The organism is Microlunatus flavus (assembly GCF_900110855.1).
Lineage (GTDB): Bacteria > Actinomycetota > Actinomycetes > Propionibacteriales > Propionibacteriaceae > Microlunatus > Microlunatus flavus.
Genome location: NZ_FOFA01000003.1, coordinates 455,380 through 512,581, shown reverse-complemented (window position 1 = coordinate 512,581; position 57,202 = coordinate 455,380). Strand labels below are relative to the sequence as shown.

Genomic DNA, 57,202 nt, shown 5'->3' with positions numbered 1-57,202 from the left:
AGGTGGCCGGGTGGGCGCGCACCGTGCTCGACGCCGCCGACGCCCTCGAGGCCGGGGTGCTGGCCCTGCGCTCCGAGACCGACCAGCGGCTGCGGGTCAGCGCGAGCCTCACGGTGGCCGAGCTGCTGCTGCCGCGCTGGCTCGTCCGCCTCGCGGTGGAGCGCCCGCAGACGGCCGTGTCGCTGGAGGCGGCCGGGTCGGTCGAGGTCGCGGCGTCGGTCCTGAGCCGCCGGGTCGACCTCGGCTTCGTGGAGGGCCCCACCGTGCCGCCGGGCCTGGACTCGCGCGTCGTCGCCACCGACCGGCTCCTGCTGGTGGTGCCGCCGGCGCACGCCTGGGGCCGGCGGCGGCGACCGGTCGAGGCGGACGAGCTGGCCCGCACGCGGCTGGTGGCCCGCGAGGCGACCTCCGGCACCCGCGGCGTCGCCGAGTCGGCGCTGGCCGCGCTCGGCCCGCCGGTGCCGCCGCTGCTCGAGCTGTCCACCACCCGCGCGGTCCTGGCCGCGGTCGCGGCGGGCGCGGGTCCCGCCCTCGTCAGCGAGCTCGCCGTGGCCGACGACGTCGCCGCCGGGCGGGTGCGCGTCGTGGACGTCAGCGGCGCCACCTTCGCGCGGCGGCTGCGCGCCGTCTGGCCCCGCGGGCAACGGCCCTCGGCCCCGGCCCGCGACCTGCTGGCGATCGCCCGCCGCCGGCCCTGAACCGGGGCCGGCGGGTCCTCAGAACAGGTCGCCGAAGCCCAGCTCCCGCAGGTGGTCCCGGGAGAGCGCGAGGCTGTCGAACGGGTCGCGCCCGTAGGTCTCGTCCTGCTCGACGAAGAGGTAGCGGGCGCCCCCGTCGAGCGCGGCGGGAACGATCGCGGCCCAGTCGAGGGTGCCCTCGCCGACCTCCGCGAACTGCACGACGTCGAGGAAGGCCCGCTGGAAGCCGGCCGCGTCGCCGGCCCGGTCGGCGTCGAACGCCTCCGGCGCGAGCTCGCCGATCCGGTAGTCCTTGAGGTGCACCAGGTCGACCCGCCCGGCGTACGCCTGCAGCGTGCGGACCGGGTCCTTCCCGCCGCGCTGCACCCAGTGCACGTCGACCTCCAGCCGCAGCGTCGGCGCCTCCGCCAGGATCGTGTCGAGCACCGTGACGCCGCCGCGCCGGGCGAGCTCGACGTGGTGGTGGTGGTAGCAGAGCACGAGTCCCTCGTCGGCCAGCCGCTGCGCGGCCTCCTCCGCCTGCCGGCAGAAGTGGAGCAGCGCCTCCTGCGACGCCATCGCCGGGCGCGGCATGATCGCGATCCGCACCAGACCGGCGCCGAGCGTCCGCGCGTCGGCGACGACTTTGGCGTGGTCGTCGAGCAGCGAGTCGTTCGCGCCGGGTCCCAGCCCGGCGGACAGGGCGCCGAACTCGACGCCCAGCTCCTCGCGGGCCCGCCGCATCGCGGCGACGTTCTCGGCCGTCATCGGGATCTGCGACACCTCGACCGCGCGGAACCCGGCCTCGCGGACCCGCTGGAGCACCGCGTACGGGCCGCTGCGGGCGACCTGCTCCTTGAGCATCATCAGCTGGACGCCGATCCGGGCCATGCGGGCTCCTCCTGCGGGGTGCTCGTGCGGCGCCATCAGCTCCACGCCTCCAGCGTGGTGGTGACGGTCGCGTCGGTCTCGGCGGCCTCCGCGATCGCCAGCGCGACCTGCTGGTCGTGCGCCCCCTCGGCGAGGGGGTAGGGCGCGGGGCCCTCGTCGTGCACCCACGCCGCGGTCCGCTCGAGGAGCGTCGCCATCGCGATCTCCTCGTCCATCCAGCGCCGGCCCACGTACGGGTTGCGGTAGAGGACCTCGTCGCCCACGGAGATGTGCTCGGTGTCGTAGCCGATCAGGTCCAGGTCGTGCCCGGTCTGGCGGCGGACCAGGGGAGAGCGCACCAGGGTGCGAGGGCCCGTCATGCGCACCACCTCGTCGTCGTGCAGCTCGCCGGCGCTGCCGCGGACGGTCAGCCGGCGGAATCGCAGCTGGTTGCGCGTCTGCTGCTCGGTGAAGTCGTACACCCCGGAACGGCCCTCACCCAGGTCGAGGGTCGCGATGGTCGTGGTCGTGGGGTGCGCGACCTCGTCGTCGGTCCAGCCGCCGCGGCCGAGCGGGCTGACGAGCGGCGCGGTGAAGCGGGTCGCGCGGACCGCCACCGGCGTCCGGCCGGCACCCAGCAGGCCCCGCACCAGCGAGACGGCGTGGTACTCCTGCGTCGACGACACCTGCACCTGCGTCGGCGTGCCGATGAGCCCGCTGGCGACCAGCGCAGCCCGCGCCGCGTGGGAGGGCATCAGCAGGTACTGCTCGGCGACCTGGACCAGTCCGGAGGCGCCCACGGCCGACCACAGCGCCCGCAGCCCCTCGAGGTCGGCGGCCGGCGGCGTCTCGGCCAGCACGGGCAGGCCCCGGTCGACGGCTTCGACGACGACGCCCGGCGTGACCGGGCGCGGCGTGGCGGTCAGGACGAAGTCCACCGCGACCTCGCGCAGGCAGGCGTCGAGCGACGTGAACACGGGTGCGGGCGACGGCCCGAGACGCGGCCGGGGCGTCACCACGGCCGCGCAGCGGACCGTGCCGAGCTGCCGGGCGACGTCGAGGTACATGCCGGCCCGCCAGCCCCCGCCGACGATCGCGAAGGTGGTCACCGGCGTACGGTAACGCCAGGCTGGAATGCGCTTCCCAGGCAGGGAGGCCACGACGAGGTGCGCCCGCCGCCCCCAGAGGCGCGGGCCGGGAGGGTTGACCCATGTGGACGTTGTCGGGGTTCGTCGACGAGATCGACGCGGACTTCGCGACCCAGTGCCGGGTGGCGTCGGAGCTCGGGCTCGGGTACGTCGAGATCCGCAGCGCCTGGGGGACCAACGTCCTCGACCTCGACGACGCGCAGCTCGAGGCGGTGCGCCGGCAGCTCGAGGCGTCGGGGCTGCGGGTGTCGAGCATCGGCTCGCCCATCGGCAAGATCAAGATCGAGGACGACTTCGCGCCGCACCTCGAGCGCATGCGGCACGCCGCCGACGTGGCCCGCCTGCTCGGCGCCCCGTTCATCCGGATCTTCTCGTTCTTCATCGACACCGCGGACGACCCGGACGCGCACCGCGACGAGGTGCTGCGCCGCATGCGGGCGCTGGCGGAGGTCGCCGAGCAGGCCGACGTGGTGCTGCTCCACGAGAACGAGAAGGAGATCTACGGCGACGTGCCCCGGCGCTGCCACGAGATCGTCGAGGCCGTGGGCTCGCCGCACCTGCGCCTGGCGTGGGACCCGGCCAACTTCGTCCAGGTCGGGGTCCGGCCCTTCGACGAGGGCTACGCCCTGCTGCGCCCCGACGTCGTCTACATGCAGATCAAGGACGCCCTGGCCGCCGACGGCAGCGTGGTCGTGGCCGGGGCCGGTGACGGCCAGCTCGTCGAGACGGTCCGCGCGCTGCGCGACGACGGCTTCGACGGGTTCTTCTCCCTCGAGCCGCACCTGGCGCTGGCCGGCACGCACGGCGGGTTCTCCGGCGCCGACCTGTTCACCCAGGCCTGGCGCGCCTTCACCGACCTGCTCACCGAGGAAGGGATCGCGTACGCATGAGCGCGGGGACGACGGACCGGCGCGTCCGGCTGGCGCTCGTGGGCGCGGGCGTGATCGGCAAGCACCACGGCCGGGTGGTCCACGACCTCGACGACCGCGTCGAGCTCGTCGCCGTGGTCGACCTCCAGCGGGAGCGCGCCGAGCAGCTGGCGCAGGAGCACGGAGGCCGCGCGTACACGTCGCTGGCCGAGGCCCTGGCCGGTGAGGACGTCGACGTGGTGACCGTGTGCACGCCGACGGGCCGCCACGGCGAGGTCGCGATCGAGGCGCTCGAGGCGGGCAAGCACGTGATCATCGAGAAGCCGGCCGAGGTGACGGTCGAGAAGACCGACGCGATCATCGCGGCCCAGCGGCGGGCCGGGACGCTGGTCACGGTGATCTCGCAGCACCGCTTCGACCCGGCGACCGAGGTCGTGCTGGCCGCGGTCGAGGCCGGCGAGCTGGGCCGGCTGACCAGCGGGGTCGCCTCGGTCGACTGGTGGCGCGGGCAGAGCTACTACGACTCCGGCGACTGGCGCGGCACCTGGGAGCTGGACGGCGGCGGTGCCCTGATGAACCAGGGCGTGCACACCGTCGACCTGCTCGTCGCCGCCCTCGGGCGTCCCGTCCAGGTCATCGCCGCGACGGCGACCGTGGCGCACGAGCGCATCGAGGTCGAGGACGTGGCGGCGGGCGTGGTCACCTTCGAGAGCGGGGCCCTGGGCGTCCTGCACGCGACGACCGCCGCGTACCCGGGCCTCACCGTCCGGCTGCAGGTGCACGGGGACCGCGGCTCGGCCGTGATCGACGACGACACGCTGACCTTCCTCCACCGCACGCCCGCCGAGGGCACCGCGCAGGACCGGGCGTACGGGTCGGCGGAGACCTCGCAGAACCAGGTCGCCGACTTCCCCGAGGCCGCCGGCGTGGTCGCGGAGACGGCCGGGGCCGACCCCGGCAGGCTGCCCGCGAACGCGCACCGGCGCCAGTACGAGAACTTCCTGGCCGCGCTCGCGGGCGAGGAACCGCTGCGGGTCGACCTCGAGACGAACCGTCGCTCGATCGCGGTGATCACCGCGGTCTACGAGTCCGCACGCACCGGTCGCCCCGTCCGCCTCTGACGCGGCGCACCTCCGGCCGGGGCGGCTACCCGTCCAGGCCCGAGGCCGACGGTTCGCGGCCGTCGGGCTCCGCGTCCCCGCCACCCGCGCCTGCGGCACCCCGGCCCTGGGCGCCGCCCGCCCGCAGCCGGTAGAGCACCTCGCCGGCGTGCGGCTCGACGAACGTGTCCGGGTCGGCCTCGTACGCGGCCACGTCGACGCTCGCGGGGTCGAGGTAGCGCAGGTTCACGGCCTCGACCACCGCGCGGGGGATGCCGGTCGCGAGGGTGACGGTGACCCGGTTGCGCTCGCCGTCCTCGGGCGACCAGGTGCCCTGCCCGCGCAGGTGCGTGGAGTGCGCGAGGTCGCCCCACGGCTGGTCGCGGAACCGCTCCCACTGCCCGAGGAAGTAGTCCCGGTTGTGGTAGCCGATCTCGGTGATGTGCGGGTGCATGACCGACACCTCGGTGATGTGCGGCGCGTAGATGATCACCTCGCCGCCGTCGGCGACGACCGGCTCGAGCTTGTAGAAGCCCTTGGCCGCGGTCCAGATGTCCTCGTACTTGGTCGGCATGATCGACAGCACCCGCCGCACGGGTGCGTCGAGGTAGGTGACGTGGGTCTGCGCGGACACCTCCGCGCAGGCCGCCCAGGCGTCCTCCGGCGCCCCGAAGGCCGCCGCGTGGAGGGTGTCGGTGCCCGACGCGACGACCAGGCAGAGCGCCAGCCGCTGCGCGTCGATCATGGTCGCGGCCTCGTTGATCAAGGCCCGCACCGGCGTGGTCCCTCCGGTGCCGATCATCTCGGCGCTAGTGATCAACGCGCCGACCCAGTGCGAGAGGTCGATCAGCTCCTGGCCGGAGACCCCGGGGAAGAAGTACTTGTTGCCGCCGGAGAAGCCCACCACCTCGTGGGGGAACACCGGGCCGACCACGACGGCCACGTCGGCCTCGGCGACGTGCCGGTTGATCCGGACGGTGACCGAGGTGTCCGTCATCAGCCCGCCGGTGAGCTCGGTCAGCCGCTCGGCCCCGATCGTGCCCAGCGTGGTGAAGGTCGCGGGGTCCCAGGACTCGTGGTTGAGGACCGTCCAGCCCGGGTACGCGTCGCCGGCGTGCCCGGGCTCGTAGCCGAGGTGGCGGCCCAGCTGCTCCTCGCTCATGCCGTGGTGCGTGCCGAGGGCGATGACGACGGTGACCGCGGCCGCCCGGCCCGCGAGGGCCTCGTGCGCGGCCCGCAGCAGCAGCGGCAGGGGACAGGTCCGGGTGCCGTCCGGCACGACGAGGCAGACACGCCTGCCGTCCACGTCGAGCCGGGCGAAGGACGCGGCGACGAACGCCGTCACCTCCTCCGGCGACAGCCGTCGACCGGCCCCGCCGATCCGACGGGCGCGCGACGGGTCGCCGGGCTCGGTGCCGTACGCGTCGGCTCGGGAGGACGTCGTCGTGGTGGCCGTCATCCCCGCACCCTCGCAAGTCCCGCACCCCACCGCAAGTGGTTGCCCCTGGTGCGGGCAACCGCTTTCCCGGCGGACCGACCAGGGCCGGGGTGCGGACGGAGGAGGGGCGACCCCGCGGCACCGGCGCCGTCCGCCCCCGGGAGGATGGGGGCATGCCGCACGCCGACGACGACGCCGTCCTCCCCAGACTCAGCCGCGCGCTGCCGGGCCAGCCGCCCGCGCCGCCGGTGCGGGTCGTCCACCTCGGCCTCGGCAGCTTCCACCGGGCCCACCTGGCCTGGTACACCGCGAACGCGCCCGACGGCGACGGCTGGGGGATCGCCGCCTTCACCGGTCGCCACCCCGACCTCGCCGAGCGGCTGGCGCCGCAGGACGGGCTCTACACGCTGATCACCCGCCGCGCCGACGGCGACTCCTACGAGGTCCTCGGTCCGGTCGCCGAGGTGCACCCGGCGACCGACCACGACGCCTACCTCGCGCACCTGCGGCGGCTCGAGGTCGCGGTCGTCAGCATCACGGTCACCGAGGCCGGCTACCTGCGCGGGCCCGACGGCCACCTCGACGCGTCCCGGGACGACGTCGCGGCGGACGTCGCCGCCCTGCGGGAGGACGTCGCCGCACCCGTCACGACCCTGCCGGGTCGCCTGGTCGCCGGCCTGCTGGCCCGGCGTGCGGCCGGGGCGGGCCCGGTCACGGTGCTGTCCTGCGACAACCTCCCCGAGAACGGCGCCGTCACGCGGACCGTCGTGACCGACCTGGCCGCGCTCGTCGACCCCGACCTGGCCGCCTGGGTGGGCGATCACGTCGACTTCGCCACCTCGATGGTCGACCGGATCACCCCGGCGACCACCGACGAGGACCGCCGCCTGGTCGAGCAGGCCCAGGGCTACGTGGACGCCGCCCCGGTGCCGACCGAGCCCTTCGCGGAGTGGGTCGTCGCCGGACGCTTCCCGGCGGGCCGGCCGGCCTGGGACGCGGCGGGCGCCCGGGTGGTGGAGGACACGACGCCGTACGAGCAGCGCAAGCTGTGGCTCCTCAACGGCTCGCACTCGCTGCTCGCGTACGCCGGCAGCGTCCGCGGGCACGCGACCATCGACGAGGCGGTCGCCGACCCGACCTGCCGGGCCTGGGTCGAGACGTTCTGGGACGAGGCCGCCCCCCACCTGGTGCTGCCGCAGGAGGCGGTCGCGGACTACCGGCGCGCGCTGCTGGAACGGTTCGACAACCCGCGGGTCCGCCACCAGCTGGCGCAGATCGCGCCGGACGGGTCGATCAAGGTCCGCGTGCGGATCGTGCCCCCGCTGCGGGCCGAGCGGGCCGCCGGTCGGATGCCGCTGGGCTGCACGACCGCCCTGGCGGCCTGGGTCCTGCACCTGCGCGGGCAGGGTGCCCCGCTGAAGGATCCCGGCGCCGGACCGGCGGTGGCGGCCGCGGCCGCCGAGGACGACGCCGTCGCGGTGGCGGGCGTGCTCGACACCCTGCACGACGGGCTCGGGGCGGACACCGAGCTCGTCGCGGCCGTGGTCGACCGGCTGGCCGCCGTCACCGCCGAGTAGGCAGCCCGATCAGCCCTCGGCCAGCAGCACGTCGGCGAGCGCGGTCGCCTCGACCGGGGTCAGCCGGCCGTCGGCGATCGCGAGGTCGTAGCGCCGGGCGAGGCTCTGACCCGCCGGGATGCGCAGCGGCTCGGTCCAGGCCAGCGCGGAGCCGAGCCCGGGGTAGTCCCGCAGCCGCACGAACCACGGCTCCCCGGCCGCCGCGGCCTGCGCGGAGGCCACGACCACCGTCGCGGGCCCGGTCTCGCCGGGACCGGCGCTGAAGTCCGACGACCACGCGACCCACGGGGTCACGCTGCCGTGGACGTCGTCCTCGCCGTGGGCGTCGGCCGTGAACACCTCCGCGTCGCGGCAGGCCGGCAGCCGCCAGAAGAACCCCCCGTAGCCGCCGCCGACCCGACCCTTGCTGCCGGGCGAGCCGAGCAGCACGTCGGGCTCGGCCCGCAGCACCGAGGCGAAGGTGAGGCGCCAGGTGCGCGGGTCGAGGCCCGACCAGCGCACCGTGCGCTCCTCGTGCAGCAGCACGGAACCGTCGTGCGCCCGCCACGCCAGCCGCTGACGGAACCCGCCGCCGTCCCGCTCCGTCTCGACCGGACCGCCGTCGATGCGCCCGTGGTCGTCGAGGAGCACGAAACCGGTGCCGTGGACGTACGTGCCGCCGCCCCAGAGGCTCGTGCCGTTCACGTCCGGCACGGCCAGGCCGATCCCGCAGTGCCAGTCGTGGTCGGCGGGGTGCCGCGCGGTCACCGTCACCCCGCGGCGGGTGCGGACAGGGTGCAGGTACGGGCGGGGGCTCGAGCTGGGGATGGTGCCGGCGCCGTCGAGGTAGTCCGCGACCTCGTGCTCGTCGACCACGGCGCGGGCGAGCACGGTGTCACGGCCCGCGTGCGCCCAGGGGACGCCGAGCTCGGTGAACGTCCGTCCCGTCGCCACCGCCCGCTCGAGCCAGGCCTCGACGTCGTCGACCACCGGCCGGCGGTCGTCGCCCTCGCCCTCCCACGTGACCGAGCCCCCGTCGACGTGCACGGGCTCGTCGGCGTCGGCCACCGCGGCGAGCACCCGCATGAACGCCCCCGTGCTGGCCAGCGGCACCAGCAGGGGCGCGCCGTCGCGCCGGTGGGCGAGCAGGTTCTCCAGCAGGTCCGTCCGCCCCGTCGTCTCCGAGCGCACGGTCTCGTCGGACCCAGCACCGGTCTGGAGGTCGACGCGGTCGGTGGTGTAGCTGAACGCCGCCCGACCGCGCTCGCCCTCGACATGGACCAGCGGCTCGCGCTGCTCGGGGGCGCAGAGGGTGAGGGCGCAGGTCACGTCGAGGCCCCGGGCGGTCCGGACGCGCACCACCGAGGTGTCGTCGCTGTCGATCTTGTTGGCCCGGTAGAGGTCGACGTCGACCGAGGCGACGTCGTCGACGGTGCGGCACCCGACGACGGCGAGGGCGGTCGCGACGGCGTGGGCGAGCGCGTTCGTCACGACGCCGTCGACCACCGCCCGCCCGTCCAGGCTGCGACGCCCGGACCAGGAGGACCGGTTCCAGTAGCCGACCGTCCGCGACCAGGCCCCGACCGCGCCGACGCGGACCACCGGCCCGAGCCCGTAGCCGTCGTCCCGCAGCCGGGGCACGGCGTGGGAGCCGAGGCTCTGGAACCCGACCTGCACGACCCGTCCGGTCTGGCGCTCGAGGTCGAGCAGCGCCGTCAGCTCGGCCAGCGACGTGACGGGAGGCTTCTCCAGGTAGACGTCGGCGCCGGCGAGCAGCGCGGTCCGGGTCAGCGGGAAGTGGGCGCCGATGGGCGCCGCCACGACGACCACGTCGACCGGCCCGACGGCGGCGAGCGCCTCGTCCAGGTCCGCGTGCAGGTCCACGCCGTGCGCCGTCGGGCTGGTGCCCGCGACCGCCGGGTCGACCGCGGCGACCAGCTCGACCTCACCCGCGGCCGCCAGCCGGGCGATGCGCTCGGCGTGCACCTCACCGAAGCCTCGGACACCGACCAGCACCAGCCGCGCTGCGGCACCCGCCTCAGAAAACGCTTTCACGAAGGGCACGATAGGACCTGCGCGGCGGGCGGTCACGGTCCGCCCCGCGGCCGACGCCGACTCCGTGACGCGACGCGAGGGGACCGACGAGTTGGCTGACGAGGTGGCTGCCGAGGTGCGTCCCGACCCGCTCGCCGGCTACGAGGACTGGCCGGCGGCGATGCGCGCCGCGGCGCCGTACGAGGCCGCGAGCGAGGCGGGCACGGCCCTCGCCCGGGTGCTCGGCGTCCGCCGGCCCCCGCCCCGCCCGGAGGTCGTCGTCGAGGACCGCCTGGAGCACGAGGGGGTCCTCGTCGAGCGGCTGCGCTGGTCGGTGGGTCACGGGCCCCGTACCCGGGCCTGGCGGCTGCGCCCGGCCGGGGCCGACGAGCCGTTGCCCGGGGTCCTCGGGATGCACTTCCACGGCGGCGTGCGTTCCGTCGGGGGCGAGCAGCTGGTCGACCTCGGCGCCGCGTCGAGCGCCCGCGCCGTGGCGCTGCGGGCCTCCGGCTACGCCGGACGCGCCCCCGCGAACGACCTCGCGCGCCGCGGCCACGTCGTCCTGGTCCACGACACCTTCTCCTGGGGCAGCCGGCGCTTCGACCTCTCCCGCCCGACCCCACGCCTCGCCGCCCTGGCCCGGGCGCAGGAGGCGCTGTGGGCTCAGCAGGGGGTCAGTCCGAGCCCGGAGGAACGGTTCGACCACCTGTCCGGACTGCACGAGGAGACGCTGGCCAAGGCGTGCGGGGTCCTCGGGACCACCTTCGCCGGCGCCGTGGTCGGCGACGACCTCGTGGCCCTCGACGTGCTGGCCGGCACCGACGGCGTCGACCCCGGCCGCCTCGCGACGATCGGCTTCTCCGGCGGGGGAGGGCGCAGCCTGCTGCTGGCGGCGCTCGACGACCGCGTCGGCGCGGCGGTCGTCGTCGGCATGATGGCCACCTTCGCCAGCCTCGTGCCCGGCTACCTCGACACCCACTCCTGGCTGCTGCACGCGCCCGGGCTCTGGTCGCACGCCGATTGGCCGGACCTCACGGCGCTCGGGAGAGCGCGGTTCCTCGTGCAGTACGGCCGCGCGGACGAGCTCTTCCCGCTCGAGGGCATGGAGGCGGCGCACGAGCGCCTCCTCGCCCTGCACGCCGGGTCCGACCGCTACGCGGGGACCTTCGGCGCGGGCGGCCACGTCTTCGACGCCGCGATGCAGGACGAGGCGTGGACGTTCCTCGGCGAGGCCCTCGCGGGCGTCAGCGCCGGGTGAGGTCGACCCCCAGGCCGAGGTCGCGGACGGCGACGGGCAGCCCGGTGCGGAGCGACTCGTTGCCGGCCATGCCGACGGCGGTCGAGCGGACACCGTCGACCCACGTCGAGGGCCGCTCGAGGTGGTCGTCGCCGGCGCCGCGGAACACGTCGGACAGCATCAGCGCGTCGCCGCCGCCGTGGCCGCCGCCGCCCTCGGTGATCGGCACCTCGCGGGCCTCCTCCCAGTGCCGCTGCAGGGTCAGTCGCTGCCCGCCCGGTCGCGTGGTCGACTCCGGCTGCGCGCTCGGGTCCACCAGGACCGCGCCCTCGGCGTCGAGCAGGACGGCGGCCCGCTCGACGACGTCGAGCTCCGCCCGGCCCTCGGTGCCGTTGACGGCGATCCGGTAGCCCTCCCACGGCGAGTGCGCGTTCAGCGCGTAGCTGAGGGTGGCGCCGCGCTCGTAGTCGACGACCACCGCCAGGTTGTCCTCGGTGGTCACGCCGGGCGCGAAGACGTCCTGGTCGCGGTGGTAGCCGTCGTACGACTCGTTGTCGAGGTAGAGCGCGCGCAGGTCGGGGTCGTCGCGCAGGTCGAGCTCCCACGGCGTGTGCGGCCCGTCGTGGGTGCCGCGCTCGGGACGCGGGGCGAGTCCGCGGGCGTCGGCGTTCTCGGCGCCGTAGAAGCGCACGCCGCCGCGGGCGTACACCTGGGCCGGCGCGTCGGCCAGCAGCCAGTTGACGATGTCGAAGTGGTGCGACGCCTTGTGGATCAGCAGACCGCCCGAGTTGCGCTTGTCGCGGTGCCAACGCCGGAAGTAGTCGGCACCGTGGGCGGTGTCGAGCACCCACTCGAACGTGACCGACAGGGGCCGGCCGACGGCACCGTCCTTGACGAGCTGCTTGAGCCCGGAGTTGCGCGGGGAGTAGCGGTAGTTGTGGGTGACCACCACCTCGCGGCCGGAGCGCTGGACCGCCTCGGCGATGCGCCGCACGCTCTCCGGGTCGATGGTCAGGGGCTTCTCGACCACGACGTCGACGCCTGCGTCGAGGCCGCGCACGACCAGGTCGGCGTGCGTGAGGTCGGGGGAGGTGACGATCAGCCGTTCCGCACCGGTGCGCTGGAGCACCTGCTCCAGCGCGTCCGGGCCGCCGGTGGCGAGGGCGGACGTGTCGAAGCCGCCCGCCGCCAGCCGGGCCAGCTGGACCTCGAGCCGTCCGGGGTTCGGCTCGAGCAGCCCGACCAGCTCGGCGTCGTCGCGGTGCGCGCCCGCCATCGCGTCGAGGTACATCCGGGACCGGTGCCCGGTCCCGACCAGGACATGACGTCGTCGTGGCATGGAGGTGGCTCCTCGTGGGTCGCTGGGTCGCTCGTCCGCTCACGTCGACGGTGCCGCAGGAGTAGCCGCGAGCAGCCGGTCACACGCTGAGAAAGCGCTTTCTGCTACCGTAACCGAACCCATCCGGGGGGTCGAGGGCGGGCTCGTGGAGCACCCGACGACCGCCCGTCGCAGCCAGGGAAGGCGGCACCTGAATGAGCGACCGAGCACCGCAGCGCGATCCCGACGGGGCCGGGACCGCCGGGGCGTACCCGGACTCGGCGATCACGTACGACGGCGCCCGCTTCCGGCTCGAACGCGCGGACGACGCCTCCAAGCGCCTGGTCGTGGAGGCGGCGGACGCCTCCGTCCTCCACGCCTTCGAGGGCCGGCGCGAGGGCGGCGACCAGGGCACCCGCCTCGTCGCGCCGACCACGCCGGAGAACGCCGCCGCCCTCCGCGCGGCGCTGCCGTGGCTGACGCCGTCGCGGTTCGGGCTGCACACCTCCGTCGGGTTCGGCGACCGTCTCGGGATCGCCACCCCCGGCCACGTCCGGGCCCTGCGCGAGGTCGGCGCGCCGATCCGCCCCGTCTTCGCCCAGCAGTCCATCCGCGAGATGGGCCGGTGCGGCCGGACGCCCCGCGACGTCCTCGACGACGCCACCTGGGGCGCGTTCCAGGCGGGCTGGACCGAACCGGTCGGCGGCGACGCCGACCACCTGGAGGAGCTCGCCGACGTCGACGCGACCGCGGCCGCCGGCTTCGTCTTCTACACCCTCGACCCCAAGGCGAATGTCGACCCCGAGGCCGAGCATGCCGACGCGGCGCTGGTCCGGCAGAAGGTCGAGGCCCTCGACTGGGCGGGCCTGGACTCCGACCTCGACGGTTTCCGGTCGCGCCACGTGGGGCAGCGGGTGGACCTGGAGCACGAGGCGGTCAAGCTCGACGAGGAGTCGGTGCTGCGTGCGCTGGCGAAGTACGGGCCGTCGATGGCCCACGCCATGGCGATGTACCGGCGGCTGATGGACAAGGGGATCGACTGCGAGGTCGAGTTCGCGGTCGACGAGACCGACTACCCGACCAAGCCGGCCGAGCACGTGGTCGTCGTGCGCGAGCTGCAGCGGCTGGGGATGGAGTTCGTGTCCTTCGCACCGCGCTTCGTGGGGCGGTTCGAGAAGGGCGTCGAGTTCATCGGCGACCTCGACGCGCTGGAGCGCGACTTCCAGGTGCACGCCCAGCTCGCCCGCGCCCTGGGCCCGTACAAGCTGTCGCTGCACTCGGGCTCGGACAAGTACTCGACGTACCCGCTGATCGCCGAGGCGACCCAGGGGATGGTGCACCTCAAGACCGCGGGCACCAGCTGGGCGGAGGCGCTGCGGGTCCTCGCGACGCACGACCCCGACCTGATGCGCCAGGTGCTCACGCTCGCCCTCGACAGCTTCGAGGCCAACGTGAAGAGCTATCACCTCTCGTGCGACCCGGCGAAGATCCCGACCGACCCGACCGACGAGCAGGTCGCCCGGCTGCTCGACGTCGTCGACTCCCGCCAGGTGCTGCACGTCGGCTACGGCGCGATCCTCGCCGAGTTCCGCCCGCAGCTCTACCGGATCTGGGACACCCACGAGGAGGAGCTGTACGGGATCGTCTCCGACCACTTCGTGCGCCACCTCGCACCGTTCGCCGCGTACACGCGCTGACCCTGGCGGAGCCGCCACCAGCGGCTCACCTCGGGCGGTCAGCGGCGCGCGTACGACTGCTTGGGCAGGTGGTAGGCGAGGTCGGCGGCGGTCTCGACGGCCTCGTCGAGGCTCAGCCGGTGCTCCAGGACCAGCCGCGCCAGGAAGCCGGCCGTCACCCGCCGGTAGAGGTCGTGGCGAGCCGGGATCGAGGCGAAGGCGCGGGTGTCGTCGACGAAGCCGGACAGGTTGTAGAAGCCGGCCGTCTCCACCGCGGTCTCGAAGAAGCGGCGCATGCCCTCCGGCGAGTCGAGGAACCACCACGGTGCGCCGAGCCGGACCGAGGGGTAGGTGCCGGCGATCGGCGCCAGCTCGCGGCTGTAGACGGTCTCGTCGACGGTGAAGAGGATGACGCGGAACCGCGGGTCGGTGCCGAAGCGGTCGAGCAGGGGCCGCAGCGCCGCGGTCATCTCGGTGGCGACCGGGATGTCGTAGCCCTTGTCCGCCCCGTACGCGGCGAAGACCGACGACGAGTGGTCGCGCAGGACACCCGGGTGGATCTGCATGACCAGGCCGTCCTCGCAGGACATCTCGGCCATCCGGAACAGCAGGTTCGCGGCGAACGCCTCGACCTCGGCGCCGCTCGCCGCGCCGCCGTCCAGGACCCGGGTGTAGAGGGCCCGGGCCGTCGCCGGCTCCATCGGCTCGGTGCCGGCGCGCAGGTGGCCGTGGTCGGTGGCGAGCGCGCCGGCCTCCACGAAGGCCGCGCGCCGGGCGCGGAGCGCCTCGAGGAACCCGTCGTACGACCCGGTGTCGACACCCGAGACCTCGGCGAGCGCGGCCACGTCGGCGCGCCAGGTCGGCCGGTCGAGGTAGGCCAGCGCGTCGGGGCGGAACGTCGGCAGCACCCGGTCGCCGAGGCCGTCGGCCGCGAGCCGGGCGTGCTGCTCCAGCGGCGAGGTCGCCGCGTCGGTCGTCGAGATCACCTCGATGCGGAACCGGTCCAGCAGGGCGCGCGGGCGGAAGCCGGGGTCGGCCACGCACGCGGCGACGGCGTCGTAGATGGCGTCCGCGGTCTCCGCGCTCGGGACCTGGTCGACGCCGAACACCTCCACCAGCTCGTGCTCGAGCCAGTAGCGCGACGGGGTGCCTCGGAAGAGCTTCCAGCTCGCGCAGAACGTGCGCCAGATGGTGCGCGAGTCGGTCTCGGAGGGCCCGCCGTCACGGCGCGGCACGCCCAGCCGGGCGGGCTCGACGCCCTGCGAGGCCAGCATCCGGAAGACGTAGTGGTCCGGGACGATCAGCAGCTGCGCCGGGTCGGCGAAGGCCCGGTCCTCGGCGAACACCTCCGGCTCGACGTGGCCGTGCATGCAGATCAGCGGCAGGTCCTTGACCTGGTCGTAGACCTCCCGGGCCACCCGCCGCTGGTCGGCGGGGAAGGGCAGGGCCCGGTCGGGCTCGAGCACGAACGAGGGCATGGCGGAGCTCCTGAAGGGGTGCGTGCCTCGGGGGGCGTGGTCCGTCCCCGTCGGTCCGCGCCGACGGGGACGGGTGCTGCTGGACAGTCTGCAGCGAGGGTCACTTGCCGCCGGTGGTCGCGATGCCCCGGACGAGGAAGCGCTGGCCGAACAGGAAGGCCAGGAACAGCGGGACCAGCGTGACGATCGACATCGCGAACATGGCGCCCCAGTTGCTGGCGGTGGTCGCGTCGAGGAAGGTCCGCAGCGCCACCGGGACGGTGTACGCGATGGGGTCGGTCAGGTAGATGAGCGGGGTGAAGAAGTCGCTCCACGTCCAGATGAACGTGAAGATCGCCGTGGTTCCCAGGGCCGGGCCCATGAGCGGCAGCATCACGCGGGAGAAGATCTGCCAGTGCCCGCAGCCGTCGATGCGGGCCGCCTCGTCGAGCTCGCGGGGGATGCCCCGGATGAACTGGACCATGAGGAAGACGAAGAACGCGTCCGTGGCGAGGAACTTCGGCAGGATCAGCGGCACGAACGTGTTCACCAGCCCGAGCTTGTTGAACACGATGTACTGCGGGACCAGCACCACGTGCACCGGCAGCATGATCGTCATCAGCATGATCGCGAACCACAGGGTCCGCAGCCGGAACTTCAGCCGCGCGAAGGCGTACGCCGCCAGCGAGCAGGAGAAGAGGTTCCCCGCGATCGCGCCGACCACGACGATCGCGGAGTTGATGATGTACTGGCTGAACGGGTACGAGAGCGAGAACCAGCCCTCGCTGTAGTTCTTGACGTAGAGCTCGTTGATCCACAGCCCCGGGCTGCGGAAGATCACGTCCGTCGGGCGCAGCGAGCTCACGAGCAACCACAGCAGCGGGTAGACCATGATCAGGCTCGCCGCGATCAGCAGCACGTGCTTGAGGACCGAGCGGAGGCGGCTCGCCGTCGACCGCCCGCGGGGCACGGACTCCAGCGGGGCGGGTTCACGGGTCGTGGGCGCCGCGGCCGCGGTCGCGGGGATCTGGAGGTCAGTCACCGTAGAACACCCAATACTTTGAGGCGAAGAAGTTGATGGCCGTGAAGGCGCCGACGATCAGCACGAGCAGCCAGGCCATCGCGGAGGCGTAGCCCATCTGGAACTGCCCGAACCCGCGCTGGTAGAGGTACAGCGAGTAGAACAGCGTCGAGTCCGACGGCCCGCCCGTGCCGCCCGAGACCACGAAGGCCTGGGTGAAGGCCTGGAAGGCGTTGATGATCTGCAGCACCAGGTTGAAGAAGATGATCGGCGACAGCAGCGGCAGCGTGATCTTGGTGAACCGCGTGCGCCAGCTCGCCCCGTCGACCGCCGCGGCCTCGTAGTACATCGTCGGGATCTGGCGCAGCCCGGCGAGGAAGATCACCATGGGCGAGCCGAAGGTCCACACGTGCAGCAGCACGATGGTCCACAGCGCGTAGCTCGGGTCCGAGATCCAGCCGATCGTCGAGTGGATCCCCACCGCCTGCAGGACCTGGTTGACCAGGCCCTCGGTGCCGAAGATCTGGCGCCACAGCACCGCGATGGCCACCGAGCTGCCGAGCATCGAGGGCAGGTAGAAGACCGAGCGGTAGAACGCCAGGCCCTTCATGCCCTCGTTGAGCAGCACCGCGATGGCCAGCGCGACGGCCAGCTGCACCGGGGTGGACACGACGACGTAGAGGAACGTGTTCCACAGCGCGGTGTGGAGCCGCTGGTCGCTCAGCATCCGCGTGTAGTTCTCGATGCCGATCCACTTCGGCGCCTGGATGAGGCTGTAGTTGGTGAACGACAGGTACAGCGAGGCGATCATCGGGCCGAGGGTGATGACCACCAGCCCGATCAGCCACGGCAGCAGGAACAGGTAGCCGGCCTTGTTGTCCCGGCCGGCCTCCTTGGCCGCCAGCCGCTTCTCCTCCGGGGTCTTCGCCCGGCTCCGCCGCAGCGACGAGAGCTCCGAGATGGCGCTCACGGGTGATCACCTCCTGGCGATCGTCGAGGGCTCGCGCCGCCCCGGCGGGTGGACCGCCCGGACGACGACGAAGAGGTGTCGGACGTGCGGCGACCGGGGAGGACGCTGCGCGGTGCGTGCCTGGGCGACCCCAGGGCCGACGGGCTCACGCGGGTGGTCACCGGAGATCCCTACGTCTGCAGGTCCGACTTCATCTCGTCGACGAAGCCCTTGGCCGCGTCCGCCGGGTTCGACTTGCCGAACAGCACGTCGGTGGCGTAGCGGAAGAGCACGTCGTCGAGCTTGCCGCCGCCGGGCGGGGGCGCGATCGGGGTGGTGCCCAGCTCGGGCTTGATGTCCTCGATGTACTTCGCGACCTGCTGCTGCGCCTTGGACAGCTGCGGCTTCACGAACGCCTGCATGTCGGTGTTGCACGGGATGCCGCGCTCGGCCTTGTCGATGCCCTGCGCGTCCTGCGTGTTGGACCACCAGTTGATCCACTTGACGACCGCGTCCGGGTCCTTGGTCTTGGCCGAGGCCGACCAGAGCATGCTCGCCTTGTACCAGGCCTTGCGCTCGGTCGCCTTGCCGGCGAGGCTCGGCAGCCGCAGCAGCTCCATCTCCGTGCCCGAGGCGGCGTTGATCGCCTCGAGCTGGTTGGAGTTGGACACCGTCATGGCCGCCTTGCCGACGACGAAGGCGCTCTGCGCGAGGGGCTTCGCCGAGCTGCCGAGGCCCTCGGCGGAGATGTCCTGGACGGAGCCGACGGCACCGAGCTTCTGGTACTTGACCATGGACTCGAGGTAGGCCTGGACGTCGGAGGCGTCGAAGCCCAGGCTCGTGTCGACGAAGAGCTCCTTGCCCTGCTGGCGCAGCCAGGTGCCGAGCCCGGCGCCGGAGCCGACGATGCCGGCCAGGCCGAACGTCGCCGACCCCTTCTTCGCCACCTCGGCGGCGACCTCCATCGCGGAGTCCCAGGTCCAGGTCATGTCGTCGGGGACCTTGACGCCGGCCTTGTCGAAGATCTCCGGGTTGGTCATGATCACGAGGCTGTTGATGCCGGCGTTGATGCCGACCAGCTTGCCGTTGATCTTGCCCGAGTCGACCGTGCCCTCGACGAACTTCGAGGTGTCGACCCCGCTCAGGTCGAGCAGCGCGTCACGGCCGCCGTACTCGGCGATGTAGGCCATGTCCATCTGGATGATGTCCGGGGCCGTGCCGCCGGCGGTCTGGGTGGCCAGCTTGTCCCAGTAGCTCGCGAAGTCGCCGGGCTGCCCGGTGATCTTCACGCCGGCGTTCGCCTTCATGTAGGCGTCGATCTCGTCCTGGGTGTTCTTGTTGCGCGTGGGGTTGCCCCACCAGGCGAGGGCCAGGGCGCCGGAGCCCGCTCCGCCACCTCCGGCCTGCGAGGAACCGGGGGCGCAGCCGACCAGCCCGCCGCTGGTCGCCACTGCTGCGAGGCCACCGGCCCCGAGGAGAAATCGTCTGCGGCTGAGCGCCATCGGCTTTCCCTTCATCCTTGACGTGAAAGCGTTTTCCGGAAGGGTAGAGGCGGGGGTTCCGACTGTCAACGGTTCCGGCAGCGAGCCGGCCGTGAGCTCCCCGAGACGTGACCGGGCCGTGATCGAGGCGTGCCCTTCGCGGAGGTCGACACGCCCCGCGCACCGTCCGGACGCAGACCGTTGCGTCCGGGAAGCGTCCCCGCTAGTGTCCGTGATCATTCCTGGAAAGCGTTTTCTAGGAGTCGCTCACCGACGAGGAGGCAGCATGGCTGCACGGACCGTGCGAGTGGTCGTGAACGGTGTGACCGGGCGCATGGGCTACCGCCAGCACCTCGTCCGGTCCCTGCTGGCCATCCGCGACGACGGCGGCGTGGTGCTGCCGGACGGAGACCGGCTGATGGTCGAGCCGGTGCTGGTCGGCCGCAACGCCGAGCGCCTGGCCGAGCTCGCGGCCCGTCACGGGCTGTCGGAGCACACCACCGACCTCGACGAGGCGCTGGCCGACGAGACGGTGTCGGTGTACTTCGACGCGCAGGTGACGTCCGAGCGCAAGAAGGCGCTGCTCAAGGCCATCGCCGCGGGAAAGCACGTCTACACCGAGAAGCCGATCGCGGAGTCGGTGGAGGACGGGATCGAGCTGGTGGCCGCGGCCCGCGAGGCCGGCGTGATCCACGGGGTCGTGCACGACAAGCTCTACCTGCCGGGGCTGATCAAGCTGCGCCGCCTCATCGACTCCGGCTTCTTCGGCCGCATCCTGTCGGTGCGGGGCGAGTTCGGCTACTGGGTCTTCGAGGGCGACCTCGTGCCCGCTCAGCGCCCGAGCTGGAACTACCGCGCCGAGGACGGCGGCGGCATCGTCCTCGACATGTTCCCGCACTGGAACTACGTGCTGGAGAACCTGTTCGGCGGCGTGCAGGCCGTCACCGCCCGGGCCGTGACGCACATCGGCGAGCGCTGGGACGAGCACGGTCGGCGCTACACCGCCACCGCGGACGACGCGGCGTACGCGATCTTCGAGCTCGCCGACGGCGTGGTCGCGCAGGTGAACTCGTCGTGGGCCGTCCGGGTCGAACGCGAGGAGCTGGTCGAGTTCCAGGTCGACGGCACCCACGGCTCCGCCGTGGCGGGCCTGTTCGGCTGCCGCGTGCAGCCCCGGGTCGGGACGCCGATGCCGGTCTGGAACCCCGACCTGCCGACCACCGAGGACTTCCGCGGCCAGTGGCACCAGGTCCCCGACCTCATCGAGCCCACGAACGGGTTCCGGGCCCAGTGGGAGCAGTTCCTCACCGACGTCGACGCCGGCCGGCCGCACGCGTACGACCTCGCGGCCGGGGTCCGCGGGCTCCAGCTGGCCACCGCCGGGCTCCAGTCGTCGGCCGAGGGCCGGCGGGTGGTCGTCGACTGGTTCACCGCGTGAGCGCGGGGCGCGCGGTGAACCTGCCGACGGCCGACGGCGGGTGGCACGAGGTCGAGCTCGCCGAGCCGCGGGCGTGGGCCGAGCACCCCGGCGGCTTCTCGTCGCGGACCGCCTTCGCGGCCGCGCACGTGGTCGCCGACCCCCGCGCCGAGAACGTCCCCGGGGCGCCGGCGGTCCTCGACTGGGACGCGACGCTCGCGTTCCGGGCGCACCTGTTCCGCCACGGGCTCGGGGTGGCCGAGGCGATGGACACCGCCCAGCGCAACATGGGCCTGGACTGGGCGACGACGCAGGAGCTCGTCCGGCGCAGCGCCGCCCTCGCCCGCGAGCACGGGGCGCGCATCGCCTCGGGCGCCGGCACCGACCACCTGCCGGGCCCGGCCCCCGACCTCGACACCGTGATCCGCGCGTACGTCGAGCAGGTCGCGGTCGTCGAGTCCGCGGGATCGCAGGTGATCGTGATGGCCTCGCGCCACCTGGCCGCCCTGGCCCGGCACGCCGAGGACTACCTCTCGGTGTACGCCCGGGTCCTGGAGCAGACGAGCCGGCCCGTGGTCCTGCACTGGCTCGGCGAGGTGTTCGACCCGCAGCTGGCGGGCTACTGGGGCTCGGCCGACGTCCCCACCGCGACCGCGACGTTCCTGGAGCTGGTCACCGAGCACCGCGACCGCATCGACGGCGTCAAGGTCTCGCTCCTGTCGGCGGAGCACGAGCGGGGGCTGCGGGCGGCGCTGCCGGACGGGGTCCGCCTCTACACCGGCGACGACTTCAACTACCCCGAGCTGATCGAGGGCGACGGGGTCCACCACTCCGACGCGCTCCTGGGCGCGTTCGCGGCCATCGCGCCCGCGGCGTCGGCGGCGCTGGCGGCGCTCGACGACGGCGACGTGGAGGCGTACCGCCGGGCGATGGCGCCGACGCTGCCGCTGTCGCGGCACCTGTTCTCGGCGCCGACCTTCTACTACAAGACCGGCATCGCCTTCCTCGCCTGGCTCAACGGGCACCAGCGGGGCTTCACGATGGTCGGCGGGCTCCAGTCGGCCCGGTCCGTGCCGCACCTGGCGCAGGTGTTCGCCCTGGCCAACGACGCGCGGCTGCTCACCGACCCCGAGCTCGCCGCCGCGCGGATGCGCCACCTGCTCGCCACGTCCGGGCTCGACGCGTGACCGGGCCGCGGCTGGACCGGCTGTCGCTGAACCAGCGGACGACGGCCTCGTGGACGCTGCCGCAGGCCGTGCAGGGCTGCGTCGACGCCGGCCTCCCGGCGATCGGCGTCTGGCGCGAGCAGCTGGCCGAGGTCGGGCTCGAGGAGGGGTGCCGGCTCGTGCGCGAGGCGGGGCTCCGCGTCTCGTCGCTGTGCCGCGGCGGGTTCTTCACCGCGACCGACCCGGCCGACGTCCGGGCGGCGGAGGCCCGCAACCGGGAGGCGCTCGAGGAGGCCGCGGCGCTCGGGGCGGCCACGCTGGTCCTCGTCCCCGGCGGCCTGCCCGCCGGCGACCGCGACCTCGAGGGCGCCCGGCACCGGGTCGCCACGGCGGTCGAGCGGCTGGTCCCGTACGCGCACGAGCTGGGCGTCACCCTCGGGATCGAGCCGATGAACCCGGTCTACGCCGCCGACCGAGGGGTGGTCTCCACGCTCGCCTCCGCCCTCGACCTCGCCGAGCGGTTCGACGCCGCCGACGTGGGCGTCGTCGTCGACACGTTCCACCTCTGGTGGGAGCCCGGCGTGGCCGAGCAGCTGCTGCGGGCCGGGCCCCGGATCGTCAGCTACCAGGTCTGCGACTGGATCACGCCGCTGCCGGCGGACACCCTGCTGGCCCGCGGGATGATGGGCGACGGCCACGTCGACTTCGCCGCCTTCAGCCGGGCCGTGGGGCGTGCCGGCTACACCGGGGACGTGGAGGTCGAGATCTTCAACGCCGACGTGTGGGCCCAGCCGCCCGCCGAGGTCGTGGCGACGCTGAGCACGCGCTACCTCGCCCTGGTCGAGCCCTACCTGGTGGAGGCGTGACCCGCGCAGCCGTGGTCGGGTGCGGCGACATCTCCGTCGTCCACCTCGCGGCGATCGAGGCGATGGATGACGTCGAGCTCGTCGGGGTCTGCGACGCCGACCGGGCGCGTGCGGCGGAGGTCGGGCAGCGCCTAAGGGTGCCCGCGCTGGACGACCACCGGCGGCTGCTCGAGGAGCTGCGCCCCGACGTCGTCCACGTGTGCACCCCGCACGACCAGCACGCGCCGGTCGCCCTGGACTGCCTGGACGCCGGGGTCGCCGTGCTGCTCGAGAAGCCCGTCGCCCACACCGTCCCCGAGGCCCTGCGGGTCGTCGAGGCCGCCGCGGCGCACCCGGACGTGAAGATCGGCGTCTGCCTGCAGAACCGCTACAACACCCCGGTGCAGGCGCTGCGCCAGCTCGTCGACTCCGGCGACCTCGGGACCGTGCACGGCGCCTCGGCGAGCGTCCTGTGGCACCGCACGCCCGCGTACTACGCCGCCCGGCCCTGGCGCGGCCGGCGCGAGCGCAGCGGCGGCGGGGTCCTGATCAACCAGGCCATCCACACCCTCGACCTGGTCCAGTGGCTGGTCGGCGACGTCGTGCGCGTGCGGGGGCGGGCCGGGACGTACGAGCTCGCCGACGTGATCGACGTCGAGGACACGGCCACGCTGGTCCTCGACCACGCCGGGGGCGCGCGCAGCGTCTTCGTCGCCACCGTCACCAACGCCGTGGACGCGCCGGTGACGATCGACCTGGCGACGGAGCACGCCACCGTGCAGCTGCGCCAGGACCTCGTGGTGCGCTGGGCCGACGGCCGGGTCGACACCGTGGGGGAGGGGAGCGTCGTCACCGCCGGCCGCGCCTACTGGGGCGCGTCGCACGGCCGGCTCGTCGAGGACTTCTACGCCCGGCTGCAGGAGCCCGAGCCGTTCTGGATCGGCCCGCGGGAGGCGCTGGCCTCGCTGAGCATCATCGACGCGGTCTACGCGGAGGGGCTCGACCGGCCGGGAACCGTTCCCACCCCGGACTGACGGCCGTGGTCGGAGACGCCGTGCCCCTAGAATCCGGCCCACCAGGACCACGGCGCCGGGCGCTTCAGGAGAGGGCGGCATGAGCGCAGAGCAACGCGGCAGGACGACCGCGGTGACGCTCGTCGAGGTGGCGCGCCACGCCGGCGTCTCGCTGGCGACCGCGTCCCGCGTCCTCAACGGGTCGGGGCGCACCCCGGCCGCGGCGATCGCCGACCGGGTGCGGGCGGCGGCCGCCGAGCTGCGCTACGTCCCCAACGCGCAGGCCCAGGCGCTGGCCCGCTCGGCGACGAGGCTGCTCGGGGTCGTGGTGCACGACATCGCCGACCCCTACTTCTCGACGATCATCGGCGGCGCGCAGCGGGCCGCCCGGCTCCGCGGCCGGCAGGTGCTGCTGGCCGCCGCGGAGCGCGACGAGGGCGCGGAGCGTGAGGCCGTGGCGGCGTTCGTCGCCCACCGGACCGACGCCATCGTGCTCGCCGGCTCGCGGCGTACGCACACCGACGACCAGCTCTCCGCCGAGCTCGGGCGCTACGTCGAGCGGGGTGGCCGGGTCCTGACCCTCGGACCTTCGGCGATCCCGGGCGCCCTGCACCTCGACGTCGGCAACCGCGAGGGCGGCGCGGAGCTCGTCCGGGCCCTCGTCGCGCGCGGCCTCACCCGGTTCGTCGTGCTGAGCGGACCGCCGGAGCTCCAGACCGTGCAGGACCGGATCGGGGGCTACCGCGAGGCGATGGAGGAGGCGGGGCTGACGCCCCTCGCCGTCGTGGAGGACGTCTTCACCAGCACCGGCGGGCACCGCGCGGCCACGCAGGCCTGGGAGCAGCTGCGCTGGAGCGAGCCGGTCTGCCTCCTCGCCGTCAACGACGTCATGGCGCTCGGGGCGATCACCGCGCTGCGGGGGCTCGGGCTGTCAGTGCCCGGGGACGCCCAGGTCGCCGGCTTCGACGACATCCCGACGCTGCGCGACCACGCGCCGGCCCTGACGACGTACCGGCTGCCGCTCGAGCGGATCGGGGAGCGGGCCGTGGAGCTCGCGCTGTCCGGGGAGGCCACGCACGAGCGGCTGGGCGGCGAGGTCGTCATCCGCGAGAGCGCGGGGTCCGCAGCCCGGTCACCCGCGCCGACGCGGGTCTGACCGCGGGGGCTCAGCGCGCCGCGACCGCGGCACCGGCGTGGCGGGGGAGCAGCGCGGTCTCGACCACCGGAAGGACGAGCGCCACGGCGACGACCCCGAACGCCCAGCGGTAGCCCAGGCCCGACGAGGCCGGTGCCACCTGCGCGGCGAGCGTGGTCATCGACCGTACGGCGAGCGCGGCCAAGGCGATCCCGAGCCCGACCGCGACCTGCTGCGTGGTCGCCGCCAGGGTGTTCGCCGTGGAGGTGAGGTCGGCGGGCACGTCGGCGAACTGGATCGAGTTGTAGGCGGTGAAGCCGATCGAGCGGAAGGCGCCGGCCACGAGGAGCGCGACGGCCAGCAGCGGCAGGGGAGTCTGCGGGGTGGCGAAGGCGAAGGCCACCGCGAGCAGCGCGCCGGCCACGCTGCAGCCGATGATCGTCGGCTTGAACCCGAAGCGGCGCAGGATCGCGGTCGTGAACGGCTTGATGCCGATGTTGCCGACGAACACCGCCACCACGAGCAGTCCTGCGAGCGAGGCGGACCAGCCGAAGCCCACCTGGAAGAGCAGCGTGTAGAGGAAGGGCAGGGCCGAGATCACCAGCCGGTAGACCCCGCCGCCGAGGTTGCTGGCCCGGAACGTCGGGATCGCGAGCGCCCCGAAGGACAGCAGCGGATGCGTGACGCGGCGCATCCACACCACCGCGCCGGCGAGCACGAGGAGGGCCGAGCCGGCGAGCACGGCCGCCTGGGTGCCGTCGGCCGCCGGGTCGCCGAGGCGTTCCAGGGCCAGCAGCAGCGTGACCAGGCCGACGCCGAGCAGCGCGAAGCCGACGACGTCGAAGCCGCGGCGCTCGCGGAGGTCCGAGCGCGGCACCAGCCGCAGCCCGGCGACCAGGAGCACGACGCCGATCGGCCCGTTGATGAAGAAGACCCACCGCCAGCCGACGGTGTCGGTCAGCAGCCCGCCGACGGCGGGGGCGATGACCGGGGCGAGAAGACCGGGCCAAGTCAGGTAGGCGATCGCGGTGATCAGGTCGCGCGGCCGCGTCGCCCGGAGCACGGCGAGCCGGCCGACCGGCACCATGAACGCGCCGGCGACGCCCTGCACCACGCGGAGCACGCACAGGGTCGTCAGGTCGGTGCTGAAGCCGCAGGCGATCGACGCGAGGGTGAAGAGGGCGATCGCGGCCACGAACACCGCCCGGACGCCGAAGCGGTCGGCCAGCCACCCCCCGAGCGGGACGCTCACCGCGACGGCCAGCAGGTACGCCGTGATCGCGGCGTTCACGTCGACGGCCGCCAGCCCGAAGTCGCGCCCGATCGCGGGCACGGCGGTCTGGATGATCGTGCCGTCCAGGTTCTCCATGAAGAACGCCCCGGCGACGAGGATCGCCAGCGGCCGGTTCAGCGCCGGCGCCTCGACCGTCTCCGCGCCGCTCACGTCGTCACGCTATGCGTTCGGCGGCGCCGGCCGGGGTGGGCGCGCAACGGCGGGACCTCGAGCCGAGGGCTTACGGCCCGACGGCGGGAGCGTGAGCCTCCTCGACAGGGGCGTCCTGCTCCTGGTCCTCAGGAGGGCCGACCCGGTCGTCGACGTCGGGAACCAGGCAGAAGTCGCCCTCACAGGCGGCGGCCGTCGGATCGCCGACGACCACGAACGGACTCAGCGGGGCGGTGGTCACTTCGCCAGCCCGGCGGCAGAGGCCTGCTCGCGCTCGGCACGCACCTGCTGCAGCACCTCGGTGAAGGTGCCGGGCTCCTGTGCCCCGGAGACCCCGTACTTGCCGTCGATCACGAAGAACGGCACGCCGCGGATGCCGTACGCGGCCGCTTGCGCGACGTCGGCCTTCACGTCGCCGAGGAACGTCTCGGCCTCGAGAGCGGCAACCACCTCCGCCCGGTCGAGCCCGATCTCGGCAGCGAGGTCGGCCAGGCCGGCGATGTGCCCGACGTGGCGCCCCTCGACGAAGTACGCCTTGAGGAGGCGCTCCTTCATGTCGAGCTGGCGGCCCTTGCTCTTCGCGAAGTGGATCAGCTCGTGCGCCTTGACCGTGTTGGTCTGGTGGACGTGCCCGTAGTCGAAGTCGAGCCCGACGGACGCGGCGATGCCGGTGACCCGATCCAGCATCTCGTGCACCTGGGCGACCGGCAGGCCCTTGCGCTCGCTGAGGTACTCCAGCGGGCTGCCCTCGTAGTCGACCGGCGTGTCGGGGGCCAGCTCGAACGAGTGGTACTCGACCTCGACGTCGTCCCCGAACTGCGCGACCCCGGCCTCGAACTTGCGCTTGCCGATGTAGCACCAGGGGCACTGCACGTCGGACCAGATGTCGACCTTCACGGCTTCACTCACGCACGACGGAACCAGCACGGGTAGAACGCGTATTCCCGCTGGCCGATCGTGGAACGCTGGCACGCAGGCCCGGCAGCAAGAAGAGGGGCCCGGTCAACCGCTAGATGTCATAATGCCGCTTATCGGACAGCCAGTCAGAAGGTTCCTGCGCCCTGGAGAGGCACTTCCCGGACGTCGAGGCCGTCGATGCCGCTGAAGTCCCCGGGGTTGCAGGTGTAGACCGGCAGGTCGCGCGACGCCGCCACCGCCGCGATCAGCGTGTCGAACGCCCGTGCTGCCGGCTTCCGGCCGCGACCACGCAGCGAGGCGGCGACGCGACCGAACGCGCGCGCCGCTGACGCGTCGAAGTCCAGCGGATCGAAGTCGCTCTCGGCCTGCTGCAGATGAGCCTGCCGAGCGGCCCTCTCGCGCTCGTCGCCAGCGACCAGCGGCCCGACGGAGAGCTCGGCGAGGGTGATCGTGCAGATCAGCGGCTCGTCGGGGAGCAGGGCCGGATCCAGCTGGCCGAGGAGGATGAGGGTCGAGGTGTCCAGCAGTCCCTGCGTCGTCATAACGTCTGGTCGAGCACGTCGTCGACGTCGCGACGCAGCCGGTCGACGTCGACGACGGGCAGCGTCCTCCGCCGCGCCACCAGGTCGGCCGCCGTGCGGCCCCGTCGACGCAGAGGATGGAGCTCAGCCACCTCCGTGCCGTCGCGGGTGATGACGACCGACTCGCCACGGGCGACCTGGTCGAGGACGGCTCCCCCGTTGTTCCGCAGCTCCCGCACGCTCACGCTGACCACGCACTGACTGTATCACCGGTGATACAGCGGCCTGAGGTCCGTCGCCACTCCGACAAAAGGCCCGACCCGTGATTCAGCCGGCCGGCGCCTCCTGCGCCCGCGCGGCGCCCCCGCCGCCGAGCTGCTGGCGGGCCTTCTTGCCCGCAACCCGGGCGACGAGGCCGTACAGGACCGGGACCAGCAGCAGGGTGAGCAGCGTCGACGACACCAGGCCGCCGATGACGACCACGGCCAGCGGCCGGCCGATGAACCCGCCGCCCTGCCCGGTGATGCCCAGACCCATCGGCAGCAGCGCGAACACCGTCGCGGCCGCGGTCATGATGATCGGCCGCAGGCGGAGCCGGGCCCCGTCGATGATCGCCTGGAGCGGGGTGTCACCGCGCTCCCGGTAGGTGTTGATCAGGTCGATCAGCACGATGGCGTTCGTGACCACGATGCCGATGAGCATCAGCAGCCCGATCATGGCCGGCACGCCCAGCGGCGTACCCGTGACGAGCAGGCCCGCCAGCGCCCCCGTGGCCGCGAAGGGGATCGCCACCAGCAGGATGAGCGGCTGCACCAGGCTCTTGAAGGTCGCCACCATGATGATGAAGACCAGCACGATCGCCAGGCCCATCGCCAGGCCGAGCTGGGAGAACGCCTTCGCCTGGTCCTCGGTCGCCCCGCCCTGCACGACCTCGACGCCCGGCGGCGGCGAGAACTCGGCCACCTTGGCCTGCAACGCCGTGTTCACCGCGCCGAGGTCGGTGCCGCTCGGCGATCCCGTGATCGTGACCGCCTGCTTGCCGTCCTCGCGGCGCACCGTCGACGGCGCGTCCTCGGTCTTGACGTCCGCGATGTCGCCGACGGTGATCGGCCGCGCCTTCAGGTCCTGGATGTCCTTCTGGTCCTCGGCGAGGTCCTTCTGCTCGTCGGTGAGCTTCTTCTGCTCCTCCTGGAGCGTGTCGCCCTCGTTGCTCAGCTGGTCGCCCTCGTTGCTGAACTCGTCGGACTGCGCCTGCTGCTTCGCCGAGTCCGAGAGCTGCTCGTTGGTGCTCTTGACCTGCTCGTCCAGCTGGTCGACGCCGGCCTCGGCCTGCTTGACCCCGGCCTCGGCCTGCGCGATCGCGCTCTGCTTGCCCGCGACCTTGCCCTGGTACTGCTGCAGCGCCGCGAGGTACGCCGCACTGATCGCCGGGTTCGTGGGGTCCGGAGGAACGTACGCCGGCGGCTCGCCGACGTCGATCGCCTTCGCCTGCTTCAGCGCCTTCTTCGCCTTGCTCACCGACGAGCGCGCGTCGTCGCGGGAGTCGAGCAGGTCGCGCTTGCCGTCCTGCGCCTTGGCGTTCGCCTTGTCCTGCTGCTCCTCCCCCGCCGCCTTCTGGCGGTCGGCGAGGTCCTTCTGCCGGTCCTGCAGGGCGTCCGACCGGTCCGACAGCGCGTCGCCCTCGTCGGAGAGCTCGTCGGAACGCTTGTCCAGCGCGTCGGTCGCCTTGTCGACGGCCTGCTGCTGCTGCAGCTGGCTGACCGGCAGCTGCAGGGCCGCGATCTGCTTCGGGCTCGCGTCGGGCCGGTGCGTGCGCACGTAGACGTCGGTCGTGTCGCTGTTGAGCGTGATGGTGCCGGCCTTGGCGCCCTGCAGGGCGGTCGAGACCGCCGACCCGATCTCGGCCTGGGTGAAGCCGAGCTCCGCGGCCTTGCGCCGGTCGATGCTCACGCGCAGCAGCGGTCGCTGCTCGGCGAGGTTCGAGGTGACATCGGTCAGCGAGGGGACCTGCTTGACCAGCGTCAGCAGCTCCTCCGAGGACGTGCGCAGCGCCTTCTCGTCGTCGCCGCTGATGGTGACCGTGAGGTCGTTGTTCGAGTACGCCGCGCTGCCCGGCTGCACGACGATGTCCCCGCCGTCGCGGGTCTCGGCGAGCGTGCTCCGCAGGTTCGCGGTCGCCGCGTCGGCGTCCGCGGTCTCGGTGAGGGTGATGTAGTACTGCACCACGTTCGGCGAGCCGGGCTGGCCGACCGTCGCCTGGTAGTTCTTCACGTCGGCGTTCGAGGCCAGCGCCGTCTCGACGGCCTCAGCCCGCTTCGCGCTGGCGTCGAGCCGCAGCCCGGCCGGCAGCGTCTGCGTCACGAGCAGGGCCCGGTCGTCGCCGAACGAGCCGAGGAAGTCGGTCTTGAGCAGAGCGGTCGAGGCGACCGTGCCGACCAGGACCGTGACGGCGATGCCGAGCACGATCGCCGGGTGCTTGAGCGAGAACAGCAGCGCCGGCAGGTAGCCGCGCTGCAGGCGCGTGACCTGCTCCGACTCCCCCGGGTCGGCCGCGTGGTCGCCGGCTGCGGTCTTCTTGCCCCGCATGAACCAGTACGCCAGCAGCGGCACGATCGTGAGCGCCACGAACAGCGACGCCCCGAGCGCGATGGCCACGGTCACGGCGAACGGCCGGAACAGCTCACCCGTCGCCCCGGAGACGGTGGCCACCGGCAGGAACACCGCGACGGTGGTCAGCGTCGAGGCGGTGACCGCGCCGGCCACCTCCTTCACCGCCGCGACGATGTCGTCCATCGAGGGTCTCGCGGCGTACGAGGTCCGCCGTTTGATGTTCTCGATGACGACGATCGAGTCGTCGACCACCCGGCCGACGGCCACGGTGAGCGCAGCCAGGGTGAAGAGGTTGAGCGAGTAGTCGCTGGCCCACAGCCCGACCATCGCGATCAGCAGCGACAGCGGGATCGAGATCGCCGTGATGAGCGTCGAGCGCACCGACAGCAGGAAGACCAGGATGACCAGCACCGCGAAGCCGAGGCCCAGCGCGCCCTCGACCGCGAGGTCGTGCAACGACTCCTCGATCAGCGGCGACTGGTCGAAGACCGTGGTGAAGGAGGCGTTGTTGCCGAGGTCGCGGGCGAGGCCGGGGGTGAGGTCGTTCACCGCGTGCGACACCGCGACCGAGTCGGCGTCGGAGCTCTTGAGGACCACCAGGCCCAGCGCGGGGCGGCCGTCAGCGCGCGAGATCGACGTGCGCTCGATGGCGGAGACCTTGACGGTGGCGAGCTGGTCGAGGCGCTTGGCGCCGTCGTCGGTCGTGGCCACGGGCAGCGCGGCGACGGCGTCGACCGAGCCCGGGGCGCTGCCGACCTCGACCGACAGCGCCGAGTCGCCGTCGTAGCTGGTGCCCGCCGGGATCGCGCTGAGCTGGCTCTGCACGGTCTGGGTCACACCGGCCGCGGTGAGGTCGTACTTGTCGAGCTGGGACTGCTTGAGGGTGACCTCGACGCGCGTCGTGTCCTCGCCGGTGACCTGCACCGTCCGGACCCCGTCGACGGCCTCGAGCTTGTTGACGACCCGGTCCTCCACCAACGGCCCGAGCTTGGTCAGCGGCAGGTCGGAGGCGACGGCGAGCTGCAGGACGGGGATGTCGTCGCTGCTGCCGGTCTGGACGTTCGTGGTGACCTCGTCGGGCAGCGTCGGCTTGACCGAGTTGATCGCGTTGTTGATGTCGGCGACGACCTTGTCGTCGTCCTGGCCGTAGTCCCACTCCACCGAGATGTTCGAGGAGCCCGTCGTGGACGTCGAGCTCACCTTCGTGACGCCGGTGACGCTCTTGACGGCCTGCTCGATGGGCTCGGCGACCTCGTCGGCGACGATCTGCGGCGAGGAACCGGGGTAGGTCGCGGTCACGAAGGCCTGCGGGGCCTGCGTGGAGGGGATCAGCTCCTGCTTGAGCGTCGTGATCGCGACCACGCCGAAGATCACCACGGCGATCGACAGCAGGGCCACGACGAGCCGGTTGACCAGGCTCAGTCGGGTCAGGCGAGACACGGGGTGGGGCTCCTTCGGTACGGCTCAGGCGCTGAGGTGGGAACAGCTCCGAGGGCCCCCAGCACGGCGACCATCGTAGGTAGCCTTTCGGGCTGACGCCTCCGGCACAACCCGCCCTCAGGCCCCTGACAGGACCCTGAGGCACCGGTCCCAGGGCGGACCCTGGGCGCCCCTACAGTGGCCCGATGGGTGCGGCGGCCGGCGGTTCGGTGCTCGGTCTCAGCGCAGCGGTCGGCCTGGCCTGGTGGGCGGGCTTCGGCTCGCGCACGCAGCTGTGGGGCCCCTTCCCCTACCGCGCCCCCACGCCCGACGAGGCGTCGTCGCACCGCCCCGCCGTCCACGACAAGGTCGTCGCGCTGACCTTCGACGACGGGCCCAACGAGCCCTGGACCGGACGCCTGCTCGACGTCCTGGCCGCGAAGGACGTCCGCGCCACGTTCTTCCAGGTCGGTCGCTGCGCCGAGCGCTTCCCGTCGGCGACCCGCCGCGTCGTCGACGAGGGGCACGTGCTGGGCAACCACAGCCTCAACCACGCGTTCACCAGCTATCTGCACCAGCCCGCTCAGCAGGCCGAGGTGGCCCGCGCCCAGGAGGTGCTGCACCGCATCTCCGGCGTGGTCCCCGCGCTCTACCGCCCGCCGTGGCTCTGCCACTGGCCCTGGGTGCTGCGCACCGTCGAGCGCGCCGGGCTGCAGGTCGTGTCGGGAACCTTCTGCCACCAGCTCGAGGTGTTCCAGCCGCCCGCCCGCAGCATCGCGGCCGAGGCGGCCCGCCGGGTCCGGCCCGGGACCATCCTGATCATGCACGACGGTCGTGACGCGACCGGTGGGGACCGCAGCCAGACCGTGGCCGCCGTCGCTCCCCTCGTCGACCGGCTGCGCGACGAGGGCTACACCTTCACCACGGTCGACCGCCTCCTCGGCGTGCCGGCGACGCTGGGCTGACGCCCGCCCGGCGCCTGGCGCGGCCGGGGCGACGCGGGCGCTCCGCATCCCTACGATGACCCCATGAACATCCTCGTGGGCTACATCCCTACGCCCGAAGGCCTCGCGGCGGTCGACTGGGCCATCGCGGAGGCGCAGCACCACGGAGCGGCGCTCTTCGTGCTCAACACCGGCAAGGACGGCAACTACGCCGACCCGCAGTTCGCGAGCGCCGCCGACATCGACGCCCTGGACGCCCAGCTGGGCGCGTCCGGGCTGGCGCACACCATGCTGCGTCCGACCGACGGGGTGAACGCCGCCGACAGCCTGCTCACCGCGGCGAGCGAGAACGACGCCGACCTCATCGTGATCGGCGTGCGGCGCCGCTCGCCGGTCGGCAAGCTCATCACCGGCAGCACCGCGCAGGCCGTCATGCTCGGGGCCGACTGCCCGGTCGTCGGGGTCAAGCCGGCGCACTGAGCGAGCCCCGGTCGGTGTCGGTCGGGCGACCGCCCGACCAGCGGCGGTCGAGGACCGTCAAGACCGCCGCGAGGAGCACCGCCGCGCCGCCGCCGACGAGCAGGGCCCGGGGCCCCAGCCCGACCAGCAGGCCGGCCAGCGCCGTCCCGCCCGAGGCCGCGCTGATCTTCAGCGCGGCCAGCGTGACGAACACCTGCCCGCGTGCCGTGGCCGGCGCGTACGCCGTGCGTGCGGCGAAAGTCGCGGTGACGAAGGGCGCGGTCGCCACGCCCATCAGCGCGAAGGCGGCGACGCCCCAGCCGAAGCCGGGCGCGAGGGCGCACAGGCCGAAGCACCCGGCCAGCACCGCGACGTGGCGCGTGGTCAGCCGGTCGGGGTCGCCCCGCAGCGGCACCACGCTCAGCAGCAGCGCCGCGCCGAGGTTCCCCGCGCCGGAGGCCGCGAGCAGGACGGCGGCGGTGCTGGGCCGCACCGCGTACGGAGCGGCGAGCTGCACGACGACCACGGCCAGGCCGGCCTGCGCGGCCGCGGTGACCATGGTCGCGTAGTTCACGCGGCGCAGCGGCGGGTCGCGCACCACGAGGGGCAGCACGTCGCGCACGCGCGGGACCGCCCCGGGCGGCCGTCGAGGTCGGGGCGGCAGCGTCTGCACCAGCAGGGCCGCGACCACGCCGAGCCCGGCGAGGCAAACCACGGCGGCCGGCGCCGACCACCACCCCGCGAGCGCGGCGACCAGCGACGGACCGGCCGTGGCGGCGACGCCGTACGTGGTGGCGTCGAGGCCCTGCGCCCGTCGCTGCGAACGTTCGTCGTCGGGCACCAGGTCCGCGAGCCGGCTGCTCAGGCCGCCGGTGAGGAGCGGTCCGCCCAGCCCGGCGAGCAGCACGAGGCCGGCGACGAGCAGCAGCGGGAGCCGGCCGAGGACGGAGGCCGCCGCGGCGAGCAGGACGGCCACGAGCGCGTACGCCTCCCCGAGCAGCCGCCGCGGGTCGCGGGCGAGGTCCAGCCGGCGGGCGAGCAGCGGCCCGGCCAGGTGCGGCAGGGTGAACAGCGCCACCAGCAGGCCGCCGGTCCGGGCGGCGGTCGTGGGGTCCCCGAGCCGTTGGGTGGCGACGAGGAGGAGCCCGACCCCGGTGCCCGCATCGACCATGCGCACGGCGACGGCGGCGAGCCCGTAGCGCAGCAGGACCGTTCGCGTGCGATGTGGCGTCACCGCTTCGACCGGTGATGGCATGGTTCCACCGTTGCACGGGGTGCGATCACCGGTCAAGATGGTGACGTGACGTTCCTGTTCGCGAGCGGCAACCTCGCGCTCGACCTCGTGGGCACGCTGAACGAGCGGCGCACCACCCGGGTGGAGCACCTGCACGACGGTGCGGACGTCGCCCGCTGGCTCGTCGAGGCGGGCGTGCTCGACACCGCGCCGACGGCCGGGCCCGACGCGCTGACCGAGGCCCTCGCGCTGCGCGAGGCGCTGTTCGCGGTGGTCGAGGCGCTGCTCGACCAGCCTGGCGCGCCGCTGCCCGGGGCCGCGCTCGACGTCGTCAACGCCGCGGCCGACCAGCCCCTGCCGGTCGCCACCCTCCGCCCCGACCGTTCCGTCGCGCGATCGGGCGGCTGGCGCGCCGGGCTGGCTGCCGTGGCCCGCGACGGCCTGGCGCTCGCCGAGCCGGGTGACGCCGTGCTCAAGTGGTGCGCCGACCCCGCGTGCACGCACCCTTTCCTCGACCGCTCGCGAGGGCACCGGCGCCGCTGGTGCGAGATGGCGGGCTGCGGCGACCGCGCGAAGGCGGCCGCGTACCGGGCCCGGCGCCGCGCCACCGCCTGAGCAGGGCCGCCCGGACACCGTTGACGCTCAGCCCAGCAGTCCCCGACGCCGGGCCAGCGCGACCGCCTCGGTCCGGCTCCGGGCGCCGAGCTTGGCCAGGATGTTCGACACGTGCACGCTCGCGGTCTTGGTGCTGATGAACAGCCGCTGACCGACGTCGCGGTTGCTCGCGCCCTCGGCGACCAGGGTCAGCACCTCGGCCTCGCGCGGCGTCAGCACCTCGGCGGGGCCCGACGTGCTGCCGGCGAGCGGTCGCACCTCGTCGACCAGCGGTTGTGCCCGGAGCTCGCGGGCGGTCGTCAGTGCGACGCCCGCGACCTCGGCGGCCTCGGCGTGCTCGCCCGCCGCCCTCAGCGCGCCGGCGAGCCGGGCCTGCGAGCGGGCGGTCTCGAACACGTGCCCGTACGCCGCGAACAGCTCCGCGCTCGTCCGCCAGGCCGCGGACAGCTCCACCGGGTCGGTCGGCTGCCCGCAGAGCCACCGCAGCCGCAGCCGCTCCGCCCGGACGCGCTCGAGCCAGGCCTGGCCCTCGAGCCCGGGCGCGCGGTTGCGCCCGAGCTCCGTGGCGACGGCGGCCTCGTCGGCGAGCCGGTCGGTCCGCTCGAGCAGCGCCGTCCGCCGCTCCGGCACCAGCGCGGGCACCTGCGGTGCGAGCTGGCCCAGCAGCAGGGCCGTGAGCCGGATCCGGCCCTGGAAGGCCGCGGTCCCCCACAGGCTCGTCAGTGCCTCGACGACGAGGTCGTGGACCGCCAGCGCCTCGTCGAGCTCGCCGGCGTCGCCGTGCAGGTCGATCGCGGCCGCGGCGCTCTGGACCGCGACCATGCCCTCGGAGTTCCACTCCGCGCGGGCGCGCTCGAAGACCACGGGCCAGCCGTCCCGCTCGCCGCGTCCGGCCCGGACCAGCAGCTCGACGGTGGCGAGCGCGGCGGCGGCCAGCGAGGGAGCCTGGTCGACGTCACGCCGTGCGAGGGCGTCGGCGTCGTCCCAGCGCCCGAGCTGGTAGGAGACGAGGCCGGCGAAGGCGCGCGCCTCGCCGCCGTACGGGCCGAACGGCTGCCCGAGGGCCGCGCCCACCTCGGCCGCCCGGCGGTAGGAGCCCAGGGCCTCGACCAGTCGACCCTGCTCGAGCAGGACGGCGCCGAGCTGGTGGCGGATCCGGACCTCGGCGGGGTCGGCGCTCGCGTGGGCCGACTCCGCCAGCTCGCCGAGGATGCGCTCGGACTCGGCGGAGTCCCCGCGGCGCTCGGTCACCTTCGCGACGGCCGTCTGCAGCTTGGCGGTCGTCTCGCCGGGCCGCAGCTCGGGCGCCATGGCCAGGCCCTCCTCGGCCCAGCGGACGGCCTCGTCGTCGCAGTGGTCCCAGACCAGTGCCCAGGCCAGCGCGGCCGCGGTCCGCGCGCGCAACGGCGTCGGCGGCTCGGCCGGCACGAGCGCACCCGCCTCGAGGGCCAGGGCGACGAGGTTGGACGTGCTCTCGTAGACCTCGGCCGCGCCGATCAGCGCGAGCAGGAGACGCGCGCGGTCGGTCGGCGAGGCGTCCGGCGGCAGGCGGTCCAGCTCGGTGCGCGCCAGGGCCTCGGCCCGCCGCGCCAGGCCGGCCGCCGCGGTGGCGGCCACCGCGCGCTCGACGAGACCCACCAGCTCGACGGGCGGCTCGACGGTGCCCGGGTCCACCCGGCCCGCCCCGACCAGGTCGAGAGCGCGGGCGTAGTGGCGGGCGGCCTCGTCGGGGCCGCCGACGGCAGCCGCCTCGTCACCGGCACGGACGCTGGCGACGAACGCCTCGGCGAGCCGGCCCGCGGCGAGGGCGTGCCGGGCCAGGTCGGCCGCCGCACCGCGCTCGGTCCGGCCCGCGAGCGCCTGGGCGAAGGCGTCGTGCAGCCGCGCCCGCTCCCCCGGCAGCAGGTCGGCCTCGACCGCCTCGCCGAGCATCGAGTGCCGGAAGCCGTAGCCGTCACGGCCGGCGACGAGCACGTTGCGGTCGACGGCCGCGCGCACCGCCGCCTCGAAGCGGTCGGCGCCCAGGCCGGTGACCTGCGCCAGCACGGCCTCCGAGGTCTGGTGACCCCCGACGGCCAGGGCCCGGCACACCAGACGCGCGTCGGGGTCGAGCTGGTCCACGCGCAGCAGCAGGAGGTCGGCGAGGTCCCGCGGCGTGTCGGAGGTGCCGAGGGCGGCTGCGAGCTCCTCGGCGAAGAAGGCGTTGCCCTCGGCCCGCTCGACCACGTCCTGCAGCGCCGCCGGCGCGACCGGTGCGCCCCGCAGCGACCCGACGAGGGCCCGGACGTCGTCGTCGGGCAGCGGACCGAGCTCCAGGCGGCGCACGCCGGGCAGCCGGCCCCAGGCGGCGAGCAGGGGCCGCAGCGGGTGGCGACGGTGCAGGTCGTCGCTGCGGTAGGAGCCGACCAGGCCCACCGGTGCCGTGAACCCCCGGGTCAGCAGGAAGGTCATCAGGTCGTACGTCGACTGGTCGGCCCAGTGCAGGTCCTCGACGACGACGAGCAGCGGCCGGTCGGCCGCGAGCGTCGACAGCGTCGCGTGGACCGCCTCGAAGAAGAGGCCGCGGTCGGCGGGCTCGCCCACCGCCGGAGCGGCCTCGGATCCCGCCTGGGCACCGACCAGACGGCGCACGGACGGGTGGCGCAGGGCCAGCTCGGCCACCGCGTCCGGGCGGGCGGCGGCGAGCCGTCCGGCGAGCTCGGTGAAGGGCAGGTAGGCCACCGGGCTGCCGGCGAGGTCGAGGCAGTGCCCCACGACCACCTCCCAGCCCTGCCCGGTCGCCCGCTCCGCGAGCGCGGCGAGCAGGCGGGACTTGCCGATACCGGCGTCGCCCCCGAGGAGCACCGAGCCCGGCTCCGCCTCGTCGTGGACGCCGGCCAGGGCCGCCAGCTCGTCGAGCTCGCGGGTGCGTCCCACGAGGGGGGCGGCGGCGGTGGGCACGAGCGTCATCATGGCAGCCACCACCGACAGGAACCGGCCTCCGCACGCCCGCCCTGAGGGTGCACGAGGGCCGGGGACCGCCCTCTGAGGTACCTCAGAGCAAGGCCGGGGGCACCTCAGACCCGAAGGGGTCCGCTGCTGCGTCCGAGATCAGGGCAGAAGGCCGATGCAGGCCCCTCGACTCACGACGAGGTTCGTCGTCATGAGGGGCCGACGGGGCCCCTCGGGGACGCAGGAGGACGAGATGGGACTGCACATGTACGAGGCCGACGCACGGATCGCGGAGCTCACCGACATCGCGGCGCTCGACCGTCTGGCCGCCGAGGGGCAGCCGGCCTCGGTGCTGTCGCGCTGGGCGGCGCGCGGTCACGACGCACCGCGCTCCGGCGGGCTGCGCCGGCTGCTGCACCTGGGCCGCTGAACCGGGAAGGTCGCCACGCGCGACCCGCGCTGGCCGGGAAGTGGTCACTCCTGCGGTGCGACACGCCGACGGCGTGCACCGGGAGCGACCACTTCCCGACGAGGCGTCACATGTTGATCATGTGCCCCTGGATGCCGTGCGCGACCTCCTTGAGGGCCTCCGACAGCGTCGGGTGGGCGTGCACGTTGCGCGCCACCTCCTCCGCCGTGAGGTCCCACAGCTGCGCGAGGGTGAGCTCGGGCAGCAGCTCGGTGACGTCCGGGCCGATCATGTGCAGGCCGAGGATCTCGCCGTACTTGGCGTCGGCGACGAGCTTGACGAAGCCGGTCGCCTCGCCGAGGCCGTGCGCCTTGCCGTTCGCGGTGAACGGGAACTTCGCGACCTTGACGTCGTAGCCCTTGTCCTTGGCCTGCGCCTCGGTGTAGCCGAACGACCCGATCTGCGGCTGGCAGTAGGTGGCCCGCGGGATCATGTCGTAGTTGATCGGCATGGTCTCGGCACCGGCGATGGTCTCGGCGGCGACGATGCCCTGCGCCTCGGCGGTGTGGGCCAGCAGCAGCTTGCCCGTCACGTCGCCGATGGCGTAGATGTGCGGCTTGTTGGTCCGCATGTGGTCGTCGATCGCGATCGCACCGCGCGGGCCCAGCTCGACGCCGGCCTTCTCCAGCCCGTAGCCGTCGGTGCGCGGGGCGAAGCCGATGGCCTGCATGACCTTGTCGGCCTCGAGCACGGTGCTGTCGCCGCCCCCGGCCGGCGAGACGGTCACCTTCACCTTGTCGCCGGAGTCGTCGATGCTCTCGACCTTGGTGCTGGTCATGAGCTTGACCCCGAGCTTCTTGTACTGCTTCGCCAGCTCGGCGGAGATCTCCGGGTCCTCGAGCGGGACCATCCGGTCGAGGAACTCGACGATGGTGACGTCGACGCCGTAGTTGGCCAGCACGTACGCGAACTCGGTCCCGATCGCGCCGGAACCGGCGATGATCATGGAGCCGGGCAGCTCGTCGGTGAGGATCTGCTCCTCGTAGGTCACGACGCGGTCGGTGATCTTCGTGCCCGGCAGCAGGCGGGTCGTCGCCCCCGCCGCGATGATCAGGTTGTCGAACGTCACCGACTGGTTGCCGCCCTTGTTCAGCGCGACGTCGAAGGTGTGGTCGTCGACGAACGTCGCCCACCCGTCGATCTCGGTGATCTTGTTCTTCTTCATGAGGAAGTGGACGCCCTTGGCCATCCGGTCGGCGACCGTGCGGCTGCGCTTGTGGGCGACGCCGAAGTCGAAGCTGACGTCGCCGTTGATGCCGAACGTCTTCGCCTCGTGCGTGAAGAGGTGCGCGATCTCGGCGTTGCGCAGCAGCGACTTGGTGGGGATGCACCCGACGTTGTTGCAGACCCCGCCCCAGTACTTCAGCTCGATGACGGCGGTCTTCAGGCCCAGCTGCGCGGCACGGACGGCGGCGACGTAGCCGCCCGGACCGGCGCCGAGCACGACGACGTCGAAGTGATCACTCATGGTCGCTAGCCTAGAGGGGCGTACGAGCGTGCGGCCGAGGTGGTCGCGGTCCCGAGCCGGGCCGAATGAAAGCCGGGTGACACGCGCGACACGCGCTCGATTCCCGGAAAATCTCACATATGAGTTACCGTCGTGCGTGTGACCACGACTGATCTGGACCGAATCGGCGGACTCATCCGCAGCGCCCGCAAGCACAAGGGGCTCACCCAGACCCAGCTCGCGGAGGTCCTCGGCACCAGCCAGAGCGCGGTGCACCGCATCGAGGCCGGCAACCAGAACCTCAGCCTCGAGATGGTCAACCGCATCGCCGCCGCCCTCGACTCCCCTCTCATCTCCGTCGGCCAGGCCGCGCCGCAGCACCTGCGCGTGCAGGGCGGCGTCAAGCTCAACGGCACGATCGAGGTCCGCTCCTCCAAGAACGCCGCCGTCGCGCTGCTGTGCGCCAGCCTCCTCAACCGCGGCCGCACGGTCATCCGCGGCATCGCCCGCATCGAGGAGGTCAACCGGATCCTCGAGGTGCTGACCAGCATCGGCGTCCGCGCCACCTGGCTCAACGGCGGCGCCGACCTCGAGCTGAGCCGTCCCGACGAGCTCGACCTCGACGGCATGGACGTCGAGGCCGCGCGCCGCACGCGCTCGGTGATCATGTTCCTCGGGCCGCTGCTGCACTCCTACCCCGACTTCGCGCTGCCGTACGCCGGCGGCTGCGACCTCGGCGCCCGCACGATCGAGCCGCACCTGCAGGTGCTGCGCCGCTTCGGCCTCGACGTCGTGCCGACCGAGGGCTTCTACCGCTGCACCGTCGACGACTCGGTGGAGCCGACGCGCCCGATCACCCTCACCGAGCGGGGCGACACGGTGACCGAGAACGCGCTGCTGGCCGCCGCGCTCTCCCCTGGCGTCACCGTCATCCGCAACGCCAGCCCCAACTACATGGTCCAGGACCTGTGCGTCTTCCTCACCCGCCTCGGCGTGGAGATCGACGGCATCGGCACGACCACGCTGCAGGTGCACGGGGTCGAGGCCATCGACGCGGACGTCGAGTTCGCCCCGTCGGAGGACCCGATCGAGGCCATGAGCCTCATCACCGCGGCGATCGTCACCTCCTCCGAGCTGACCATCCAGCGCGCGCCGATCGAGTTCCTCGAGATCGAGCTCGCGATCCTCGAGGAGATGGGCCTGGAGCTCAGCCTCGGCACCGAGTACGTCGCCGCGAACGGCCACACCCGGCTCGTCGACCTGACGGTGAAGCCGTCGGTGCTGCACGCGCCGATCGACAAGATCCACCCGATGCCGTTCCCCGGTCTCAACATCGACAACCTGCCCTTCTTCGCGGTCATCGCCGCGATGGCCGAGGGCAAGACGGTCATCCACGACTGGGTCTACGAGAACCGCGCCATCTACCTCACCGAGCTCAACCGCCTCGGCGCCCGCGTGCAGCTCCTCGACCCGCACCGCGTGATCGTCGAGGGCCCGACCCGCTGGCGGGGTACCCAGGTCGTCTGCCCGCCCGCGCTGCGGCCCGCCGTCTGCATCCTGCTCGGCATGCTCGGGGCCCGCGGCGAGTCCGTGCTGCGCGACGTCTACGTCATCAACCGCGGTTACGAGGACCTCGCCCACCGCCTCAACATGCTCGGCGCCGACATCGAGGTGTTCCGGGACTGAGCTCTTGGACCTCGCTCCGCTCGGACGGGGACGACGGGTCGAGGAGACGCTCCCTGAGCTCGTCGAAGGGCCCGGAACGGGTTGGCGTCGTTCTGGAGCCAGCGAGGAACGCCGACCTCTTCGAGGCCCTTCGACAAGCTCAGGGAGCGTCCCTCGGAGCTCGCGCGAGCTCGAGCTGCGCTTCTCCACGCCCCTGCTTGCCGTGATCGAGGGCACGATCTCAGGGCCGGATCGTGACCTCTGGTGCCACAGAAGGCCTGCCCAGGGGCTGGCTGGCGGTCGTGCAGGTCCCGCGCGATCGCTTGCGTGGTGCACCTGAGGTCGTTCGATCGTGATGTGAGGTGCACCACAGTTATCTGTGACAGGCCCCTGAGAAGAACCTGAAGGCCCAGTATTAATCCTGTGGACGACAGAATGTTCTGGAATCTCATCGGGCGGCTCGGACCTGACCTCTGCCCGGGCCGGTTGACCATCGCCCACGGGGCTCTCGACCGGCACCAGGCGCTCGCCTTCGGCTGGCAGCTGGAACGGGCGGCGGCGGGTCTCGACTCCCTGGCGCACCGTCGGCACGCGCGCCAGGCGCGCGAGCACCGGATGCCCGACCGCGACCTCGAACCGGGGCCGGTCGCGTCCCTGCCGACCGGGACGCCCTCGTTCCGCGAGCTGCAGCTGACGGTCGTGGCCCTCGGCCAGGACGCCTGGGCCGCGGTCGTCGCGGTGCCCACCCTGCTGGCGGCGTCGTGGCCGCTCGAGCTGGGCCGGCACCTCCTCGACCTGGCGGAGCCCCCGCTCGTGCGCTCGGGCCTGGCCCGCGGCGCCTGAACCGCGGCGACCGGGCTCAGACCGCGGTCGCGACGAACCGGCGGCTCGGCTCGACGAGCTCCTGCTGCGCGCTCACCAGCTGCAGCTCGCGCCGGCCGGAACGCCGGGTCGTGTCCAGGACGCCGAAGACGACGGAGGCCGTCCAGGCCACGGCGTCGGCGGGGTCGTCGGTCTGCAGGAGCCGGGCGAGGAACACCGCGGCCGTCAGGTCGCCCGCCCCCTGGAAGATGCCGTCCAGCCGCGGCGTGGTCACCCGCCAGGTGCCGGTGCCCGTGGCGACGAGCAGGTCGAGCGTGCCGGGCTCGGCGTCCTCGACGTCGACGCTCGTGACGAGGACGACGTCCGGTCCGAGCTCGCGGGCGGCCTGCGCCGCGGACACCGCCTCGGCCAGCGTGCGCACCTGCCGCCCGGTCAGGAACTCGAGCTCGAACTGGTTGGGCGTGACGACCTGCGCCCGCGGGACCACCGCGTCCCGCATCAGCTCGGGGATGCCCGGCGCGACGAAGAAGCCGCGCCCGACGTCACCGAGCACCGGGTCGCAGCAGTAGAGCGCAGCCGGGTTGCGCTGCTTGACCAGGGCGACGGCGTCGAGGACCGCGCGCCCCGTGCCGGCCGCCCCCTGGTAGCCGGACAGGACCGCGTCGCACTCCCCCAGCACCCCGAGGTCGTCGATCCCGCGCACCACGTCCCGCACGTCGTCGGCGGAGAGGACCGGACCGCGCCACGAGGCGTACCCCGTGTTGTTCGAGAAGTGCACGGTGAGCACCGGCCAGACCTCGACGCCCATCCGCATCAGCGGGAACGTCGCCGCGCTGTTGCCCACGTGCCCGTAGGCGACCGAAGACTGGATCGAGAGGATCGTCTTCATCGGACGGGACCGCGGCCCGGGATCAGAGGGTGCCGGCGCCGCCGCCGACCGGGATGGGCGTCATCCGCACGACGTGCGGCGGCTCCGCGACCAGGTCGCCGGTCGCCGCCTGCAGCGCGCGGACGGCCGGGCTCGTCCCGTGCGCGTCGAGGTCGGCCACCGAGGCCCACTTCTCGATCATGGTGATGGTCCCGTCCTGCGCGTCGTGGATCGCGTACAGCAGGCAGCCCTGCTCCTCGTGCACGCCCGGGATGGTGGACCGCAGCGCCTCGACGAGCTCGTCGTGGCGGCCGGCCACGGGACGGAAGACGGCGGTGACGACGACGGTCACGAGGGCTCCTGGGGTTCGGGTCGGTACGGGTGCGGCTCGCGCCGCACGGACGGGCCCCAGTCTGTCGTGCCACCGCTCCGGCACGACGGGTGTCCGCCGGCACGATCTCCTCGCCTCGTCGGCGTGTCTTGCGCCGCGCCCGTAAGGTGACTGGTATGTCCGGCGGAGTCGACGAACAGGCGCCGCCGCGCACCCGCGTCGCCGACGACGGCGCCCACGGCTCACACCTGCGCGAGCCCCATCAGGACCGCTGGGCGTGGCGGCGCCGGATCCGGGCCAACCCCCACCAGCTGCGCGTCTACCGGTGCGTGGTCGCCGCGGTCGGGCTGCTGCTGGTCCTGCTGGGCCTGGCCACCGGGTGGCTGCCGGGCCCCGGCGGCATCCCGCTGGTGCTGGGCGGCCTCGCCGTCTGGGCCAGCGAGTTCCACTGGGCACATCGCCTGATGCTGCGCCTCAAGCACGCGCTGCACGTCTACCAGGGCTGGACCCGGCGCCGGAAGCTCGCCTTCTGGCTGGCGTTCGCCGCCTGCTGCGGGCTGCTCGGCTGGGCCTACCTCGCCGTCGTCGGTCCGCCCACCTGGCTGCCCTTCCAGGTCGACCGCGTGCTGGCCCACCTGCCCGGCGTGGACGTCCCCGCCTGACCCGCGCGGCCGGCCACCGGGACCCGACCCGCCTGTCATGATGGCGCCGTGCGCGCCGCCGAGTACGCCTTCTTCGACGCACCGTTCCTGGCCTTCGCGCACCGCGGCGGGGCGGCGTACGGACCGAACCTCGGCCGCGAGAACACCCTCCACGCCTTCGGTGAGGCGGTCGCGCTCGGCTACCGCTACCTCGAGACCGACGTCCACGCGACGGCCGACGGCGGCCTGCTCGCCTTCCACGACCCGCTGCTCGACCGCGTGACGAGCGGCACGGGAGCGCTGGCCGGGCGGACCACGGCCCAGCTCGCGGAGGTGCGCATCGGTGGCCGCGACCCGATCCCGACCTTCTCCGAGCTGCTCGAGGCCTTCCCCGGGGTGCGGTTCAACGTCGACGCCAAGGCGGACGCCGCCGTCGAGCCGCTGGCGCGCGTGATCGCGGAGCACGACGCGTACGACCGGGTGTGCGTCGGCTCGTTCTCCACGGCCCGCCTGCACCGGCTCCGGCGCCTGCTCGGACCGCGGGTCCCGACCGCCGCCAGCTCCCGCGGCGTGCTGCTGCACCGCTTCGCCCCCTGGCTCACCCGCGTGCTCGACTCCCCCGCCCCGGCGCTGCAGATCCCGCTCGAGACGAGCGTGCGCGGTCGGCGGGTCCGCATCACGACGCCCGGCCTCCTGCGGGCCGCGCACCGCCGCGGCAAGCAGGTGCACGTGTGGACGGTGGACGACCGCGCGACCATCGAGCGGCTGGTCGACGCCGGCGTGGACGGCGTCTTCACCGACCGGCCCGACACCCTGAAGGACGTCCTCGTCGAGCGGGGGCTCTGGCGGTGACCACCCCCGCGCGGCCGGTGGTGCCGACGGAGGCCGAGGCTGCGCCCGTCGCCCGCTGGCGGGTCGCCGCCTGGGCCCTGTGGGACTGGGGCAGCTCGGCCTGGAACGCGGTCATCGTCTCCTTCGTCTTCGGCCCGTACGTCGTGCGCGGCGTCGTCGGCGACGCCAGGCCCGGCGGCCTGACCGCGAACACCTGGGTCGGCATCAGCACGGCCGTCGCCGGGCTGCTCATCGCGCTGGTCGCGCCGGTGACGGGTCAGCGCTCCGACGCCGGGGGCCACCGCCGGCGGAACCTGCTGGTGTGGAGCGTCCTCGTCTTCGTCGTGATGCTGGCGATGTACGGGGTGCGCGACGAGCCGTCGTACCTCTGGCTGGCGCTGGTGCTGCTCGCGGCCGGCGGGATCTTCAACGAGTTCGCCGGCGTCTCCTACAACGCGATGCTGCCGCAGGTCTCGACGCCGGCGACGATCGGCCGCGTCTCCGGCTTCGGCTGGTCGATGGGCTACTTCGGCGGGATCTTCCTGCTGCTCATCTGCTACTACGGCTTCATCGCCCCCGAGGTCGGGTGGTTGGGCGTCACGAACGCCGGCGGGCTCGACATCCGCGCGGTGGCGGTCTTCTCCGCGCTGTGGTTCGCGGTGTTCGGGGCGGCGGTGTTCACCGCGGTGCCCGAGGTGGCGCCCGGCCCGGCGCAGCGGCGGGTCGGCCTGGCCGACTCGTACCGGCTGCTGGTCCGCGACGTGCGCTCGCTGTGGCGCCGCGACCGGAACGCCGTCAAGTTCCTGATCGCCTCCGCGCTCTACCGCGACGGCCTGGCCGCGGTGTTCAGCTTCGGTGCGATCCTCGCGGTCAGCGTCTACGGGATGGCGCAGTCGACGGTGCTGATCTTCGGCGTCGCCGCCAACGTCGTCGCCGCGCTCGGCGCCCTCGTCCTGGGCCGGGTCGAGGACGTCGTCGGGCCGAAGCGGATCATCATGGTCTCGCTCGTGGGGCTGGTCGTCTCGTGCCTGGTCCTGCTCTTCGTGCGCGGCACCGGCCCGTTCTGGGTGTTCGGCCTGGCCCTGTGCCTGTGGGTGGGACCCGCCCAGGCCAGCTCCCGGTCGTTCCTGGCCCGGATCGCGCCGAGGGGCCGCGAGGGTGAGATGTTCGGGCTCTACACGACCACCGGCCGCGCGGCGTCGTTCCTGGCTCCGGGGCTGTTCGCCCTCTTCTCCGGTCTGTTCTCCGACCGGGTGGGTATCGTAGGAATAGCGTTGGTGCTGGCGGCGGGGGCCCTGGCGATGACGCGGGTTACGCCGCCGCACCGAGCGGAACATATCGCCGTGCCCGTCAGTTAAGTCACGTGAGGCCGGTTCCTCGGGCTCACGTTCTTCAGGGGAGGTACCTTCATGGCCGATCGATCACTGCGCGGCACCGGGCTCGGAGCCAAGAGCTTCGAGGACGAGGCGGGCGTCGAGTTCGCCGCTCGTCAGGAGGTCGGCTACGACTGCCCCCGCCAGCACCACTTCACGATGGTCTTCTCCGCCGAGGCCGACATCCCGGCCCTGTGGGAGTGCCCCCGCTGCGGTGGCGAGTCGCTCCGCTCGGACGGCCAGCGTCCCGAGGCCAAGGAGGAGAAGCCCGTCCGCACGCACTGGGACATGCTCCGCGAGCGTCGTTCCATCGCCGAGCTGGAGGAGCTCCTCGCCGAGCGCCTGACGCTGCTGCGGGCGGGCGAGCTCGGCTCCACGGCGTTCACCCGGTCGGCGCGGCCGTCCAAGAAGACCGCCTGACCTCCACCTTCTGAGGCTCCTCGTGAGCCGACGAGCCGCTCCGGACACCGGTCCGGGGCGGCTCTTCGTCGTTCCGGGCATGGTCCGCGTGGGCCGACGGCCCTGAGGCCTGACGAGCCTGCGTAGGGGAGGCATCGGTCCTCGGGGTTCGCTTCGGGGACCGCGCCTCGTCAGGACGGCGGCCGGCCGCCCTCGATCTGCTGCGGGGTGACGACGACCGTCTCCGGGTCGGGGACGACCTCACCCTCGACGACCGTGCCCCGCGCGTGCGGGCTGCCGAACGTTCCCGGCACGACCCCGGCGCGGCTGAGCCGGCGGGCGACGAAGAACGCCACCACGCGCCGGGCGAACGGGCGCGTGAAGGGGATCAGGAAGAACAGCCCGAGCACGTCGGTGGCGAAGCCGGGCAGCATCAGCAGCACGCCGCCGACCAGCACCAGCGCGGCGTCGGCCAGCTCGCCGGTCGGGACCCGGCCGCCGCGGAACGCGCCGTCCAGCGCCTTCCAGGCCCGGGCCCCCTCGCGTCGGGTGAGCCAGGCGCCGACCACGGCCTCGAGGACCAGCAGGAGCACGGTGGCGAGCACGCCGATGCGCTGTCCGACCTCGATCAGGAGGTAGACCTCGAGGACCGGGATCGCGACCAGCAGCACGACGAACAGCGCCAGCGGCCACCCGCCCCGCAGCCTCATCGGACGGCTCCCGCGTCGCGCGTCACGTCAGCTCGCCCTGCCGGCGGCGGACGAGCCCGCGGACCTGCTCCGCGCGGTGCCGCACGCCCCAGGCCGTCGTGAGCAGCAGCGCCTCGACGACGATGCGCTGGCTCATCTTGGAGTCGCCGTACTGGCGCTCGACGAAGGTGATGGGGACCTCGACGACGCGGAAGCCCGCCTTGAGCGCCCGCCACACGAGATCGACCTGGAAGCAGTACCCGGCCGAGGCCACGTCGTCGAGCCCGATGCCGAGGAGGGTGGCCCGGTCGAAGACCCGGAAGCCGCCCGTCGCGTCCTTGAGCGGCACGCCCAGCGCGACCCGCGTCCACAGGTTGCCGCCGCGCGACAGCACCTCGCGCGACTTCGGCCAGTTCACCACGCGGCCGCCGCGGACCCAGCGCGAGCCGAGCACGAGGTCGGCCTTGCGCGCGTTCTTGGGCCCGAGCGCGTCGAGGAGCTTGGGCAGCTGCTCGGGCTGGTGCGAGCCGTCGGCGTCCATCTCGACGAGGACGTCGTAGCCGCGCTCGAGGCCCCACTGGAAGCCGGCGAGGTACGCGGCGCCCAGGCCCTCCTTGCCGAGCCGGTGCAGGACGTGGACGCTGGGGTCGCGCGAGGCGATGGCGTCCGCCATCAGGCCGGTGCCGTCGGGCGAGTTGTCGTCGGCGACCAGCACCTCCGCGGACGGCACCGAGCGACGCAGCCGGCCGACGATCGTGTCGATGTTCTCCGACTCGTTGTAGGTCGGGATGATCACGAGCACCCGCCCGGGGCCGGCTCCGGCGCTCGGGGTGCTGGTGGACGTGGGCTCGGTCAACGGATCGGCTCTTTCGTCGAGGTCTTCGTGGCGGGAGGCGCGGCGGCAGCGGTCCCGCTGGACCCACCATTCTGGCGCACGGTCGAGCGCCGGGCGATCGCCACGACGACGGCGGCCAGCGCGAGCAGGCTCAGCCCGCGCGCCGGCCAGGGCCCGGCGATCACCGCGGGGGTGAGGGCGGAGCGCAGCGGCATGGGCTCGACGAGGCTCGCCGCGGTGAACTCCGACGTCCGCCGCACGACATGGCCGTCGCGGTCGATGAAGCCCGACACGCTGTTGGTGGTCGCCACCGCGATCTCGCGCCGGGCCTCCATCGCCCGGACGCGCGTGATGGCGAACTGCTGCTCGATCTGGCCCGTGCCGCCGTACGTGGCGTTGTTGCTCTGCACGACCAGCACCTGGGCACCGTTCGTCAGGGTGTCGTGGACCGTGCCGTCGTAGGCGAGCTCGAAGCAGATCACGTCGCCCACGGTGAGCGTGCGCCCGCCGAGCGGCACGCGGAGCACCCCGGGCTGGGTGCCGGGCACGGACTGGGCGCCGACCTCGCGCAGGATCGGGACCAGCGGCAGGAGCTGCGCGCGGAACGGGATCCACTCGCCGAACGGGACGAGGTTGCGCTTGTGGTAGGTCGCGAGGACGCCGCGCAGCGGGTCCCACCAGAGCGCCGTGGTCTGGCGCTCGTCGGGTCCCGGGCCCTCGGTGACGGCCCCGACGAGGATCGGGACGCCCGCCACTGCCGCCGCCCCGGCGACCGTCTGGCGCGTCACGGGGTCGAGCAGCGGGTCGATGTCCGTCGAGTTCTCGGGCCACAGCAGGAAGTCGGGCTCGGGGACCTGGCCGAGACGGGCGCGGGCCATCAGCTCGACGCTCTCGGAGAGGTGGTTGTTCGTCACGGTCCGGGCCCGTCCGAGGGCCTCGATCCCCCGGCCGGGGACGTTGCCCTGGACGATCCCGACCTCGACCGAGCCCTCCCGGCCGGCCAGCGGCTCCACCTGGAACGAGCGCAGGCCCACCCCGGCCACGCCGACCGCGGCGAGGAGGAGGACCGCCGGCACCGCCCGGGGGAAGGGTCGGGGCTCGCGCCCGCGGACGAGCACGACCAGCCAGGCCACGACCTGCCCCACGAGGGCGACCAGGAAGCTCACGCCGGCCACCCCGACCACCGGGAACCAGCCGTTGAGGGGCGTGTCGACCGCCGCGTACGCCAGCCGCGTCCAGCCGAACCCGCCGAACGGGAACGACGAGTAGGCCAGCTCAGCCGCCACCCAGCAGGCCGCGGCCCAGACGGGCCAGCCGCGCAGGCGCGTGACGAGCGACAGCGCGACACCGAGGAGGCCGAGGTAGAGCGCCATGAAGGCGACGAGGACCGCAGCGACCCACCAGCCCAGCACGTGCACCCAGCTGATGGACACGGCCAGCATCCCGAAGCCGAAGGCGTAGCCGAGCCCGAAGGCGCGTCGCGCCCGCTGGCCGCGGGCGAGCAGGGTGAGGGCGGGCACCCCGACCAGGAGCAGGGGCCAGACGGCGTACGGCTGCCAGGCGAGGCCGAGCGCGACACCCGAGGCCCCGGCCACCAGGACCCCGATCCCCCTCCGCACGCTGCGAGGGTACCGGGGCGCGCCGACGGTTCCGCCCGGGCGACGCGCGCGCGGCTCGTCCCAGGAACTCAGACGCCGGCGAGGAGGGCGTCGGGGTCATGGACGACGCGACCGTCGACCACGGTGGCCGCGCAGCGGGGCAGCGCCTCGCCCTCGCCGAGGGCGGGCAGACCGCTCCGGTCCAGCGCGCCAGGCCCGAGGTCCCAGACCGCGAGGTGCGCCGGGGCACCGACCGTGAGGGTGCCCGAGCGGTCGTCGCCGGCGGCGACGTGGCCGCCGACGGTCGCGCAGCGGAAGGCCTCGGCGGCGCGCATCCGCTCGGCGGGGCGGCGGTGGTTCACGGCGTCGCGCACCATCGCCCAGCCCGCCACCGGGGTCACGGGCGCGTCGGTCCCGAAGGCGACCGGGACGCGGGCGTGGAGCATCGAGGCGAAGGGGTTCATGGTGGCGGCGCGGACGCCGACCCGCTGCTCGTAGAGCTCGTCGGCCCCGCCCCACGCCGCGTCGAACGCGGGCTGGACACTGGCGGTGACGCCGAGGCGCGCGAGCACCGGGAGGTCGGCCGCACCGACCATCTCGACGTGCTCGAGGCGGTGGCGCGCGGCACGGACCCGCTCCTCGCCGAGCTCGTGGGCCACCCGGCGCAGCCCCTCCACGGCGGCGGAGACACCCGCGTCCCCGATGCAGTGGAAGCCGCCGCTCACCCCGCGCTCGGTGCACGCGTGCAGGTGGGCGGTCACCGCGTCGGCGTCGAGGTAGAGCGCGCCCCGGCCCGGGCCGTCGCTGTAGTCGTCGTCGAGGGCGGCCGTGCGCGAGCCGATGGCGCCGTCGACGCAGAGGTCGCCCGCGAGCCCGCGGGCACCGACCTCGGCCATCCGGGCGAAGGCGTCCTCGCCCGCCTGCTCGCCCCAGTAGGTGACGACGCGCAGCCCCAGGCCGCGCCCGGCGTCGGCCACCCGGGTGAGGTCGGCCAGCGGACCGAGGTGCGGACCGCCGAGCTCGTGCACCTCGCCCACCCCGAGGGCCGCGGCCTCCTCGAGGACGCTGCGGGCCGCGGCCCGCCGCTCGGCGTCGGTCGTGAGGGTGTCGAGCCGGCCGCGGCAGGCGTGGTGGGCGTCCTGGGCGAGCAGGCCGTCCGGCCGGTAGCCGGTGAGACCCTCCACCCCGGGCAGCACCGCGAGCAGGGCGGTGGAGACGACCGCGGAGTGCACGTCCACCCGTGCCAGGTAGACAGGGCGCCCGCCACCGGCCTCGTCCAGCTCCTCGCGGGTCGGGGGCCGGCCCTCGGGCCACGACCGGTCGTCCCAGCCCTGGCCGAGGACCACGCTGCGTCGGGGATTGGCGGCGACGTAGACGCGGACCCGGTTCAGCAGCTCGGCGAGCGAGGCCACCCCGTGCAGCTCGACCCCCGCGGTCACGAGCCCGCCCTGCACCGCGTGCAGGTGGGCGTCGACGAAGGCCGGCGTCACCAGCCGCCCGTCGAGGTCGACGACCGCGCCACCGGGGTCGGCGGCTAGCACCTCGTCGCGCGACCCGACCGCCACGACGACCCCGTCGCGCACCGCCACCGCCTCGACCGGCGCACGTCCGGGGACGACCACGGTCCCGCCCAGGAGGATCACGCGCCCAAGAGTGCCAGGCGAGACGCTTCCCGCTCGTCTCCGAGCCCCAGCAACGCCGAGCGTCCGGCAGAGGACGCGTACGCCAACCCGTTCCGGGCCCTTCGACAAGCTCAGGGAGCGTGGCCGGGTGCCCTTCGACAAGCTCAGGGAGCGTTCCTCAGCGTGTCGGGAGCGTGCCCCGACCACCGCCGAGCGACGCGCCGCCGCCTGGACGACTGGATCGTGGCGACGCCGCCGATCTCAAAAGGCGAGCGTCGCAGGAAGCAGCGGCGTCGTCGCGAGGAAGGAGGAAGGCGGCGGGTTCAAGCGTCGCGAGCGTCGGAGCGAAGCGGAGACCATGACACGGGCGCCCGGTCCTCGTACGGGATCGACAGCACGGTCGTCGTGTGGGTCGAGACGCCGGCGTCGGCGCGGATGCGGGCGAGGAGGGCCTCGAGGTCGCTCATGGTGGAGACCTGGACCTTGAGCAGGTAGCTGGGCTCGCCGGCGACGGAGTAGCAGGAGACGACCTCGGCGAGGTGCGAGAGGCGCTCGGGCGCGTCGTCGTTGGCGCTCGGGTCGAAGGGCTTGATCGCGACGAAGGCGGTGACCTGCAGCCCGAGCTCGGCGGGCTCGAGGACGGCGCGGTAGCCCTTGATGACGCCGCGCTGCTCCAGGCGCCGCACGCGCTGCTGGGCGGCCGACGTGGAGAGGCCGGTCTCCTTGCCGATGTCGGTGTAGGACATCCGGCCGTCCTTGGCCAGCAGCGCGAGGATGCGCTGGTCCAGCTGCTCCATGGCCGCATCGTGCCAGGATCAGTCCCGTGCGGACGCGAAAAATCCTGCTTTTGGACACGGCCTCGCTGTATTTCCGCGCCTTCTACGGCGTGCCCGACTCCCTGCGTTCCCCCGACGGCCTCCCGGTCAACGCGGTCCGGGGGCTGCTCGACTTCGTCGCGCGGCTGGTCGACCTCTACTCGCCCACCCATCTGGCGTGCTGCTGGGACAACGACTGGCGCCCGGCCTGGCGGGTGGCGCTACTTCCTTCGTACAAGGCGCACCGCGTGGCCGGGTCGCCGGAGGTGCCCGCGGGGTCGACCAGCACCATCAAGGAGATGGCGTCCTCCCCCGGCACCAAGGGCGAGTCCGCGCCCGACGACCTCGCCGTCCAGGTGCCGTGGATCCGCGAGGTGCTGACGGCGCTCGGGATCCGGATGGTCGGCCACGACGGCTACGAGGCCGACGACGTCATCGGAACCCTCGCGACCACGCTCCCGATGCCCGTCGACGTCGTGACCGGCGACCGCGACCTCTTCCAGGTGGTCGACGACGCCCGCCAGGTGCGCGTGCTCTACATCGCCCGCGGCGTCGGCAACCACGAGCAGGTCGACGACGCCTGGGTGCGGGGGCGCTACGGCGTCCCGGCCTCGGCGTACGTGGACTTCGCGACGCTGCGCGGCGACGCCTCCGACGGCCTGCCCGGCGTGCCCGGGGTGGGCGACAAGACCGCGGCCAGCCTCATCGCCTCGTACGGCGACCTCGACGGGATCCTCCGGGCCGCGAGCGAGCAGGGCACCCGGATCAGCCCCTCGGTGCGGGCCAAGCTGCACGCGGCGATCGACTACCTGGCCGTCGCGCCGGAGGTCGTCGCCGTGGCCCGGGACCTCGACCTGGGCGTCGCGCCCGACGACCTCGTGCTGCCGACCGCCCCGGTCGACCCGGAGATGTTCACGGCGCTGACGGAGCGTCTCGGCCTCGGCACCAGCGCCACCCGCGTCCTCGCGGCCCTGGCGAAGGACTGACGCCGCCGTCCGCGGTCCACGGTTCCGACGGGCCCCGACGATAGGGTCGGGGCGGTGGACAGGTTGCGGAACGTCGCCGTCGTGCTCGCGGGGGGCACCGGCACCCGGGTCGGGCTGAACATCCCCAAGCAGCTCATCAAGATCGCCGGCAAGCCGATCATCGAGCACACCATCGCCGCCATGCAGGCCTCGCCGCTGGTCGACGAGATCCTCGTGCTGATGACGCCCGGCTACCTCGACGACGTGCGGGCGATCGTGCGCAAGGGCGGCTACGACAAGGTGAGCCAGATCCTCGAGGGCGCCGGCACCCGCAACGACACCACCGCGACCGCGCTCGCCGCCCTGGGCGACGAGGAGTGCAACGTGCTCCTCCACGACGCCGTGCGCCCGCTCGTCTCGCAGACGATCATCGCCGCCAACGTCGAGGCCCTGCAGACCCACGAGGCGGTCGACACCGCGATCCCCTCGGCCGACACGGTCATCTCCGTCGACGCCGAGCAGGGCAACATCGCCGACGTCCTGCCGCGCCACCTGCTGCGCCGCGGCCAGACGCCGCAGAGCTTCCGGCTGTCGACGATCCGCGCCGCGTACGCCAACGCGGCGAAGGACCCGGATTTCAGCGCCACCGACGACTGCACCGTCGTGCTGCGCTACCTGCCCGAGGTGCCGGTCGCCGTCGTCGCCGGGCACGAGCGCAACATGAAGGTCACCGAGCCGATCGACGTCTACATCGCCGACAAGCTCTTCCAGCTGACCTCCGCCGACGTCCCCGCGCCCCTGGACGACGAGGCCTACCGGGCACGGCTGGACGGCCGCACGCTGGTCGTCTTCGGCGGCTCGTACGGCATCGGCGGCGACATCGCGGCGCTGGCGGAGTCGTACGGCGCGTCCGTGCGGAGCTTCTCGCGCTCGACCACCGGCACGCACGTCGAGCGCCGGGCCGACATCGCCGAGGCCGCGCGGACGGTGCTGGAGGAGACCGGGCGCATCGACTTCGTCGTCAACACGGCCGGTGTGCTGCCGCGGGGTGAGCTCACCGAGCTGACCGAGGAGACGATCTACGCCTCCACCGACGTCAACTACCTGGCGCCGGTGTTCGTCGCGCAGGAGTTCTTCCCGCACCTCGCGGCGGCGAAGGGCTCGCTGCTGCTGTTCACGTCGTCGTCCTACACCCGCGGGCGCTCGGGCTACTCGCTCTACTCCTCGGCCAAGGCCGCGGTCGTGAACCTCACCCAGGCGCTCGCCGACGAGTGGGCCGGCGACGGGGTGCGCGTGAACTGCATCAACCCCGAGCGCACCGGCACCCCGATGCGGACCAAGGCGTTCGGGGAGGAGCCGGCGGGCACGCTGCTGTCGTCGGAGGAGGTCGCCCGCCAATCGCTGGACGTGCTGCTCTCGGGCCAGACCGGGCACGTGATCGACATCCGCCGGGCCGACGGTCCCGCGGCCATCGCCAACGGCTGACCCCGCGCCGCGTCCGCGCGGGCGGCACGGGCGGCACGGGCGGGCTTCCTCACCTCGAGGTGCATCGCCGGGGAATACGACGTGAGGTTCACCGGTTCGCCCCCTACGTGCTGAGTGAGGGGTTCCGACGCCGGGTCATCGACCTGTGCCGTCTCGAGCTGGCGGGCTGTCGCGCGCCGCGGCGCTGACGCGCACCACCCCTGCTCGCCCCACCCCCACCCACACGCACTCACTCCCTACGAGGTCCTTCCGTGTCTTCTTCCTCCACTGAGGCCGCTGAGACCGCGCCCGCGAGGCGCGGCCTCCGGCTCCCGTTCTGGGCCCAGGTCCTGCTCGGCCTCGCCGTCGGTCTCGCGCTCGGCTTCGTCGCCCGCGAGGGCCAGGTCGGCTGGCTCGCCACCACCCTCAAGACCGTCGGCAGCACGTTCGTCCAGCTGCTCCAGGTCGTCGTCGTGCCGCTGGTGCTGACGGCGATCATCGTCAGCATCGCCAACCTGCGCCAGGTGACCAACGCGGCCCGGCTGGCCGTGCAGACCCTCGTCTGGTTCGCCATCACCGCCCTGATCGCGGTCACGATCGGCATCGTCATCGGCCTGGTGACCAACCCGGGCTCGCGCGCCAGCATCACGACGGCCGGCGCCCAGGCCCCCGCGCACACCGGGTCCTGGCTCGACTTCCTCACCTCGATCGTCCCCGCCAACGTCCTGGGCCTGACGTCCTCGACGAGCGGCCTGTCGTTCAACGTCCTGCAGCTGGTCGTGCTCGGCATCGTCATCGGCGCGGCGTCGCTGGCGGTCGGCGAGCCGGCCGAGCCGTTCCTCGGCGTCGTGCGCGGCGCGCTGGCGGTCTTCCAGAAGATCACCTGGTGGGTCATCCGCCTCGCGCCGATCGGCACGGCGGGCCTGATCGGCCGGGCCGTCGCCCAGTACGGCTGGGACCTCGTCGCCCCGCTCGCCGTCTTCACCGTCGACGTCTACGTCGGCTGCGCGATCGTGCTCTTCGTCGTCTACCCGCTGCTGGCCCGTGCGCACGGCCTGAGCCCGCGGCGCTTCTTCGCCGGCGCGTGGCCCGCGATCCAGTTCGCCTTCGTCTCGCGCAGCTCGGTCGGCACCCTGCCGCTGACGCAGCGGGTCGTCACCAAGAACCTCGGCGTCTCGGAGGACTACGCCTCCTTCGCCGTCCCGATCGGCGCGACGACCAAGATGGACGGCTGCGCCGCGATCTACCCCGCGCTCGCGGCGATCACGGTGGCGCAGCTCTTCGGGATCCCGCTCGGGCTCACCGACTACCTGCTCATCGCCTTCGTCTCGGTCGTCGGTTCCGCGGCCACGGCCGGCATCACCGGCGCGGTCGTCATGCTCACGCTGACGCTGTCCACCCTGGGCCTGCCGCTCGAGGGCGTCGGCCTGCTGCTGGCCATCGACCCGATCCTCGACATGATGCGGACCGCGACGAACGTCGCCGGCCAGGCCCTCGTGCCGACCATCGTGGCCAAGCGCAACGGGCTGATCGACCTCGACGTCTACAACGGCGCCAAGGTCTCCTCGATCGACGAGGAGCGTCCGGAGCCCGCGCTCGTGCACGCCTGAGCCCAGCGCCCGTCCGCGGCCCCGTCACGAGGCGTCCCTCCGCACCGGAGGGGCGCCTCGTGCGCGTCCTACCCCTCGACGCTCACGGCACGTCCTCACCGTCGGAGGCGCCCGTGGGGTCGAGGGCGTCGTCCGCGGTGGCCGCGGCCAGCCCGGGCCCGACCTTCGGGTAGGCCTCCGTCGGCTCCACCGACCCGGCCCACGCACCCGGGGCGAGGTCGGCGTGGTCGGCCTCGAGCTTGATCACGTGCAGGACGGCGTTGATCAGCGCCAGGTGCGTGAAGGCCTGCGGGAAGTTGCCGAGGTGCTGCCCCGAGTGCGCGTCGATCTCCTCGGCGTAGAGCGCCAGCGGACCGGCGAAGGACAGCAGGCGGGCGCACAGCTTGCGGGCCCGGTCGTACTCCCCGATCTCGCACAGCGCCGACACCAGCCAGAAGGAGCAGATGGTGAAGCTGCCCTCCTCGCCGCTGAACCCGTCGTCGGTCTCCTCCACCTTGTAGCGCAGCACGAGCCCGTTGACCGTGAGCTCGTCGGCGACCGCCAGCACGGTGGCCCGGATGATCGGGTCCTCCGGTGGGAGGAAGCGCACGAGCGGCGCGAGCAGCAGCGACGCGTCGAGGGCGGTCGTGCCGTAGTGCTGGGTCAGGACCCCGCGCTCGTCGACGCCGTTGGCGAGGATGTCCTCCTTGATCTCCTGGGCGGCGAGCTCCCACTCGTCGGCCTTGCCGACCTCACCGGTCATGCGGGCGATCTTGGCGCCGCGGTCGACCGCGACCCAGCACATGATCTTGGACGACGTGAAGTGCTGAAGCTGGCCGCGCACCTCCCAGATGCCCGCGTCGGGGTCGCGCCAGTACTTCAGCGCCTCGCCGACCTGGGCGTCGAGGATCCCCCAGATGCGGTTGTCGAGGTGGTCGGCGGCCTTGAAGTGCAGGTAGACCGAGTCGAGCAGCGCGCCCCACACGTCGTGCTGGCGCTGGGCGTACGCGGCGTTGCCGATCCGGACCGGGCGCGACCCGGCGTAGCCGCCGAGCCAGTCGAGCTCGCGCTCGGTGAGCTCCTTCTCCCCGCCGATGCCGTACATGATCTGGATGTCCTGCTGGTCGGCCACCAGGTCGGCGATGAAGGAGAAGAAGTCGACCGCCTCCCAGTCGAAGCCCAGGGAGTAGAGCCCCCACAGGGCGAACGTGGCGTCGCGGATCCAGGTGTAGCGGTAGTCGTAGTTGCGGTTGCCGCCGGGCGTCTCGGGCAGCGAC

At 73.5% G+C, this 57,202-nt stretch carries 49 protein-coding genes (2 of these 49 running past the window's edge); 24 read left to right on the top strand and 25 right to left on the bottom strand.

The window, feature by feature from the left end:
* Nucleotides 1-698: the 3' portion of a LysR substrate-binding domain-containing protein gene (locus BMY04_RS10085; RefSeq protein WP_091179367.1), read on the top strand. The gene continues 193 nt to the left of window position 1, outside the view; 698 of the gene's 891 nt are visible here — the last part of the coding sequence; the start codon falls outside the window, past its left edge; its stop codon occupies nucleotides 696-698.
* An 18-nt stretch (nucleotides 699-716) separates the two neighbouring features.
* Here the strand turns inward: BMY04_RS10085 and BMY04_RS10080 are convergent, their stop codons facing one another.
* Nucleotides 717-1,604 carry a sugar phosphate isomerase/epimerase family protein gene (locus tag BMY04_RS10080; RefSeq protein WP_232506284.1) on the bottom strand — a complete coding sequence of 296 codons (888 nt, stop codon included), beginning with the start codon at nucleotides 1,602-1,604 and terminating at the stop codon, nucleotides 717-719.
* Entirely contained in the window at nucleotides 1,604-2,656 is a 1,053-nt protein-coding gene (locus BMY04_RS10075; protein ID WP_198410044.1) for a Gfo/Idh/MocA family protein, read from the bottom strand. Before BMY04_RS10075 ends, BMY04_RS10080 begins: the two co-directional genes overlap by 1 nt.
* A gap of 101 nt (nucleotides 2,657-2,757) precedes the next feature.
* Between BMY04_RS10075 and BMY04_RS10070 the strand changes: the two genes are divergently transcribed.
* Together BMY04_RS10070 and BMY04_RS10065 are read left to right on the top strand one after the other, a co-directional pair.
* The gene (locus tag BMY04_RS10070) at nucleotides 2,758-3,585 is read left to right on the top strand and encodes a sugar phosphate isomerase/epimerase family protein (RefSeq protein ID WP_091179363.1); all 828 of its coding nucleotides are present in this window, start codon (nucleotides 2,758-2,760) and stop codon (nucleotides 3,583-3,585) included.
* On the top strand, nucleotides 3,582-4,685 hold the full coding sequence (locus BMY04_RS10065) for a Gfo/Idh/MocA family protein (protein WP_091179361.1): 1,104 nt from the start codon (nucleotides 3,582-3,584) through the stop codon (nucleotides 4,683-4,685). The genes BMY04_RS10070 and BMY04_RS10065 overlap by 4 nt, the downstream gene beginning before the upstream one ends.
* 25 nt (nucleotides 4,686-4,710) lie before the next feature.
* Here BMY04_RS10065 and BMY04_RS10060 read toward each other — a convergent pair whose 3' ends face one another.
* Nucleotides 4,711-6,123 (bottom strand): lactate racemase domain-containing protein, encoded by a 1,413-nt coding sequence (locus BMY04_RS10060; protein ID WP_091179360.1) that lies wholly within the window; start codon nucleotides 6,121-6,123, stop codon nucleotides 4,711-4,713.
* 152 nt (nucleotides 6,124-6,275) lie between these two features.
* Here BMY04_RS10060 and BMY04_RS10055 point away from each other — a divergent pair, with 152 nt between their 5' ends.
* The gene (locus BMY04_RS10055; RefSeq protein ID WP_091179357.1) at nucleotides 6,276-7,679 is read left to right on the top strand and encodes a mannitol dehydrogenase family protein; all 1,404 of its coding nucleotides are present in this window, start codon (nucleotides 6,276-6,278) and stop codon (nucleotides 7,677-7,679) included.
* Nucleotides 7,680-7,688: 9 nt separating this feature from the next.
* On the opposite strand, the gene BMY04_RS10050 is transcribed toward BMY04_RS10055, so the two are convergent.
* Nucleotides 7,689-9,713: a DUF6807 family protein gene (locus BMY04_RS10050; RefSeq protein WP_198410043.1), complete on the bottom strand. Its 2,025-nt coding sequence runs from the start codon at nucleotides 9,711-9,713 to the stop codon at nucleotides 7,689-7,691.
* Nucleotides 9,714-9,816: 103 nt separating this feature from the next.
* On the opposite strand from BMY04_RS10050, the gene BMY04_RS10045 reads away from it, so the two are divergent.
* Nucleotides 9,817-10,950: a dienelactone hydrolase family protein gene (locus BMY04_RS10045; protein ID WP_091179704.1), complete on the top strand. Its 1,134-nt coding sequence runs from the start codon at nucleotides 9,817-9,819 to the stop codon at nucleotides 10,948-10,950.
* On the opposite strand, the gene BMY04_RS10040 is transcribed toward BMY04_RS10045, so the two are convergent.
* Nucleotides 10,937-12,268, bottom strand: a complete 1,332-nt coding sequence (locus BMY04_RS10040) for a Gfo/Idh/MocA family protein (protein WP_091179355.1) — start codon at nucleotides 12,266-12,268, stop codon at nucleotides 10,937-10,939. The genes BMY04_RS10045 and BMY04_RS10040 overlap by 14 nt on opposite strands.
* A 194-nt stretch (nucleotides 12,269-12,462) precedes the next feature.
* On the opposite strand from BMY04_RS10040, the gene BMY04_RS10035 reads away from it, so the two are divergent.
* The gene (locus tag BMY04_RS10035) at nucleotides 12,463-13,944 is read left to right on the top strand and encodes a tagaturonate epimerase family protein (RefSeq protein WP_091179354.1); all 1,482 of its coding nucleotides are present in this window, start codon (nucleotides 12,463-12,465) and stop codon (nucleotides 13,942-13,944) included.
* A gap of 38 nt (nucleotides 13,945-13,982) precedes the next feature.
* Here the strand turns inward: BMY04_RS10035 and uxaC are convergent, their stop codons facing one another.
* The 4 genes from uxaC to BMY04_RS10015 all read right to left on the bottom strand — a co-directional run bounded on the left by uxaC (nucleotide 13,983) and on the right by BMY04_RS10015 (nucleotide 18,801).
* A complete protein-coding gene (gene uxaC / locus BMY04_RS10030) occupies nucleotides 13,983-15,401 on the bottom strand; it encodes a glucuronate isomerase (RefSeq protein WP_091179351.1) in 1,419 nt (472 codons plus the stop codon).
* A gap of 100 nt (nucleotides 15,402-15,501) precedes the next feature.
* Nucleotides 15,502-16,422, bottom strand: coding sequence for a carbohydrate ABC transporter permease (locus BMY04_RS10025; protein ID WP_232506234.1), 921 nt, complete (start codon nucleotides 16,420-16,422; stop codon nucleotides 15,502-15,504).
* A complete protein-coding gene (locus BMY04_RS10020) occupies nucleotides 16,415-17,371 on the bottom strand; it encodes a carbohydrate ABC transporter permease (RefSeq protein WP_091179349.1) in 957 nt (318 codons plus the stop codon). The genes BMY04_RS10025 and BMY04_RS10020 overlap by 8 nt, the downstream gene beginning before the upstream one ends.
* A 170-nt stretch (nucleotides 17,372-17,541) precedes the next feature.
* On the bottom strand, nucleotides 17,542-18,801 hold the full coding sequence (locus BMY04_RS10015; protein WP_170854073.1) for an ABC transporter substrate-binding protein: 1,260 nt from the start codon (nucleotides 18,799-18,801) through the stop codon (nucleotides 17,542-17,544).
* Between the two features lie 316 nt (nucleotides 18,802-19,117).
* On the opposite strand from BMY04_RS10015, the gene BMY04_RS10010 reads away from it, so the two are divergent.
* The 5 genes from BMY04_RS10010 to BMY04_RS09990 all read left to right on the top strand — a co-directional run bounded on the left by BMY04_RS10010 (nucleotide 19,118) and on the right by BMY04_RS09990 (nucleotide 24,428).
* A complete protein-coding gene (locus tag BMY04_RS10010) occupies nucleotides 19,118-20,269 on the top strand; it encodes a Gfo/Idh/MocA family protein (protein ID WP_170854072.1) in 1,152 nt (383 codons plus the stop codon).
* Nucleotides 20,266-21,435 carry a dihydrodipicolinate synthase family protein gene (locus BMY04_RS10005; protein ID WP_232506233.1) on the top strand — a complete coding sequence of 390 codons (1,170 nt, stop codon included), beginning with the start codon at nucleotides 20,266-20,268 and terminating at the stop codon, nucleotides 21,433-21,435. Before BMY04_RS10010 ends, BMY04_RS10005 begins: the two co-directional genes overlap by 4 nt.
* Nucleotides 21,432-22,280, top strand: a complete 849-nt coding sequence (locus BMY04_RS10000; protein WP_232506232.1) for a sugar phosphate isomerase/epimerase family protein — start codon at nucleotides 21,432-21,434, stop codon at nucleotides 22,278-22,280. Before BMY04_RS10005 ends, BMY04_RS10000 begins: the two co-directional genes overlap by 4 nt.
* Nucleotides 22,277-23,293, top strand: coding sequence for a Gfo/Idh/MocA family protein (locus tag BMY04_RS09995; RefSeq protein ID WP_091179345.1), 1,017 nt, complete (start codon nucleotides 22,277-22,279; stop codon nucleotides 23,291-23,293). Before BMY04_RS10000 ends, BMY04_RS09995 begins: the two co-directional genes overlap by 4 nt.
* A gap of 79 nt (nucleotides 23,294-23,372) precedes the next feature.
* Nucleotides 23,373-24,428, top strand: a complete 1,056-nt coding sequence (locus BMY04_RS09990) for a LacI family DNA-binding transcriptional regulator (RefSeq protein ID WP_091179343.1) — start codon at nucleotides 23,373-23,375, stop codon at nucleotides 24,426-24,428.
* Between the two features lie 10 nt (nucleotides 24,429-24,438).
* On the opposite strand, the gene BMY04_RS09985 is transcribed toward BMY04_RS09990, so the two are convergent.
* The 5 genes from BMY04_RS09985 to BMY04_RS23055 form a co-directional block, all read right to left on the bottom strand.
* Complete coding sequence (locus tag BMY04_RS09985) at nucleotides 24,439-25,851, bottom strand: MFS transporter (RefSeq protein WP_232506231.1); 1,413 nt, start codon at nucleotides 25,849-25,851, stop codon at nucleotides 24,439-24,441.
* 237 nt (nucleotides 25,852-26,088) lie between these two features.
* A complete protein-coding gene (locus BMY04_RS09980; protein WP_091179693.1) occupies nucleotides 26,089-26,760 on the bottom strand; it encodes a DsbA family oxidoreductase in 672 nt (223 codons plus the stop codon).
* A gap of 134 nt (nucleotides 26,761-26,894) precedes the next feature.
* A complete protein-coding gene (locus tag BMY04_RS09975) occupies nucleotides 26,895-27,311 on the bottom strand; it encodes a type II toxin-antitoxin system VapC family toxin (RefSeq protein ID WP_091179341.1) in 417 nt (138 codons plus the stop codon).
* The gene (locus BMY04_RS09970) at nucleotides 27,308-27,544 is read right to left on the bottom strand and encodes a type II toxin-antitoxin system Phd/YefM family antitoxin (protein ID WP_170854071.1); all 237 of its coding nucleotides are present in this window, start codon (nucleotides 27,542-27,544) and stop codon (nucleotides 27,308-27,310) included. The genes BMY04_RS09975 and BMY04_RS09970 overlap by 4 nt, the downstream gene beginning before the upstream one ends.
* Nucleotides 27,545-27,617: 73 nt before the next feature.
* Complete coding sequence (locus tag BMY04_RS23055; protein WP_091179339.1) at nucleotides 27,618-31,340, bottom strand: efflux RND transporter permease subunit; 3,723 nt, start codon at nucleotides 31,338-31,340, stop codon at nucleotides 27,618-27,620.
* Between the two features lie 185 nt (nucleotides 31,341-31,525).
* Here BMY04_RS23055 and BMY04_RS09960 point away from each other — a divergent pair, with 185 nt between their 5' ends.
* Together BMY04_RS09960 and BMY04_RS09955 are read left to right on the top strand one after the other, a co-directional pair.
* Nucleotides 31,526-32,284 carry a polysaccharide deacetylase family protein gene (locus tag BMY04_RS09960; RefSeq protein ID WP_091179337.1) on the top strand — a complete coding sequence of 253 codons (759 nt, stop codon included), beginning with the start codon at nucleotides 31,526-31,528 and terminating at the stop codon, nucleotides 32,282-32,284.
* 63 nt (nucleotides 32,285-32,347) lie between these two features.
* The gene (locus BMY04_RS09955) at nucleotides 32,348-32,743 is read left to right on the top strand and encodes a universal stress protein (RefSeq protein WP_091179334.1); all 396 of its coding nucleotides are present in this window, start codon (nucleotides 32,348-32,350) and stop codon (nucleotides 32,741-32,743) included.
* Here the strand turns inward: BMY04_RS09955 and BMY04_RS09950 are convergent.
* Nucleotides 32,727-33,977 carry an MFS transporter gene (locus BMY04_RS09950; protein WP_091179332.1) on the bottom strand — a complete coding sequence of 417 codons (1,251 nt, stop codon included), beginning with the start codon at nucleotides 33,975-33,977 and terminating at the stop codon, nucleotides 32,727-32,729. The two genes, BMY04_RS09955 and BMY04_RS09950, sit on opposite strands and share 17 nt — an antisense overlap.
* 45 nt (nucleotides 33,978-34,022) lie before the next feature.
* Here BMY04_RS09950 and BMY04_RS09945 point away from each other — a divergent pair, with 45 nt between their 5' ends.
* The gene (locus tag BMY04_RS09945; protein ID WP_091179330.1) at nucleotides 34,023-34,571 is read left to right on the top strand and encodes a CGNR zinc finger domain-containing protein; all 549 of its coding nucleotides are present in this window, start codon (nucleotides 34,023-34,025) and stop codon (nucleotides 34,569-34,571) included.
* Nucleotides 34,572-34,598: 27 nt separating this feature from the next.
* On the opposite strand, the gene BMY04_RS09940 is transcribed toward BMY04_RS09945, so the two are convergent.
* Entirely contained in the window at nucleotides 34,599-37,511 is a 2,913-nt protein-coding gene (locus tag BMY04_RS09940; RefSeq protein WP_170854070.1) for a helix-turn-helix transcriptional regulator, read from the bottom strand.
* A 202-nt stretch (nucleotides 37,512-37,713) separates the two neighbouring features.
* On the opposite strand from BMY04_RS09940, the gene BMY04_RS22350 reads away from it, so the two are divergent.
* The gene (locus BMY04_RS22350; RefSeq protein ID WP_139209818.1) at nucleotides 37,714-37,932 is read left to right on the top strand and encodes a hypothetical protein; all 219 of its coding nucleotides are present in this window, start codon (nucleotides 37,714-37,716) and stop codon (nucleotides 37,930-37,932) included.
* 106 nt (nucleotides 37,933-38,038) lie between these two features.
* Here BMY04_RS22350 and lpdA read toward each other — a convergent pair whose 3' ends face one another.
* Nucleotides 38,039-39,439, bottom strand: a complete 1,401-nt coding sequence (gene lpdA, locus BMY04_RS09935; RefSeq protein ID WP_091179327.1) for a dihydrolipoyl dehydrogenase — start codon at nucleotides 39,437-39,439, stop codon at nucleotides 38,039-38,041.
* A gap of 138 nt (nucleotides 39,440-39,577) precedes the next feature.
* Here lpdA and BMY04_RS09930 point away from each other — a divergent pair, with 138 nt between their 5' ends.
* Both BMY04_RS09930 and BMY04_RS09925 read left to right on the top strand, forming a co-directional pair.
* The gene (locus BMY04_RS09930) at nucleotides 39,578-41,104 is read left to right on the top strand and encodes a helix-turn-helix domain-containing protein (RefSeq protein ID WP_091179325.1); all 1,527 of its coding nucleotides are present in this window, start codon (nucleotides 39,578-39,580) and stop codon (nucleotides 41,102-41,104) included.
* Between the two features lie 414 nt (nucleotides 41,105-41,518).
* Nucleotides 41,519-41,926, top strand: coding sequence for a hypothetical protein (locus BMY04_RS09925; RefSeq protein WP_091179323.1), 408 nt, complete (start codon nucleotides 41,519-41,521; stop codon nucleotides 41,924-41,926).
* 16 nt (nucleotides 41,927-41,942) lie between these two features.
* Here BMY04_RS09925 and pdxY read toward each other — a convergent pair whose 3' ends face one another.
* Both pdxY and BMY04_RS09915 read right to left on the bottom strand, forming a co-directional pair.
* Nucleotides 41,943-42,794: a pyridoxal kinase PdxY gene (gene pdxY, locus BMY04_RS09920; RefSeq protein ID WP_091179320.1), complete on the bottom strand. Its 852-nt coding sequence runs from the start codon at nucleotides 42,792-42,794 to the stop codon at nucleotides 41,943-41,945.
* A 22-nt stretch (nucleotides 42,795-42,816) separates the two neighbouring features.
* A complete protein-coding gene (locus tag BMY04_RS09915) occupies nucleotides 42,817-43,125 on the bottom strand; it encodes a putative quinol monooxygenase (RefSeq protein WP_091179318.1) in 309 nt (102 codons plus the stop codon).
* A 155-nt stretch (nucleotides 43,126-43,280) separates the two neighbouring features.
* Between BMY04_RS09915 and BMY04_RS09910 the strand changes: the two genes are divergently transcribed.
* Genes BMY04_RS09910 through BMY04_RS09895 form a run of 4 tightly spaced genes read left to right on the top strand, consistent with a single transcriptional unit; the run spans nucleotide 43,281 to nucleotide 46,369 of the window.
* Nucleotides 43,281-43,766, top strand: coding sequence for a PGPGW domain-containing protein (locus tag BMY04_RS09910; protein ID WP_091179316.1), 486 nt, complete (start codon nucleotides 43,281-43,283; stop codon nucleotides 43,764-43,766).
* A gap of 48 nt (nucleotides 43,767-43,814) precedes the next feature.
* On the top strand, nucleotides 43,815-44,597 hold the full coding sequence (locus BMY04_RS09905) for a glycerophosphodiester phosphodiesterase family protein (protein ID WP_091179313.1): 783 nt from the start codon (nucleotides 43,815-43,817) through the stop codon (nucleotides 44,595-44,597).
* Nucleotides 44,594-45,934, top strand: a complete 1,341-nt coding sequence (locus BMY04_RS09900; RefSeq protein WP_091179311.1) for an MFS transporter — start codon at nucleotides 44,594-44,596, stop codon at nucleotides 45,932-45,934. The genes BMY04_RS09905 and BMY04_RS09900 overlap by 4 nt, the downstream gene beginning before the upstream one ends.
* A gap of 51 nt (nucleotides 45,935-45,985) precedes the next feature.
* Entirely contained in the window at nucleotides 45,986-46,369 is a 384-nt protein-coding gene (locus BMY04_RS09895; RefSeq protein ID WP_091179308.1) for an RNA polymerase-binding protein RbpA, read from the top strand.
* Between the two features lie 170 nt (nucleotides 46,370-46,539).
* Here BMY04_RS09895 and BMY04_RS09890 read toward each other — a convergent pair whose 3' ends face one another.
* The 5 genes from BMY04_RS09890 to BMY04_RS09870 all read right to left on the bottom strand — a co-directional run bounded on the left by BMY04_RS09890 (nucleotide 46,540) and on the right by BMY04_RS09870 (nucleotide 51,889).
* Nucleotides 46,540-47,058 (bottom strand): FxsA family protein, encoded by a 519-nt coding sequence (locus BMY04_RS09890; protein ID WP_091179305.1) that lies wholly within the window; start codon nucleotides 47,056-47,058, stop codon nucleotides 46,540-46,542.
* Between the two features lie 22 nt (nucleotides 47,059-47,080).
* On the bottom strand, nucleotides 47,081-47,893 hold the full coding sequence (locus BMY04_RS09885; protein WP_091179303.1) for a polyprenol monophosphomannose synthase: 813 nt from the start codon (nucleotides 47,891-47,893) through the stop codon (nucleotides 47,081-47,083).
* On the bottom strand, nucleotides 47,890-49,491 hold the full coding sequence (lnt, locus tag BMY04_RS09880; protein ID WP_139209817.1) for an apolipoprotein N-acyltransferase: 1,602 nt from the start codon (nucleotides 49,489-49,491) through the stop codon (nucleotides 47,890-47,892). The genes BMY04_RS09885 and lnt overlap by 4 nt, the downstream gene beginning before the upstream one ends.
* 68 nt (nucleotides 49,492-49,559) lie before the next feature.
* Nucleotides 49,560-51,113: an amidohydrolase gene (locus tag BMY04_RS09875; protein ID WP_198410041.1), complete on the bottom strand. Its 1,554-nt coding sequence runs from the start codon at nucleotides 51,111-51,113 to the stop codon at nucleotides 49,560-49,562.
* 302 nt (nucleotides 51,114-51,415) lie between these two features.
* Entirely contained in the window at nucleotides 51,416-51,889 is a 474-nt protein-coding gene (locus BMY04_RS09870; RefSeq protein WP_091179298.1) for an Lrp/AsnC family transcriptional regulator, read from the bottom strand.
* 26 nt (nucleotides 51,890-51,915) lie between these two features.
* Here BMY04_RS09870 and BMY04_RS09865 point away from each other — a divergent pair, with 26 nt between their 5' ends.
* The 3 genes from BMY04_RS09865 (at nucleotide 51,916) to BMY04_RS09855 (ending at nucleotide 55,946) form a co-directional block, all read left to right on the top strand.
* Nucleotides 51,916-52,893, top strand: coding sequence for a 5'-3' exonuclease (locus BMY04_RS09865; RefSeq protein WP_091179296.1), 978 nt, complete (start codon nucleotides 51,916-51,918; stop codon nucleotides 52,891-52,893).
* 54 nt (nucleotides 52,894-52,947) lie between these two features.
* Nucleotides 52,948-54,357: a bifunctional cytidylyltransferase/SDR family oxidoreductase gene (locus BMY04_RS09860; RefSeq protein ID WP_091179293.1), complete on the top strand. Its 1,410-nt coding sequence runs from the start codon at nucleotides 52,948-52,950 to the stop codon at nucleotides 54,355-54,357.
* A gap of 251 nt (nucleotides 54,358-54,608) precedes the next feature.
* The gene (locus tag BMY04_RS09855; RefSeq protein WP_091179291.1) at nucleotides 54,609-55,946 is read left to right on the top strand and encodes a dicarboxylate/amino acid:cation symporter; all 1,338 of its coding nucleotides are present in this window, start codon (nucleotides 54,609-54,611) and stop codon (nucleotides 55,944-55,946) included.
* Nucleotides 55,947-56,028: 82 nt separating this feature from the next.
* On the opposite strand, the gene BMY04_RS09850 is transcribed toward BMY04_RS09855, so the two are convergent.
* Nucleotides 56,029-57,202 carry the 3' portion of a glycoside hydrolase family 15 protein gene (locus BMY04_RS09850; protein WP_091179289.1) on the bottom strand. Its footprint extends 875 nt past the window's final position, so the window shows 1,174 of its 2,049 coding nt (coding positions 876-2,049); the start codon falls outside the window, past its right edge — the gene reads right to left on this strand; its stop codon occupies nucleotides 56,029-56,031.

Coding starts and splice junctions, on each gene's coding strand:
- BMY04_RS10080 (WP_232506284.1), bottom strand. CDS start 1,604: ATGGCGCCGCACGAGCACCCCGCAGGAGGAGCCCGCATGGCCCGGATC.
- BMY04_RS10070 (WP_091179363.1), top strand. CDS start 2,758: ATGTGGACGTTGTCGGGGTTCGTCGACGAGATCGACGCGGACTTCGCG.
- BMY04_RS10065 (WP_091179361.1), top strand. CDS start 3,582: ATGAGCGCGGGGACGACGGACCGGCGCGTCCGGCTGGCGCTCGTGGGC.
- BMY04_RS10060 (WP_091179360.1), bottom strand. CDS start 6,123: ATGACGGCCACCACGACGACGTCCTCCCGAGCCGACGCGTACGGCACC.
- BMY04_RS10055 (WP_091179357.1), top strand. CDS start 6,276: ATGCCGCACGCCGACGACGACGCCGTCCTCCCCAGACTCAGCCGCGCG.
- BMY04_RS10040 (WP_091179355.1), bottom strand. CDS start 12,268: ATGCCACGACGACGTCATGTCCTGGTCGGGACCGGGCACCGGTCCCGG.
- BMY04_RS10035 (WP_091179354.1), top strand. CDS start 12,463: ATGAGCGACCGAGCACCGCAGCGCGATCCCGACGGGGCCGGGACCGCC.
- uxaC (WP_091179351.1), bottom strand. CDS start 15,401: ATGCCCTCGTTCGTGCTCGAGCCCGACCGGGCCCTGCCCTTCCCCGCC.
- BMY04_RS10010 (WP_170854072.1), top strand. CDS start 19,118: ATGGCTGCACGGACCGTGCGAGTGGTCGTGAACGGTGTGACCGGGCGC.
- BMY04_RS09990 (WP_091179343.1), top strand. CDS start 23,373: ATGAGCGCAGAGCAACGCGGCAGGACGACCGCGGTGACGCTCGTCGAG.
- BMY04_RS09975 (WP_091179341.1), bottom strand. CDS start 27,311: ATGACGACGCAGGGACTGCTGGACACCTCGACCCTCATCCTCCTCGGC.
- BMY04_RS09960 (WP_091179337.1), top strand. CDS start 31,526: ATGGGTGCGGCGGCCGGCGGTTCGGTGCTCGGTCTCAGCGCAGCGGTC.
- BMY04_RS09955 (WP_091179334.1), top strand. CDS start 32,348: ATGAACATCCTCGTGGGCTACATCCCTACGCCCGAAGGCCTCGCGGCG.
- BMY04_RS09950 (WP_091179332.1), bottom strand. CDS start 33,977: ATGCCATCACCGGTCGAAGCGGTGACGCCACATCGCACGCGAACGGTC.
- BMY04_RS22350 (WP_139209818.1), top strand. CDS start 37,714: ATGAGGGGCCGACGGGGCCCCTCGGGGACGCAGGAGGACGAGATGGGA.
- lpdA (WP_091179327.1), bottom strand. CDS start 39,439: ATGAGTGATCACTTCGACGTCGTCGTGCTCGGCGCCGGTCCGGGCGGC.
- BMY04_RS09925 (WP_091179323.1), top strand. CDS start 41,519: ATGTTCTGGAATCTCATCGGGCGGCTCGGACCTGACCTCTGCCCGGGC.
- pdxY (WP_091179320.1), bottom strand. CDS start 42,794: ATGAAGACGATCCTCTCGATCCAGTCTTCGGTCGCCTACGGGCACGTG.
- BMY04_RS09910 (WP_091179316.1), top strand. CDS start 43,281: ATGTCCGGCGGAGTCGACGAACAGGCGCCGCCGCGCACCCGCGTCGCC.
- BMY04_RS09895 (WP_091179308.1), top strand. CDS start 45,986: ATGGCCGATCGATCACTGCGCGGCACCGGGCTCGGAGCCAAGAGCTTC.
- BMY04_RS09890 (WP_091179305.1), bottom strand. CDS start 47,058: ATGAGGCTGCGGGGCGGGTGGCCGCTGGCGCTGTTCGTCGTGCTGCTG.
- BMY04_RS09870 (WP_091179298.1), bottom strand. CDS start 51,889: ATGGAGCAGCTGGACCAGCGCATCCTCGCGCTGCTGGCCAAGGACGGC.